The sequence below is a fragment of the Streptomyces sp. NPDC005761 genome, from assembly GCF_040630635.1.
GTDB lineage: Bacteria > Actinomycetota > Actinomycetes > Streptomycetales > Streptomycetaceae > Streptomyces.
The window spans coordinates 283,661-337,763 of sequence record NZ_JBEXXX010000002.1 but is presented as its reverse complement, the minus strand read 5'-3'; the positions used below and the strand labels follow the sequence as shown (position 1 = coordinate 337,763).

Annotated in this window: 44 protein-coding genes, 8 tRNA genes, 1 other RNA gene and 1 pseudogene; 28 read left to right on the top strand and 26 right to left on the bottom strand. The window is 70.1% G+C overall.

Annotated features, from left to right (window positions below; all coding sequences use genetic code 11):
• From ABZ434_RS03760 to ABZ434_RS03750, 3 genes are all read right to left on the bottom strand, one after another.
• Window positions 1-1,966 (bottom strand): DEAD/DEAH box helicase (locus ABZ434_RS03760; RefSeq protein WP_359131882.1); only part of this gene is annotated, 1,966 nt, incomplete at its 3' end.
• 241 nt (window positions 1,967-2,207) lie between these two features.
• On the bottom strand, window positions 2,208-2,783 hold the full coding sequence (locus ABZ434_RS03755; protein WP_359131838.1) for a hypothetical protein: 576 nt from the start codon (window positions 2,781-2,783) through the stop codon (window positions 2,208-2,210).
• A gap of 205 nt (window positions 2,784-2,988) precedes the next feature.
• Entirely contained in the window at window positions 2,989-3,339 is a 351-nt protein-coding gene (locus tag ABZ434_RS03750; protein WP_359131836.1) for a metallopeptidase family protein, read from the bottom strand.
• An 85-nt stretch (window positions 3,340-3,424) separates the two neighbouring features.
• Between ABZ434_RS03750 and ABZ434_RS03745 the strand changes: the two genes are divergently transcribed.
• The 4 genes from ABZ434_RS03745 (at window position 3,425) to ABZ434_RS03730 (ending at window position 5,432) form a co-directional block, all read left to right on the top strand.
• The gene (locus ABZ434_RS03745; protein ID WP_359131835.1) at window positions 3,425-4,972 is read left to right on the top strand and encodes a metallophosphoesterase; all 1,548 of its coding nucleotides are present in this window, start codon (window positions 3,425-3,427) and stop codon (window positions 4,970-4,972) included.
• 177 nt (window positions 4,973-5,149) lie between these two features.
• A tRNA-Glu gene (locus ABZ434_RS03740) sits at window positions 5,150-5,222 on the top strand.
• Between the two features lie 36 nt (window positions 5,223-5,258).
• Window positions 5,259-5,333, top strand: a tRNA-Asp gene (locus ABZ434_RS03735).
• 22 nt (window positions 5,334-5,355) lie between these two features.
• Window positions 5,356-5,432 (top strand) — tRNA-Phe (locus tag ABZ434_RS03730).
• A 38-nt stretch (window positions 5,433-5,470) separates the two neighbouring features.
• On the opposite strand, the gene ABZ434_RS03725 is transcribed toward ABZ434_RS03730, so the two are convergent.
• The 3 genes from ABZ434_RS03725 to ABZ434_RS03715 all read right to left on the bottom strand — a co-directional run bounded on the left by ABZ434_RS03725 (window position 5,471) and on the right by ABZ434_RS03715 (window position 7,599).
• Window positions 5,471-6,337 carry a cytochrome c biogenesis CcdA family protein gene (locus tag ABZ434_RS03725; protein ID WP_359131833.1) on the bottom strand — a complete coding sequence of 289 codons (867 nt, stop codon included), beginning with the start codon at window positions 6,335-6,337 and terminating at the stop codon, window positions 5,471-5,473.
• Entirely contained in the window at window positions 6,334-7,170 is an 837-nt protein-coding gene (locus ABZ434_RS03720) for a DsbA family protein (protein ID WP_359131881.1), read from the bottom strand. Before ABZ434_RS03720 ends, ABZ434_RS03725 begins: the two co-directional genes overlap by 4 nt.
• Window positions 7,171-7,239: 69 nt before the next feature.
• Window positions 7,240-7,599 carry a hypothetical protein gene (locus tag ABZ434_RS03715; RefSeq protein WP_359131832.1) on the bottom strand — a complete coding sequence of 120 codons (360 nt, stop codon included), beginning with the start codon at window positions 7,597-7,599 and terminating at the stop codon, window positions 7,240-7,242.
• Between the two features lie 159 nt (window positions 7,600-7,758).
• On the opposite strand from ABZ434_RS03715, the gene hrpA reads away from it, so the two are divergent.
• From hrpA to ABZ434_RS03700, 3 genes and pseudogenes are all read left to right on the top strand, one after another.
• A complete protein-coding gene (hrpA, locus tag ABZ434_RS03710) occupies window positions 7,759-11,679 on the top strand; it encodes an ATP-dependent RNA helicase HrpA (RefSeq protein WP_359131830.1) in 3,921 nt (1,306 codons plus the stop codon).
• Window positions 11,680-11,794: 115 nt separating this feature from the next.
• A tRNA-Asp gene (locus ABZ434_RS03705) sits at window positions 11,795-11,869 on the top strand.
• Window positions 11,870-12,128: 259 nt separating this feature from the next.
• Window positions 12,129-12,290 (top strand): annotated as a pseudogene (locus ABZ434_RS03700) (DUF6274 family protein); the annotation flags it as partial.
• 1,174 nt (window positions 12,291-13,464) lie between these two features.
• Here the strand turns inward: ABZ434_RS03700 and bldC are convergent.
• Together bldC and ABZ434_RS03690 are read right to left on the bottom strand one after the other, a co-directional pair.
• The gene (bldC, locus tag ABZ434_RS03695; RefSeq protein WP_003949541.1) at window positions 13,465-13,671 is read right to left on the bottom strand and encodes a developmental transcriptional regulator BldC; all 207 of its coding nucleotides are present in this window, start codon (window positions 13,669-13,671) and stop codon (window positions 13,465-13,467) included.
• A 512-nt stretch (window positions 13,672-14,183) separates the two neighbouring features.
• The gene (locus ABZ434_RS03690; protein ID WP_359131828.1) at window positions 14,184-15,029 is read right to left on the bottom strand and encodes a hypothetical protein; all 846 of its coding nucleotides are present in this window, start codon (window positions 15,027-15,029) and stop codon (window positions 14,184-14,186) included.
• Window positions 15,030-15,205: 176 nt separating this feature from the next.
• On the opposite strand from ABZ434_RS03690, the gene ABZ434_RS03685 reads away from it, so the two are divergent.
• Both ABZ434_RS03685 and ABZ434_RS03680 read left to right on the top strand, forming a co-directional pair.
• Entirely contained in the window at window positions 15,206-16,297 is a 1,092-nt protein-coding gene (locus ABZ434_RS03685; RefSeq protein ID WP_359131827.1) for a Glu/Leu/Phe/Val dehydrogenase dimerization domain-containing protein, read from the top strand.
• A gap of 312 nt (window positions 16,298-16,609) precedes the next feature.
• On the top strand, window positions 16,610-16,867 hold the full coding sequence (locus tag ABZ434_RS03680) for a DUF3073 domain-containing protein (RefSeq protein WP_123460581.1): 258 nt from the start codon (window positions 16,610-16,612) through the stop codon (window positions 16,865-16,867).
• A 275-nt stretch (window positions 16,868-17,142) separates the two neighbouring features.
• Here ABZ434_RS03680 and purM read toward each other — a convergent pair whose 3' ends face one another.
• Both purM and purF read right to left on the bottom strand, forming a co-directional pair.
• A complete protein-coding gene (gene purM, locus ABZ434_RS03675; protein WP_359131826.1) occupies window positions 17,143-18,216 on the bottom strand; it encodes a phosphoribosylformylglycinamidine cyclo-ligase in 1,074 nt (357 codons plus the stop codon).
• Between the two features lie 60 nt (window positions 18,217-18,276).
• Window positions 18,277-19,803 carry an amidophosphoribosyltransferase gene (gene purF, locus ABZ434_RS03670; RefSeq protein ID WP_359131825.1) on the bottom strand — a complete coding sequence of 509 codons (1,527 nt, stop codon included), beginning with the start codon at window positions 19,801-19,803 and terminating at the stop codon, window positions 18,277-18,279.
• 443 nt (window positions 19,804-20,246) lie between these two features.
• Between purF and ABZ434_RS03665 the strand changes: the two genes are divergently transcribed.
• On the top strand, window positions 20,247-20,339 hold the full coding sequence (locus ABZ434_RS03665) for a putative leader peptide (RefSeq protein WP_359131824.1): 93 nt from the start codon (window positions 20,247-20,249) through the stop codon (window positions 20,337-20,339).
• Between the two features lie 487 nt (window positions 20,340-20,826).
• Window positions 20,827-22,266 (top strand): sulfatase-like hydrolase/transferase, encoded by a 1,440-nt coding sequence (locus ABZ434_RS03660; RefSeq protein WP_359131823.1) that lies wholly within the window; start codon window positions 20,827-20,829, stop codon window positions 22,264-22,266.
• Window positions 22,267-22,314: 48 nt separating this feature from the next.
• Here ABZ434_RS03660 and ABZ434_RS03655 read toward each other — a convergent pair whose 3' ends face one another.
• From ABZ434_RS03655 to purS, 8 genes are all read right to left on the bottom strand, one after another.
• Window positions 22,315-23,160: an META domain-containing protein gene (locus ABZ434_RS03655; protein ID WP_359131821.1), complete on the bottom strand. Its 846-nt coding sequence runs from the start codon at window positions 23,158-23,160 to the stop codon at window positions 22,315-22,317.
• A gap of 37 nt (window positions 23,161-23,197) precedes the next feature.
• The gene (locus tag ABZ434_RS03650; protein WP_359131819.1) at window positions 23,198-23,998 is read right to left on the bottom strand and encodes a sterol carrier family protein; all 801 of its coding nucleotides are present in this window, start codon (window positions 23,996-23,998) and stop codon (window positions 23,198-23,200) included.
• Window positions 23,999-24,226: 228 nt separating this feature from the next.
• Window positions 24,227-24,865 carry a helix-turn-helix domain-containing protein gene (locus tag ABZ434_RS03645; RefSeq protein WP_359131879.1) on the bottom strand — a complete coding sequence of 213 codons (639 nt, stop codon included), beginning with the start codon at window positions 24,863-24,865 and terminating at the stop codon, window positions 24,227-24,229.
• Window positions 24,866-25,109: 244 nt separating this feature from the next.
• Complete coding sequence (locus ABZ434_RS03640) at window positions 25,110-26,111, bottom strand: peptidoglycan DD-metalloendopeptidase family protein (RefSeq protein WP_359131818.1); 1,002 nt, start codon at window positions 26,109-26,111, stop codon at window positions 25,110-25,112.
• A 196-nt stretch (window positions 26,112-26,307) separates the two neighbouring features.
• Window positions 26,308-26,862 (bottom strand): helix-turn-helix domain-containing protein, encoded by a 555-nt coding sequence (locus tag ABZ434_RS03635; RefSeq protein WP_359131816.1) that lies wholly within the window; start codon window positions 26,860-26,862, stop codon window positions 26,308-26,310.
• A gap of 158 nt (window positions 26,863-27,020) precedes the next feature.
• Window positions 27,021-29,270 carry a phosphoribosylformylglycinamidine synthase subunit PurL gene (gene purL, locus ABZ434_RS03630; RefSeq protein WP_359131814.1) on the bottom strand — a complete coding sequence of 750 codons (2,250 nt, stop codon included), beginning with the start codon at window positions 29,268-29,270 and terminating at the stop codon, window positions 27,021-27,023.
• Window positions 29,267-29,947, bottom strand: a complete 681-nt coding sequence (gene purQ / locus ABZ434_RS03625) for a phosphoribosylformylglycinamidine synthase subunit PurQ (protein WP_359131813.1) — start codon at window positions 29,945-29,947, stop codon at window positions 29,267-29,269. The genes purL and purQ overlap by 4 nt, the downstream gene beginning before the upstream one ends.
• Window positions 29,944-30,204 (bottom strand): phosphoribosylformylglycinamidine synthase subunit PurS, encoded by a 261-nt coding sequence (gene purS / locus ABZ434_RS03620; RefSeq protein ID WP_356319201.1) that lies wholly within the window; start codon window positions 30,202-30,204, stop codon window positions 29,944-29,946. Before purS ends, purQ begins: the two co-directional genes overlap by 4 nt.
• Window positions 30,205-30,588: 384 nt before the next feature.
• On the opposite strand from purS, the gene ABZ434_RS03615 reads away from it, so the two are divergent.
• The 8 genes from ABZ434_RS03615 to ABZ434_RS03580 all read left to right on the top strand — a co-directional run bounded on the left by ABZ434_RS03615 (window position 30,589) and on the right by ABZ434_RS03580 (window position 35,240).
• Window positions 30,589-30,924 carry an Lsr2 family protein gene (locus tag ABZ434_RS03615; RefSeq protein ID WP_359131812.1) on the top strand — a complete coding sequence of 112 codons (336 nt, stop codon included), beginning with the start codon at window positions 30,589-30,591 and terminating at the stop codon, window positions 30,922-30,924.
• A 165-nt stretch (window positions 30,925-31,089) separates the two neighbouring features.
• Window positions 31,090-31,161: transfer RNA gene (locus ABZ434_RS03610), tRNA-Gly, on the top strand.
• An 80-nt stretch (window positions 31,162-31,241) separates the two neighbouring features.
• A tRNA-Gly gene (locus ABZ434_RS03605) sits at window positions 31,242-31,314 on the top strand.
• Window positions 31,315-31,477: 163 nt separating this feature from the next.
• Window positions 31,478-32,422 carry an ABC transporter ATP-binding protein gene (locus ABZ434_RS03600; protein WP_359131811.1) on the top strand — a complete coding sequence of 315 codons (945 nt, stop codon included), beginning with the start codon at window positions 31,478-31,480 and terminating at the stop codon, window positions 32,420-32,422.
• Window positions 32,419-33,228: an ABC transporter permease gene (locus ABZ434_RS03595; RefSeq protein WP_359131809.1), complete on the top strand. Its 810-nt coding sequence runs from the start codon at window positions 32,419-32,421 to the stop codon at window positions 33,226-33,228. The genes ABZ434_RS03600 and ABZ434_RS03595 overlap by 4 nt, the downstream gene beginning before the upstream one ends.
• 16 nt (window positions 33,229-33,244) lie before the next feature.
• Window positions 33,245-34,537: a histidine kinase gene (locus ABZ434_RS03590; RefSeq protein WP_359131806.1), complete on the top strand. Its 1,293-nt coding sequence runs from the start codon at window positions 33,245-33,247 to the stop codon at window positions 34,535-34,537.
• Window positions 34,534-35,145 carry a response regulator transcription factor gene (locus ABZ434_RS03585; protein WP_359131805.1) on the top strand — a complete coding sequence of 204 codons (612 nt, stop codon included), beginning with the start codon at window positions 34,534-34,536 and terminating at the stop codon, window positions 35,143-35,145. The genes ABZ434_RS03590 and ABZ434_RS03585 overlap by 4 nt, the downstream gene beginning before the upstream one ends.
• Before the next feature lie 22 nt (window positions 35,146-35,167).
• A tRNA-Gly gene (locus ABZ434_RS03580) sits at window positions 35,168-35,240 on the top strand.
• A 126-nt stretch (window positions 35,241-35,366) separates the two neighbouring features.
• Here ABZ434_RS03580 and ABZ434_RS03575 read toward each other — a convergent pair.
• From ABZ434_RS03575 to ffs, 6 genes are all read right to left on the bottom strand, one after another.
• Window positions 35,367-36,281 carry a phosphoribosylaminoimidazolesuccinocarboxamide synthase gene (locus ABZ434_RS03575; RefSeq protein WP_359131803.1) on the bottom strand — a complete coding sequence of 305 codons (915 nt, stop codon included), beginning with the start codon at window positions 36,279-36,281 and terminating at the stop codon, window positions 35,367-35,369.
• 124 nt (window positions 36,282-36,405) lie between these two features.
• Window positions 36,406-37,869 carry a N,N-dimethylformamidase beta subunit family domain-containing protein gene (locus tag ABZ434_RS03570; RefSeq protein ID WP_359131802.1) on the bottom strand — a complete coding sequence of 488 codons (1,464 nt, stop codon included), beginning with the start codon at window positions 37,867-37,869 and terminating at the stop codon, window positions 36,406-36,408.
• A gap of 180 nt (window positions 37,870-38,049) precedes the next feature.
• Window positions 38,050-39,771 (bottom strand): hypothetical protein, encoded by a 1,722-nt coding sequence (locus ABZ434_RS03565; protein WP_359131801.1) that lies wholly within the window; start codon window positions 39,769-39,771, stop codon window positions 38,050-38,052.
• Window positions 39,772-40,087: 316 nt separating this feature from the next.
• Entirely contained in the window at window positions 40,088-41,338 is a 1,251-nt protein-coding gene (gene purD, locus ABZ434_RS03560; protein WP_359131799.1) for a phosphoribosylamine--glycine ligase, read from the bottom strand.
• A 113-nt stretch (window positions 41,339-41,451) separates the two neighbouring features.
• Complete coding sequence (locus tag ABZ434_RS03555; RefSeq protein ID WP_359131797.1) at window positions 41,452-43,647, bottom strand: DNA polymerase III subunit gamma and tau; 2,196 nt, start codon at window positions 43,645-43,647, stop codon at window positions 41,452-41,454.
• Window positions 43,648-43,770: 123 nt separating this feature from the next.
• An RNA gene (ffs, locus tag ABZ434_RS03550) (signal recognition particle sRNA small type) lies at window positions 43,771-43,867 on the bottom strand.
• Between the two features lie 132 nt (window positions 43,868-43,999).
• Here ffs and ABZ434_RS03545 point away from each other — a divergent pair.
• The 3 genes from ABZ434_RS03545 to ABZ434_RS03535 all read left to right on the top strand — a co-directional run bounded on the left by ABZ434_RS03545 (window position 44,000) and on the right by ABZ434_RS03535 (window position 45,260).
• Window positions 44,000-44,087, top strand: a tRNA-Ser gene (locus ABZ434_RS03545).
• A 538-nt stretch (window positions 44,088-44,625) separates the two neighbouring features.
• Window positions 44,626-44,841 carry a type II toxin-antitoxin system VapB family antitoxin gene (locus tag ABZ434_RS03540; protein WP_359131796.1) on the top strand — a complete coding sequence of 72 codons (216 nt, stop codon included), beginning with the start codon at window positions 44,626-44,628 and terminating at the stop codon, window positions 44,839-44,841.
• Window positions 44,838-45,260, top strand: coding sequence for a PIN domain nuclease (locus tag ABZ434_RS03535; RefSeq protein WP_359131794.1), 423 nt, complete (start codon window positions 44,838-44,840; stop codon window positions 45,258-45,260). Before ABZ434_RS03540 ends, ABZ434_RS03535 begins: the two co-directional genes overlap by 4 nt.
• A 444-nt stretch (window positions 45,261-45,704) precedes the next feature.
• Here ABZ434_RS03535 and ABZ434_RS03530 read toward each other — a convergent pair whose 3' ends face one another.
• On the bottom strand, window positions 45,705-46,262 hold the full coding sequence (locus ABZ434_RS03530) for a hypothetical protein (protein WP_359131792.1): 558 nt from the start codon (window positions 46,260-46,262) through the stop codon (window positions 45,705-45,707).
• 141 nt (window positions 46,263-46,403) lie between these two features.
• Between ABZ434_RS03530 and ABZ434_RS03525 the strand changes: the two genes are divergently transcribed.
• Window positions 46,404-46,988, top strand: coding sequence for a TetR family transcriptional regulator (locus tag ABZ434_RS03525; protein ID WP_359131790.1), 585 nt, complete (start codon window positions 46,404-46,406; stop codon window positions 46,986-46,988).
• A gap of 90 nt (window positions 46,989-47,078) precedes the next feature.
• Here ABZ434_RS03525 and ABZ434_RS03520 read toward each other — a convergent pair whose 3' ends face one another.
• Window positions 47,079-47,465 carry a hypothetical protein gene (locus ABZ434_RS03520; protein ID WP_359131789.1) on the bottom strand — a complete coding sequence of 129 codons (387 nt, stop codon included), beginning with the start codon at window positions 47,463-47,465 and terminating at the stop codon, window positions 47,079-47,081.
• A 919-nt stretch (window positions 47,466-48,384) separates the two neighbouring features.
• On the opposite strand from ABZ434_RS03520, the gene ABZ434_RS03515 reads away from it, so the two are divergent.
• The 5 genes from ABZ434_RS03515 (at window position 48,385) to ABZ434_RS03495 (ending at window position 53,699) form a co-directional block, all read left to right on the top strand.
• Window positions 48,385-48,681: a hypothetical protein gene (locus ABZ434_RS03515; RefSeq protein WP_359131788.1), complete on the top strand. Its 297-nt coding sequence runs from the start codon at window positions 48,385-48,387 to the stop codon at window positions 48,679-48,681.
• Between the two features lie 270 nt (window positions 48,682-48,951).
• Window positions 48,952-51,123, top strand: a complete 2,172-nt coding sequence (locus ABZ434_RS03510) for a TerD family protein (protein WP_359131786.1) — start codon at window positions 48,952-48,954, stop codon at window positions 51,121-51,123.
• A gap of 172 nt (window positions 51,124-51,295) precedes the next feature.
• Complete coding sequence (locus ABZ434_RS03505; RefSeq protein ID WP_359131785.1) at window positions 51,296-51,709, top strand: YciI family protein; 414 nt, start codon at window positions 51,296-51,298, stop codon at window positions 51,707-51,709.
• Entirely contained in the window at window positions 51,706-52,953 is a 1,248-nt protein-coding gene (locus ABZ434_RS03500) for a sigma-70 family RNA polymerase sigma factor (protein ID WP_359131784.1), read from the top strand. The genes ABZ434_RS03505 and ABZ434_RS03500 overlap by 4 nt, the downstream gene beginning before the upstream one ends.
• A gap of 125 nt (window positions 52,954-53,078) precedes the next feature.
• A complete protein-coding gene (locus ABZ434_RS03495; protein ID WP_359131780.1) occupies window positions 53,079-53,699 on the top strand; it encodes an HhH-GPD-type base excision DNA repair protein in 621 nt (206 codons plus the stop codon).
• Window positions 53,700-54,103 lie beyond the last annotated feature (404 nt).

The following is a 54,103-nucleotide window of genomic DNA, read 5'->3' as shown; positions in this document are numbered from 1 at the left end:
CGTCGCGGTTGAACGACGGGCGGTCGTTGTCACGACGCTCGAAGGAACGGCCGCCACGGTCGTCACGACGGTCACCGCCGCCGGAGCGGAAACCGCCCGAGGGACGCTCGTCACGACGGTCGCGGTTGAACGACGGGCGGTCGTTGTCACGACGCTCGAAGGAACGGCCGCCACGGTCGTCACGACGGTCACCGCCGCCGGAGCGGAAACCGCCACCGACCGGACGGTCCTCACGACGGTCGTTGCTGCCGCGGAACGACGGACGGTCGCTACTGCCGCGGTAGCCGTTGCTGCCGGCCGGGCGGCCGCTGCGCTCGCCGACACGGTCGCTGCCGCCACGGTAACCACCGCGGTCGCCACCGCGGTTGTCCCGGCGCTCGTAGTTGCCGCGGTCGTCGCGACGCTCCTCGCGCACTGCGGGCTGCTCCGGCACGGAGGTGGCGGCCAGCAGTGCGGCCTCCGCCTCGGCGGCGACCTCGGCCACTGCGGCCTCGGGGTCGTCGCCCCGCTCGCGTGCGGCGCGGGCGACCAGGCGGTCGGCCTCCTCGCGCAGCTCCACGGCACGGCGCTGGATGCGCTCGAGCTGCTTGGTCAGGTCGGCGGCCTCGCGCTCGGCCTGCTTGGCGGCGTTGTTCGCCGAGTCGGCCTGGACCTCGGTGAGCGAACGGGCGCCGGTGATCTCGGCGACCTCCGGCTCGAAGACGCCCGCGCCCTGGACGATGTGGCGCGAGGCGTCGACGCCCGCGTCCTCCATCAGGCGGAAGATCTGGCGGCGCTGGTGCGGCAGCGCCAGCGAGACGACGACACCGGACTTGCCGGCACGGGCGGTACGGCCCGAGCGGTGCAGGTAGTCCTTGTGGTCACCGGCCGGGTCCACGTTCAGGACCAGGTCGATGCCGTCGACGTGGATACCGCGGGCGGCGACGTCGGTCGCGACGAGCGCGTTGACGAAGCCCTTCTTGAAGTCCTCGAGCACGCGGGTACGGGCGCCCTGGGTCATGCCGCCGTGCAGGGCGTCCGCCTTCACGCCGGCCTCGATGAGCTGCTCGGCGATGCGGTCGGCACCCAGCTGGGTGCGGACGAAGATGATCGTGCGGCCCTTGCGGGCGGCGATGGCGGAGGTGACCGGCGCCTTGTCCTTCGGCTTCACGACGAGGACGTGGTGCGACATGGTCGAGACGTTGCCCTGGGCGGAGTCGACCTCGTGGGTGACCGGGTTGCTCAGGTAGCGCTTGACCAGGGTGCCGATCTCGTTCTCCATCGTGGCGGAGAAGAGCATGCGCTGGCCGCCGCCGGGGATCTGGTCGAGCAGCTCGGTGACCTCGGGCAGGAAGCCCAGGTCGGACATCTGGTCGGCCTCGTCGAGGACGGCGACCTGGACGTTCTCCAGGGAGCACGCGCCCCGGTTGATGATGTCGCGCAGGCGGCCCGGGGTGGCGACGAGGACGTCGACACCGCGCTCCAGCGCGTAGATCTGGTTGCCCATCGACGTACCGCCGCAGACGACCTTCATCTTGAGGCCGAGCACGTCGCCGTAGGGCTGCAGCGCGTCCGCGACCTGCATCGCGAGCTCACGGGTCGGGGTGAGGATGATCGCGCGGGGCTTCTTCTTCTCCGTGTGGCCACCGGCCAGCGCGGCAAGGGTCGGCAGACCGAAGGAGAGGGTCTTGCCGGAGCCGGTACGGCCGCGGCCCAGGATGTCCTTGCCGGCCAGGGCGTCCGGGATGGTCGCCGCCTGGATCGGGAAGGGAGCGGTCACACCGTTCTGCGCGAGCTTGCGGACGATGCCCTCGGGCAGGCCCAGGTCGCCGAACGTGATGGTCGGCTCGGCGTCCGCCTCGTCGGCGGAGTCGGTGTCGGCCTGCTCGGCCTGGGGGGCGTCGGTCTCGACGGAGTCGGCGACGACGGCCTCTGCGGCCTCGATGAGCTCGGTGCTCTCGACGTCGTTCTCGACGTTCTCGGGCATGACGGTGTGGTCAGAACTGGAAATTGACATGCGAAATGCGAAACCTCTCGGAGTCTCGGCACGCGCCCGTAACTCCGTGTTTTCGCAATTTCGACCGCCTCAATGCGGTCCAGCCACGGCAAGGGAGAGTACGCGCCACACGGCGCTCTTCTGTGTCGGCGCCGGGCAATGGGATCAAACGATCTACCACCATACGCACTCACCCCCACATTGCGCAAACCACCCCCTGCCGACCACCCCCTCAGGCAGGTCCCACCTGCGGTGATGCCTCCGGAGTCCGCAGCGCGTACACCGCGTCCGGCGTGCCCGTCGCACCATCACGGAGCTGCGCGGCCGGAGAGGCAGACGGCGCCGGCGGCTCCGGATCGGAGGGCTCCGGGTCGGGCGGCGGCGGAGTCGACGGCTGCTGGCTCCCGGGGGTGCCGGGGCCGGGGTCGGACGGAGCCGGCGGCTCCGGCTGCGCGGGGGCCCCGGACTCCTGCGCCGATGGTGACTGCGCCGCCGGGTGACCGGGCTTCGCAGGGCCGGGCCGGCCGGGCTCCGCGCCGGGGCCCCCCGAGGGGGCGGCGGAAGCGCTCGGGTTCGCGGACCGGCCGGCCCTGCGCTCGGAGTGCGCCCCGGAGCCGCCCCCCGTACGGGCGCGGCCGGTCCCGGCAACCGTGGAGCCGTCCGGCTCGGCCACCGCACCCTTCGGCACGGCGGAGCCGGACGGCGCCGGTTTCCCGCCGTCGGAGCCGATGCTCATGCAGCCGGTGGACGCGGCGATCGTCACCGCAGTGACGGCCGCCCAGCGGACGGGAACGGGCAACTGGCGCACGGGGGCACCTCCGGGGGCGCGAAGAAGGACGAGGCACCCCGGAAACGAGCCGGGAGCCGCTGTGCCCAACTCCCGCCGCCCCGCCGGGGACACGCCCCCGGGCAGGCCCGCACACCTCATTCACACCTCGCGGTGCCGCACCTCACTCACATCTGCGCGCGCCCCCTGCTCCCGCCCGGAAACCTGACGCGTGCGGCCGCAGAGCTCACCCGTAACCGAGCGCGTGCAGCCTTTCGTCGTCGATGCCGAAGTGGTGGGCGATCTCGTGGACGACCGTGATCTCCGTTTCGGCGACGACGTCCTCGCGCGACTCGCACATCCGCAGCGTGGGCCCCCGGTAGATGGTGATCCGGTCCGGCAGGACTCCCGCGTACCACTCGCCCCGCTCGGTCAGCGGCGTGCCCTCATAGAGCCCCAGCAGTTCCGGATCGTCGGACTCCGGCTCGTCCTCGACGAACACCGCGACGTTGTCCATCAGCCCCGTGAGCTCCGGCGGGATCCGGTCCAGCGCCTCGCCGACCAGTTCCTCGAACGCTTCCCGCGTCATCTCCAGCACCCCGCCATTGTCACGTACGGCCGCCGGATGTGCCCCGGTCCGCCGGACGCGCATATCCGCCTCTTCGCCGGGGCATACGCGCCCAATGGCCCGCGACCCGTTCCGTGCCGCAGCAGCCCGCGCCCGGCACCTCATCCGCCCCCGCCCGCGCTCCGGCCGCCGGCCTCGCAACAGCGGCACGATCGGCAGCTCGCCGCATCCGTTCGCCCGCGCGCTCGGCCTGGTCGCCGTCGTGCTGTTCGGCGCCTGGCTGGGGCTGCTGGTCGTCGGCAGTGTCCGCACGCCCGTGGGCCCGATGGACACGACCATGACCCTGCGGCCCTCGCTCAGCGGCGGCACCAAGATCAACGTGTCCCCGCTCGGCGCCCTGGAACTGAACTCGCACCATGCCCCGGTCCGGCTCGACGTGGATGTCGACCGCCTCGACCCGGTCCGCTCCGAGGCCCTGGTCCAGCACCCCGAACGACTGGCCGGCCTCGAGGCCGAGGTCGGTGGCGACGTCGCCACGGGGGCCCGCGAGCTCGCCCTGCGCTCCTGCGTCGCGGTCGTCTCGGGCGCCACCGCGCTCGGCCTCGCCGTCTACCGCAGGCCCCGGCGCGCCCTGGCCGCCGGAGGGCTCGCGCTCGCGCTGCTGACTGCCTCGGGCGTGGGTGCGTACGCCACCTGGAACCCCGAGTCGGTCCTGGAGCCGAAGTTCTCCGGGCTGCTGTCCAGCGCCCCCTCCGTCGTCGGCGACGCCCGCTCGATCGTCACCGACTTCGACGTCTACCAGCAGGAACTCGCCCGCCTGGTCACCAACGTCACCAAGCTGTACGACGCCACCTCGACGCTCCCCGTGTACAGCCCGGACCCCGCGACGCTCCGGGTCCTGCACGTCTCCGACATCCATCTCAACCCCGCGGCGTGGCACATCATCGGCTCGCTCGTCGAGCAGTACGACATCGACGTGATCATCGATTCCGGCGACACGATGGACCACGGGGCGGCCGTGGAGAACAGCTTCCTCGACCCGATCAGCGACCTGGGAGCGCCGTACGTCTGGGTCCGGGGCAACCACGACTCGGCGGTGACGCAGAAGTACCTGGAGGGGAACAAGCGTTTCAAGAACGTGCACGTGCTGGACAAGGGCCGCGCGGTGAACGTCGGCGGTCTGCGGGTCGCCGGCATCGGGGACCCGCAGTTCACCCCGGACCGCACAGGCCCTGAACAGGCGGAGGGTGCCGAGCGGGCGGCGGGCGCGCGGCTCGCCGCCGCACTGCGCGACCAGCGACGGGCGGGCACCCCGGCGGACATCGCCGTCGCCCACGAGCCGGAGGCGGCCCGGCAGACGGACGGAACGGTCCCCCTCGTCCTGGCCGGTCATGTGCACCACCGGCAGAACGAGGTCATGAAGCTCGGCACCCGGCTGATGGTCGAGGGCTCGACGGGTGGCGGCGGGCTGCGGGCCGTACAGAACGAGAAGCCGGAACAGGTACTCGCGTCGGTGCTCTATCTGGACCGCTCCACCCGCCGCCTGCAGGCCTGGGACGAGATCACACTGGGGGGCCTCGGCCTGACGACCGCCGAGGTCAGCCGCCACCTGCCCAAGGAGAACCGGCCCGACGCTACGCCCTCCCCTATTCGGTTTGGCTGACACCGAAACCCCCGTGTACAGTCTCCGACGTGCCCAAGGGCGCCGGTCAGGGCTCGACCGTTCTGAAACCTCGAAGGTGGAAGAAGAAGCAGAACCTCTTGAGGGGAAGCGGAGTCACACGCTTCTTCACTTTCCCTTCGGGCGACAGACGTGGAAGCAAGCTGTACCAGCAGTTCTGCCCTCATCGTCTAGTGGCCCAGGACGCCGCCCTTTCAAGGCGGTAGCACGGGTTCGAATCCCGTTGGGGGCACGCACAACCTGTGCGACACTTAGTCGCACAAAGCTTGGTCCTGTGGAGCAGTTTGGAGTGCTCGCCACCCTGTCAAGGTGGAGGCCGCGGGTTCAAATCCCGTCAGGACCGCTGCAGCCCTTGTGAGCTGCGTGGCTGGGTAGCTCAGTTGGTACGAGCGATCGCCTGAAAAGCGATAGGTCGCCGGTTCGATCCCGGCCCCAGCCACCACCCGAAGGCCCCGTCCGATGGACGGGGCCTTCGCCGTGTCAGGCGCTCTCCCGCTCTGCGGTGTTCGTGCTGTCCTCGTCGGCCATGCCCCGCCGCCGCCCGGACTTCACCGCGAGCACCAGCAGCACCACGCCCACCACCGCGACCAGGAGCACCGCGTCCGGCACGCGCTCGCCGATGCCCCGGGCCCATTCCTCCACGGCGAACGACTGGTCCACGTCCAGCAGGCCGGGCAGCGCCGTCGTCCCGTCATATGCGAGGAACAGGGCGCCGAGGCCGATGAAGAAGAGCCCCGACAGCACCGTCGTGGTGTGCAGCTCGAAGCGGCCCAGCCGCAGGGGCCTGCCGCGCAGCCACGCCCGCCGGCCCAGATCGAACCTTTCCCAGAGCAGTGCGAGCAGGAGGAGCGGCACCGCCATGCCCAGCGCGTAGACGGCGAGCAGCAGCCCTCCGTACGCCGGGCTGCCACTGACGGCCGCGACGGTCAGGACGCTGCCGAGGATCGGCCCCGCGCAGAAGCCGGCGAGGCCGTAGACGGCTCCGAGCGCGTAGACGGACACGGCGGTCGTGGGGCGGATCCGGCCGCTGAGTGCGGAGATCCGGCGCGAGGCGAAGCCCAGACCGACGATCTGTGCGACACCGAGCCCGATGATCAGCCAGCCCGCGCCGAGGACGAGGGCGTCGCGGTGGCCGTAGAAGAGCCGTCCGGCGTACGAGCCCGCGGCCCCGAGCGGGACGAGGGTGGTGGCCAGTCCCGCGTAGAAGATCCCGGTCCGGGCGAGCAGCCGGGAGGCGGAGTCGATGGAGTACGCGAAGAAGGCGGGGAGCAGCAGGGCGCTGCACGGGCTGAAGAGGGCCAGCAGGCCGCCGAGGAAGGCGGCGAAGTAGCCGATGTCCGCCGTCATTTCGCGGAGCCCTCGGGGGATGCGGGGGCGGCCGGGCCCTTGGGGTCCTGTCCCGCGTGGCCGAGGTTCTTCGCCGTGGCGGCTGCCTGCTCGATGGCCCGGGTGAAGGTCTCCGCCGGTTGTGCCCCGGCGATCGGGCGGCCGTTGACCAGGAAGGACGGGGTGGACGTGGCGCCGATTCCATACCCCTGTTCCTGGTCCTTGCTCACGGCCGCGGCGGCCGCCGTGCCGTCCGTGTCGCGGACGAATCGGTCGAGGTCGGGCACCCCGGCCTGGCGTGCGAGTGCCTTCAGCCGGGCCTTTCCGAACCCCTTCTCCTTGGCTCCCTCGGCGTACGCGGCGCGGTGGAACTCCCAGAAGCGGTCCTGCTGCCCGGCGGCCCAGGAGGCACGCGCGGCGGCCTCGGACTCGGCGCCGAAGATGGGGAAGTTGCGCCACTCGATGCGCAGGGTGCCGGTGTCGACGTACTCCTTCACCAGGGCGGGTTCGGTGTCGCGGGCGAACTTTCCGCAGTAGCCGCACTTGAAGTCGGCGTATTCGATGAGGACGACGGGCGCGTCCGTCCGCCCCAGCGCCAGCTTGTCGCCGGCGTCGCGCCGGGCGAGCGCGGCCAGCTCCGGGTAGACGCCCTCGTCCGGGTCCGCGGTGACGCCGGCCACCACGGAAGAGGAACCGGAGGCGGCGGACTCAGGCGCGGTGGCCCGGTAGGACACGTACCCGAACAGCGCAGCGGCGACGACCACCCCGGCGCCGTAGATCAACGGCTTCCTGCTGGGTGTCCGGGGCGACGGCTTACGGGACGACGGTTTCGGGGACGGCTTGGGCATGGACATGGGCATGCGGAACTCCGAGCTGGTGACGCGGGAGGAACGAAGAGGGACGGCCGGGAAGGGGGCGGCCGTCTACACCCTCAGTACGGAGAGTTCCACCGGGCTCGGTGCGGCCGCGTCGGGTCCGCGCAGCGTCATCGGCGCGAGTTGCCGCACCGGCACCGCGACGGTGGCGGCGGGCAGACCCCATTCGGCGAGACCCGGCGCCTGGTCGTGGGCCGCGCGGGCCCGCCCGGGAACGGCCGGCTCCGTACCGTCGTGCTTGCCGCTCCTGCCGCATCCCGGAATCCCGTCTCCCTGCCCGGCGCCCACGGCCACGGCCACGGACGGCCCCGACGAGGCTGTCGACGCCGCCGCGTTCGACGGCCCGCAGAACAGCCCCAGGACGACCGCAAGGGCCGCCACCAGGCAGCACCACGACGAACGGGACACGGCGGACAGACCTTCCGGCAGGGGCCACGGCAGAGGGATCAGCTGTCCGGAATGGTACGTGCTGTGATCACTCCGTCCCCGGCCGTACGGGTCCGATGACCGAGACCGCTCGAAATAGGTTCGCCGTTCCTCGGGCCCGGGTGAGATCCTGGGACCCGTATGTCTACTTCCTTTGCCGATCTCCAGTCCCAGCTCGGGCAGCTCTCGCTCCGCGACGCGCACCGGCTCGGCCGCCGCCTCGAAGGCGCGCGCCGCATTCGTAAGCCCGAGGCCCAGCAGACCGTGCTGGACGAGATCGCGGCCCAGGCCACGAAGGCAGCCGGGCGGCTCGCGCTGCGGGCCGGGCGGATGCCTGCTCTCTCGTACCCCGAACAGCTGCCGGTCAGCCAGAAGAAGGACGAGATCCTGGAGGCGATACGCGACCACCAGGTCGTGATCGTCGCCGGTGAGACCGGCTCCGGAAAGACCACCCAGATCCCCAAGATCTGCATGGAGCTCGGCCGTGGCGTCCGCGGCATGATCGGGCACACCCAGCCGCGCCGGATCGCGGCGCGCACGGTCGCCGAGCGGATCGCCGAGGAGCTGAGTACGCCGCTGGGCGAGGCCGTCGGCTGGAAGGTCCGCTTCACCGACCAGGTCAACCAGGACGCGACCTTCGTCAAGCTGATGACGGACGGCATCCTGCTCGCCGAGATCCAGACGGACCGCGAGCTGCTCGCCTACGACACGATCATCATCGACGAGGCCCACGAGCGGTCGCTGAACATCGACTTCCTCCTCGGCTACCTGGCCCGGCTGCTGCCCAAGCGCCCGGATCTGAAGGTCGTCATCACCTCGGCGACCATCGACCCGGAGCGTTTCGCCCGTCACTTCGGCGAGGCGCCGATCGTCGAGGTCAGCGGGCGTACGTATCCGGTGGAGGTGCGTTATCGCCCCCTCCTGGAGGAGGACAGCGAGGATTCCGACCGCGACCAGATCACCGCGATCTGCGACGCGGTCGACGAACTCCAGTCCGAGGGCCCCGGTGACGTCCTGGTCTTCCTCTCCGGCGAGCGGGAGATCCGCGACACGGCGGACGCGCTCGGCAAACGCAACCTCAGACATACCGAGGTGCTCCCCCTCTACGCGCGCCTGTCGCACGCCGAGCAGCACCGCGTGTTCCAGCGCCACACCGGCCGCAGGATCGTTCTCGCGACCAACGTCGCCGAGACATCCCTGACCGTCCCCGGCATCAAGTACGTGATCGACCCGGGCAACGCCCGTATCTCCCGCTACAGCCACCGCACCAAGGTCCAGCGGCTCCCGATCGAGCGGATCTCGCAGGCCAGCGCCAACCAGCGCAAGGGCCGCTGCGGCCGTACGTCGGACGGCATCTGCATCCGGCTGTACTCCGAGGACGACTTCCTGACCCGCCCGGAGTTCACGGACCCGGAGATCCTCCGTACGAACCTGGCCTCCGTCATCCTCCAGATGACCGCCGCGGGTCTCGGCGACATCGAGAAGTTCCCCTTCATCGACCCGCCGGACCACCGCAACATCCGCGACGGCGTGCAGCTCCTCCAGGAGCTGGGTGCGCTGGATCCGGAGGAGAAGGATCCGAAGAAGCGGCTCACCCCGCTCGGCCGCAAGCTCTCGCAGCTGCCGGTGGACCCGCGGCTGGCCCGCATGGTCATCGAGGCAGACCGGAACGGCTGCGTCCGCGAGGTCATGGTCATCGCTTCCGCGCTCTCCATCCAGGATCCGCGCGAGCGGCCGTCCGAGAAGCAGACGCAGGCCGATCAGCAGCACGCCCGGTTCAAGGACGAGACGTCGGACTTCCTGGCGTTCCTGAACCTGTGGCGCTACATCCGCGAACAGCAGAAGGAGCGCGGCTCCTCCAGTTTCCGCCGGATGTGCAAGCAGGAGTACCTGAACTTCCTGCGCATCCGCGAGTGGCAGGACATCTACGCCCAGCTGCGTACGGTCGCCAAGCAGATGGGCATCGAGCTCAACGAGGACGACGCCCCGGAGCAGTCGGTGCACACCTCGCTGCTCGCCGGGCTGCTGTCGCACATCGGACTGAAGGACACCGAGAAGAACGAGTACCTGGGCGCCCGCAGCGCCAAGTTCGCGATCTTCCCCGGTTCGGCGCTCTTCAAGAAGCAGCCGCGGTTCGTGATGTCGGCCGAGCTGGTCGAGACGTCCCGGCTGTGGGCGCGGGTCAACGCCCGGGTCGAGCCCGAGTGGATCGAACCGCTGGCCCAGCACCTGCTGAAGCGCACCTACAGCGAGCCGCACTGGGAGAAGGACCAGGCGGCGGTGATGGCGTTCGAGCGGGTCACCCTGTACGGCGTGCCCATCGTGGCCCAGCGCAAGGTCAATTTCGGCCGCATCGACCAGGAGGCCTCGCGGGACCTCTTCATCCGCAACGCCCTGGTCGAGGGCGACTGGCGCACCCACCACCAGTTCTTCCACGACAACCGCAAACTCCTGGGCGAGGTCGAGGAGTTGGAGCACCGCGCCCGGCGCCGCGACATCCTCGTGGATGACGAGACGCTCTTCGACTTCTACGACCAGCGGATCCCCGAACATGTCGTGTCCGGTGCGCATTTCGACTCGTGGTGGAAGCACAAGCGCCACGACGAGCCGGACGCGCTCGACTTCGAGCGCTCGATGCTCATCAACGAGAAGGCCGGGGCCGTCACCAAGGACGACTACCCGGACTCCTGGCGGCAGGGGAAGCTCAAGTTCCGGGTGACGTACCAGTTCGAGCCCGGCGCGGACGCCGACGGTGTGACCGTCCACATCCCGCTCCAGGTGCTCAACCAGGTCACGTCGGAGGGCTTCGACTGGCAGATCCCCGGCCTGCGCGAGGAAGTGGTGACCGAGCTGATCCGTTCGCTGCCCAAGCCGATCCGCCGCCACTACGTCCCCGCGCCGAACTACGCCGACAAGTTCCTGGACCGGGCCGTACCGCTGCAGGAGCCGCTGCCGGTGACACTGGCCCGTGAGCTCCAGCGGATGGTCGGCGTGCCCGTGACCGCGGACGACTTCGACCTGAGCCGCGTACCGGACCACCTGAAGATCACCTTCCGGGTCGTCGACGAGCGGCGCCGCAAGGTCGCCGAGGACAAGGACCTGGAGGCGCTGCGGGTCCAGCTGCGCCCCAAGGCCCGCCAGGCCCTCTCCAAGGCCGCCGCGGCGACCGCGGGGCCCTCCGGGGAGTCCATCGAGCGCTCGGGCCTCACGGACTGGACGATCGGCACGCTGGACAAGGTCTTCGAGACCCGGAGGGCGGGGCAGCCGGTCAAGGCCTTCCCGGCCCTCGTCGACCAGGGCGGGACCGTGGCCGTGCGGCTCTTCGACACCGAGGCCGAACAGCAGCAGGCGATGTGGCGCGGCACCCGGAAGCTGATCCTGCTGAACATCCCGGTGAACCCGGCGAAGTTCGCCTCGGACAAGCTCACGAACCAGCAGAAGCTCGCCCTGTCCCGCAATCCGCACGGCTCCATCCAGGCGCTGTTCGACGACTGCGCGACGGCGGCGGCCGACCGGCTGATCGCCGCGCACGGCGGTCCCGCCTGGGACGAGGCGTCGTTCCGGAAGCTGTACGACAAGGTGCGCGCCGACCTGGTCGACCTGACCGTCCGGACGATCGGCCAGGTCCAGCAGATCCTGGCGGCCTGGCAGGCCTGCGAACGCCGGCTGAAGTCCACCAGCAGCCTGGTCCTGATCAACAACGTCACGGACGTACGGGACCACCTCGCCCGCCTCGTGCCGCCCGGGTTCGTCACCCTGACCGGGCTGCGCAGGCTGCCCGACCTGATGCGCTACCTGGTCGCCGAGGACCGCCGGCTCCAGCAGATGCCGACGAACGTCCAGCGCGACACCACGCGCATGGAGAAGGTCCACGAGATGCAGGACGAGTACGCCTGGCTGCTGGAGCAACTGCCGCAGGGCAGACCCGTTCCGCAGGAGGTCCTGGACATCCGCTGGATGATCGAGGAACTGCGGGTCAGCTACTTCGCCCACGCGCTCGGCACCGCGTTCCCCGTCTCCGACAAGCGGATCGTGAAGGCGATCGACGCCGCCGCCCCTTAGGGCGACCGGCGGCGGGCGGGTAACGCCTCCACCACCGGGAGTGAGGTCGACCGCACCCTCCGACCTCCTGTACAGTCTGTCTTCGCAGCCAGCCGCAAGGCAGCCGCGAAAACCTGGTCCTGTGGAGCAGTTTGGAGTGCTCGCCACCCTGTCAAGGTGGAGGCCGCGGGTTCAAATCCCGTCAGGACCGCAGTAACGAAAGCCCGGATCCTCTGGATCCGGGCTTTCGCGCGTCTTGACTCCGGTGTCCGCCGACGAGTACTCAGAAACCAAGGGCTGCCCCTGGTTTTCCGGGCGGGGTGGCGCGCACCCACCGGGAGGTGGCGCGGATGACGGCATCCACGAGCGAGGGCTTCCTGTCCGACCGGTCCGGAGCCCGCGAGCCGGCCGCGGCAGCGGGTGAGGGCCCCGCCCCGGCCCCGGTTCGCAGAAGGGCGCCCCGGCACGAGATCCGCGCCCTGCTGCGCGCCCACCTGGCGGCGGCATCGGGCTACCGCCACCTCACCCGACACTGCGCAGTCTGCGCACGGTTGCTGCGGCTCGCCATGGAGCCCCTGGCGGCCCCCGGACCGCCCGACGCGGCCACAGCGCCCCTGCCGAGCCCCGGACGTTCCGGGACGAGCCCGGCGGCCGCCCAGGCCCCGGAGCCGCCTCCGGGACAGACCACGGAGCACGTGACGCCTACGGGGCCGACGGAGGGCGCCAGAGAGCATGTGACGCCTTCCGACGGGCCGCCGGGCGCCGGTGCGCGCGTGACGGCCTCCGAGGCGCCGTTGGGCGCGGGTACGCACGCGACGCCCTCCGAGACGCCGTCAGGCGCCGGGGCGCGCGTGACGGCCTCCGAGGCATCGTTGGGCGCGGGTACGCACGCAACGCCCTCCGAGACGTCGCCAGGCGCCGGTGCGCACGTGACGGCCTCCGAGGCGTCGTCCGGGGCGGGTACACACGCAACGCCCTCCGACGGGCCGGCGGACGCCGGGCCGCACGCGAAGGCCTCCGCAGCGCCGCTGCGCGCCAGTACGCATGTGACGGCCTCCGCGCCCCCGGAACAGACCGTGCGGCCTGTGACGGGGGCGGCCGGCGAGGTCGGGGAGCCGCAATCGCCCTCGGGAGCCGCCCCTCCGGCCCTCGCACGGCGGCCCTCCCCCGGCCGCACGACTGCCCGTCTCACCCCCGCATCCACCTCCGCGCCACCCGGCGGTGCCGAATGGGGCCCGGGCGGGCGGCGCGGGCGCGCCTGGACTGAGGACGAAAGCCCTCCCGCCGCGTGACCAATGGCGTGGCCTTCCCCTCCCCAGCAGTGGCAGGCTCGTACTTGGCAAGACTCATGCCATGTGACGGGTGTCACCGAATCAGTTTTCAGAAGGGGTGGCTTTACACCCTTCCTACAACTGGCGAATTTAATATGTGCAATTGCACCACTCGGCAGGAGCGCCCCCGGCGGTCCCGGCCCCACCCCGCAACAACCCCCCACGTGCCGGGACGCACCACCTCGCACAGGGGTCGGCACGCCCACTCGCGCCCCCGCCGGAGCCAACCGGACGCCCGGTTTCCAGCAGCGGGATGCGGACAGGAGGCAGGGTGGCGAGGAGGGCCCCCACGCCGGCCTGCGCGCACAAAAAAGATCGCGCTGGACCCGGCGGAGTCCAGCGCGATCTCATGACGAAACCCGTATGGCACAGGTATGGCGCCCGTTGGGGCGGGCGCCCGTCATATGGAGCTATGGGTGGGCTATACGGGTTGGGGGACCCAAAAGCCCAGTTGTGACGCGGCGACAGGGGTATGTCAGGCCTCGCTGCGCTGCTGCGGAATACCCGCAAGCAGTGCGCGGACCTCTGCCTCGCGGTACCGGCGATGTCCACCGAGCGTGCGGATGGACGTGAGCTTGCCTGCCTTGGCCCAACGGGTAACCGTCTTCGGGTCCACGCGGAACATCGTGGCAACCTCAGCCGGGGTCAGCAGCGGCTCGGCATCAGGGGTGCGAGCGGTCATGAGCGGCCTCCTCGGGAGAACCGAACCATCTCGGTTCTTTCCTCTAAATTCTGCACCTTGACCCGCGTTGCCCGAAATGGCGGACGCGGGCCGAGTCGGTTATAGGACGAACGGCTTGTCCTCGGCACTACAACTACACCATCCGTCCAGCCACGTCGGCCAAACCGATGGAATTGCCCTCCCAGGTGTTCATCAGCGACGGAAGCCGATGGACCATGCCATAGCGGACAGTCACACCACCGTGACGATCAGTCACAGAGCGATCAGGAGTCATCAGACCCCCCATAGAGTGCAATGCAGAGCATTCCGCCCTTACTTGGACGGAAGGAGCCCTCCCCGGACTCCTTGTCCTATTTTGGCACGAGGAGTAGGGAAGGACGCAAGGGCCCCGTAAGTGCTATCCATCACGCTTGAGGCAAAGGCCCGGTTCGGGACGTAGGTCCCGACGCCCCTGGGGTACCGTTCCGCCTCTTCACCCTCACGTGTCACACGGGTCACAGGTTCATGGATCGTCAGTTCGCAAACTGGCGGTCCCTCACGGCCCTCCAGCGCTCCGCGAGACGCGCGTAAGCCTCGCTCGCTCCCTCGGCGTCACCGGCACCCAGCGCCGCGATGCCCTCGGCCACGTCCGCGGCGCTCCGGTCCCCGGCGAGCTGCTTCGCCGGAAGGGCGTGCACGAGCCCTCCGTAGTCCAGCTCCACGAGCGCGCGCGGATGGAACTCCTCCAGCCACCGCCCGACATCGACCAGTCCCTCGGTCAGGGGACCGTCGTCCATGGACTCCCGCAGCGTCTTCAGTCCCCGCGCCAGCCTGCGCCGCGCCTGGACCATCGGCGTCCGGTACCGGAACAGGGGCGGCTCGCCGTCCTCCCCCGCCTCCAGGTACTCACGTTCCTCGTCCGCGAACAGGACGAACCACCGCACGGGGACCTGCCACACCGCGGTCCGGATCCACGGCCGGGCATCCGGATTGCGCTCCGACCACCGCTCGTGGTCGGCGGCGGCCTGACCGCGCACCACCGGCGGCAGCACCGCGTCGAGCACCGCACCCGGAAACATGTCCGCCAGCCCCTCCAGCGCCAGCCACCCGCGCAGCCGGGTCCGCCACGGGCAGACGCACACCACGCCGTCCACCTCGGCGACGAAGGCGTCGGCGCTCTCGTGCGCCGGCACGCCGACCGGCGGGGTCGCCGCCAGATCGGCCAGGGAACGGCGCAGTTCGTCCTGCGCCGTGGGGATCAGCTCACGGCCCGCATAGCGGGCCCAGTGAGCACGTTCGGCTTCCGGGAAGGCAGCCAGTGGCTCGTACACCCGGAGGTAGGACGCGTAAGGGACAAGCACCGAAGACACCACCGACATGCAGCGATCGTGTCACGCCCGTACTCCTGTAGTGGGTGATCCACGGCACTGGAGCCGATCCGCGCCCCCGGAGGACTTACGCTCTTGCCCAGTCGGACCGTCCGTGCCGGTCGGTCCGGGGCCCTCCCCACCTTCAGGAGGGTCTTCCCGCCGCTTCGTACTTGGGAGTCACCACAGTGACCGATGTGACTGGCGTGCCTGTAGATGTGCTGCACACCCTCTTCCACTCGGACCAGGGAGGCCACGAGCAGGTCGTGCTCTGCCAGGACCGTGCCAGCGGCCTCAAGGCCGTCATCGCCCTCCACTCCACCGCTCTGGGCCCGGCCCTGGGCGGCACCCGCTTCTACCCGTACGCCTCCGAGCAGGAGGCCGTCGCGGACGCGCTGAACCTGGCGCGCGGCATGTCGTACAAGAACGCCATGGCCGGTCTCGACCACGGCGGCGGCAAGGCCGTCATCATCGGTGACCCCGAGCAGATCAAGACCGAGGAACTGCTGCTGGCCTACGGCCGCTTCGTGGCCTCGCTCGGCGGGCGCTACGTGACGGCCTGCGATGTCGGCACGTACGTCGCCGACATGGACGTCGTGGCCCGCGAGTGCCGCTGGACCACCGGCCGCTCCCCCGAGAACGGCGGCGCCGGCGACTCCTCCGTGCTCACCGCGTTCGGTGTCTTCCAGGGCATGCGGGCCTCGGCCCAGCACCTCTGGGGCGACCCGACACTGCGTGGCCGGAAAGTGGGGGTCGCGGGGGTCGGCAAGGTGGGGCACCACCTCGTCGAGCACCTGCTGTCGGACGGCGCCGAGGTCGTGATCACGGATGTGCGGGACGAGTCCGTGCGCCGGATCACCGAGAAGCACCCCGAGGTCGCCGTCGCGGCGGACACCGAGGCTCTGATCCGTACCGAGGGCCTGGACATCTACGCACCGTGCGCGCTCGGCGGGGCCCTCGACGACGACACCGTTCCGGTGCTCACCGCCTCCGTGGTGTGCGGCGCGGCCAACAACCAGCTCGCACACCCGGGCGTCGAGAAGGACCTGGCGGACCGCTCGATCCTGTACGCCCCCGACTACGTGGTGAACGCGGGTGGCGTCATCCAGGTCGCGGACGAGCTGCACGGCTTCGACTTCGACCGCTCCAAGGCGAAGGCCTCGAAGATCTTCGACACGACGCTGGCCATCTTTGCGCGCGCGAAGGCCGACGGTATTCCGCCGGCCGCTGCGGCGGACCGGATCGCCGAGCAGCGGATGGCCGAAGCCCGCCGTAGCTGACCGCGCTGGGGCGCCCTACCGGGTGTCATCCCCGCGCACGGCCTGCCGACCCGCCGACCGGCGAGACAAGACTCACTCCGGTCGGCGGGTCGCATGCCGATATGAGGTTAAAATCGCAGTTGACCAGCGCGGACAAAGCTCCTCGTGGGTCTCTTCCGGGGCGCGTGATGCGGGCGGCGTACCGTATGGCCGCGGAAGCAGGTACCGTTAAAGCACTACAGGCACGGTCTCTCTGCCGAGAGTCCGTTCTGAAACATGAACGCGTGTCAAGACTCTGGGGCCGTCGAGCCCCGTCACCGAGGGGGTCGAGCCATGGGGCGCGGCCGGGCAAAGGCCAAGCAGACCAAGGTCGCCCGTCAGCTGAAGTACAGCAGCGGCGGGACCGATCTGTCGCGTCTGGCCAATGAGCTGGGCGCATCACCTTCGAGTCAACCACCGAACGCAGAGCCGTTCGAGGACGACGACGAGGAAGATGACCCGTACGCACAGTACGCGGATCAGTACAACGACGACGATGACGAGGACGAGGACGACCAGTCCGGTCCGTCGTCACAGCGCCGCGGCGCTTGACCTCGCGCTGACACATCAACCCGGTTCGGGCCTGTCCCGGACCGGGTTCTGTGCTGTCCCCGTCCGGAGCGTGCGCCGCCCTCGGCCACCGATGGCCCCACGGCCGACATGTCCGTGCAGACGCGGCCCACTGCGGGCTCGGGCGTCACGTCCATGTCAGGCGGGTCCCCCAGGTCGGCCTGGCCGTCCCGTCGCGGTCGTGGTGCCGAGGCCATGGCGTCCGGGCGGGCCTTCGCGACCCGCCCGCCACCTGAGGGCATCCTGCGCGCCCGTACTCAGCGCGCGTACCCGCCCACGAGCTCCGCGCCTGTCGTGTGCGCACCGCGGTCGGTGATCTCGCCCGCGACCCAGGAGTCGACGCCGCGGTCCGCCAGCGTCGTCAGGGCCGCGTCCACCGATTCGGCGGGAACGATCGCGATCATGCCGACACCCATGTTGAGCGTCTTCTCCAGCTCGAGCTGCTCGACCTGACCGGCCTTGCCGACGAGGTCGAAGACCGCACCCGGCGTCCAGGTGGAACGGTCCACCGTCGCGTGCAGGGAGTCCGGAATGACCCGGGCCAGGTTGTTGGCCAGACCGCCGCCGGTGACGTGGCTGAAGCCGTGCACCTCGGTCGTACGGGTCAGCGCCAGGCAGTCCAGGGAGTAGATCCGGGTGGGCTCCAGGAGCTCCTCGCCGAGCGTCCGGCCGAACTCCGGCACCTCGCGGTCCAGCGCCCAGCCGGCCCGGTCGAAGACGACGTGGCGCACGAGTGAGTACCCGTTGGAGTGAAGCCCGGACGATGCCATCGCGATGACGGCGTCACCCTTGCGGATGCGGTCGGGGCCCAGCAGGCGGTCGGCTTCGACCACGCCCGTACCGGCGCCGGCGACATCGAAGTCGTCCGCGCCCAGCAGGCCGGGGTGCTCGGCGGTCTCGCCGCCGACCAGGGCGCAGCCGGCCAGCACACAGCCTTCGGCGATGCCCTTCACGATGGCCGCGACACGCTCGGGATGCACCTTGCCGACACAGATGTAGTCGGTCATGAAGAGCGGCTCGGCGCCACAGACGACGAGGTCGTCCACGACCATGCCGACGAGGTCGTGGCCGATCGTGTCGTACACGCCCATCTGACGGGCGAGGTCGACCTTCGTGCCGACGCCGTCCGTGGCGGAGGCGAGCAGCGGACGCTCGTAGCGCTTGAGTGCCGAGGCGTCGAAGAGCCCGGCGAAGCCGCCCAGACCACCGAGGCCGGCGACCTCGGGGCGCTGCGTCTTCTTCACCCACTCCTTCATCAGCTCTACGGCGCGGTCGCCGGCCTCGATGTCGACGCCCGCTGCCGCGTAGGAAGCACCTGTTGTCTCAGACATTGCCTGGGATCTTTCGTGTGGAAATACGGGGCTGGTGGGAAGGCTGCCGGGCGGTCCGGGTCACGGACGGCGCAGCGCGTCGGCCGCGGCGGTCGCCGCAGGGCCTGCCGCCAGCTCGGTCTCCAGCAGCTGCTTGCCGAGCAGCTCCGGGTCCGGAAGCTCCATCGGGTACTCACCGTCGAAGCAGGCGCGGCACAGGTTCGGCTTGTCGATCGTCGTCGCCTCGATCATCGCGTCGATCGAGATGTACGAGAGCGAGTCGGCCCCCATCGACGTGGCGATCTCGTCGACGGTCATGCCGTTGGCGATCAGCTCGGCGCGGGTGGCGAAGTCAATGCCGAAGAAGCACGGCCACTTCACCGGCGGGGACGAGATCCGGATGTGGATCTCGGCGGCACCGGCCTCGCGGAGCATCCGCACGAGTGCGCGCTGGGTGTTGCCGCGGACGATCGAGTCGTCGACGACCACCAGCCGCTTGCCCTTGATGACTTCCTTGAGCGGGTTCAGCTTGAGACGGATGCCGAGCTGCCGGATGGTCTGGGACGGCTGGATGAAGGTCCGGCCGACGTAGGCGTTCTTCACCAGTCCGGCGCCGAACGGGATGCCGCTGGCCTCCGCGTAACCGATGGCGGCAGGGGTGCCGGATTCCGGCGTCGCTATGACCAGATCGGCCTCGACCGGGGCTTCGGCGGCCAGCTTGCGGCCCATCTCGACCCGGGAGAGGTAGACGTTGCGCCCGGCGATGTCGGTGTCGGGGCGGGCCAGGTAGACGTACTCGAAGACGCAGCCCTTGGGCTTCGCTTCTGCGAAGCGCGAGGTGCGCAGACCGTTCTCGTCGATGGCGACGAGCTCGCCCGGCTCGATCTCGCGCACGAAGCTGGCGCCGCAGATGTCGAGCGCGGCGGACTCGGAGGCCACCACCCAACCGCGTTCCAGCCGGCCGAGGACCAGCGGGCGGATGCCCTGCGGGTCGCGGGCCGCATAGAGGGTGTGCTCATCCATGAAGACGAGGGAGAAGGCGCCCCTGACCTCGGGAAGCACCTTGGCGGCAGCCTCCTCGATGGTGAGCGGCTTGCCGTCGTCGTCGGTCTGGCCGGCGAGCAGGGCGGTCACCAGGTCGGTGTCGTTGGTCGCGGCGACCTGGGTGGCGCGACCGTCCTTGCGCGGAAGGTCGGCGACCATCTCGGCGAGCTGGGCCGTGTTGACCAGGTTGCCGTTGTGACCCAGGGCGATCGAGCCGTGCGCGGTCGCACGGAACGTCGGCTGCGCGTTCTCCCACACCGAGGCACCGGTGGTGGAGTAGCGGGCATGACCGACCGCGATATGGCCCTGGAGCGATCCCAGAGACGTTTCGTCGAAGACCTGCGAGACCAGTCCCATGTCCTTGAAGACGAGGATCTGGGACCCGTTGCTCACTGCGATGCCCGCGGACTCCTGTCCACGGTGCTGCAGGGCATACAGTCCGAAATAGGTGAGCTTGGCGACCTCTTCGCCGGGAGCCCAGACACCGAAGACGCCGCAAGCGTCCTGGGGGCCTTTCTCTCCGGGGAGCAGGTCGTGGTTGAGTCGTCCATCACCACGAGGCACACCACCGAGTGTAGGCGAGATCGACCACTGGTCCGAATTGGGGATGCCCCGCCCGGACGCGGAAGAAGCCCCCTCCCACCCCCCTCCACGGGCCGATCGGAGCGTTACGCGCAGTGACCGCGGCCCGGTGGTGAACAGCCGCCCGCAGTCGCCTGAGGGCAGTCGTCGCCCGGACCGACGGTGGGTTACTGCCGAGTTCCGGCCACGTGGGCGCAACGCGCCCGGGCCTGTTTCGTGGCACTCCGTGAGGTGGCCCCCGGCGACGTCGGACGGGGTCGCCGAACGCTCGTTTCGTGGCGAGCCTCACACCGGGCGTGGGGCGCGAGGACCGGTATGGGGCTTCTTGTGACGCCCCGGCAGGGGCGGGCCGCCGACCTCCGTGACCGTCCGGAGTTCGAGACCGGCGTTGACAGGCGCATGTCTCGTTGGCAGGCTCCTGCACCATGCAGCCCCTCGGTGATCACACGGTCACGCTCGTGGAGCGCCGTCACGTCGATCTGGGACGTGTCTCGAGCGCCCTCTGTCGTCGCGCCTGAATTCTTCGGCGCGCGAGGGTCCCTTGTTCCGCTGCTGCTTCTCCTTCTCACTCCCCTCGGCTTCGGTCCGTCAGCCCTTCGGCGTGCGGCCCTCGGGTGCTCAGGCGTTCAGGTGCGTCGCTCCTCCAGGTGCGCAGGCCTTCAGGCCTCCTGACGGAGCCCAGTCCTGTCGTCCTGCGCGACGCCCTGGGTGCCCGGTGACGCTGCGCCTTTCCCGCTGACGCTGCGACCTCCTCGCGCCGAACACGAACGAGCACCTTCCGGATGCGTCGTGCACTCCTTCCTCACACGGGGGCGCCGCGCTTCTTGGCGCACCGAACCAGGCCGATTCGGCGCTGCCCTGCCGACCGGTAAGCACCCGTGCGCGGCGAACCTCTGAGCCTTCCCGTCCTGTCATGTCTTGTCCCGTCCTGACTCGCCCCGCCTTGCCTTGCACTCGGTCTGCCCCGTCCTGCCCCGTCCTGCCTTGCCCTGCTTTGGAGTAGCCATGTCCGCCTTTGAACCGAACAACAGTTCCATTAATCCGCTGACGCGGCGTGCCTTCGGGACCGCTGTCGGCGCTACAGCCGCCGCCGCTGCGGTGGGGCTTCCCACCGCCCCCGCCGCCGCAGCGCCGGCTGAGTCAACGCGCGAGCAGCCCTTCCGAGCGGCCCGGGGCAGGCACTCCCGGCGGCCCAACATCCTCTTCATCCTCGGGGACGACCTCGGCTGGGCCGATCTCTCGTCCTACGGGTCACCGGACATCCGCACCCCGAACCTGGACCGGCTCGGCCGGCAGGGCGTGCGCTTCACCGATGCCTACGCCGGGTCCGCGACCTGCTCGCCGACCCGGTTCAGCCTGTACACCGGCCGCTACCCCGGGCGTACGGAGGGCGGCCTGGCCGAACCCATCGCAGACCGGTCGGTCGGTCTCACCCCCACGCACCCGACCCTCGCCTCGCTGCTCCGGGGTGCCGGGTACGCGACCGCGCTGATCGGTAAGTGGCACTGCGGCTATCTGCCGGACTACAGCCCCACCAAGTCGGGCTGGGACGAGTTCTTCGGCAACTTCGGCGGGGCCCTGGAGTACTACTCGAAGCTCGGTCTCGGCGGCGAATACGACCTGTACGAGGGCGATGCCGAGTACAAGGACCTGCGGTACTACACCCGCATCCTCACCGAGAGGGCCAGCGAGTACGTTCAGCGCGACCACGAGCAGCCGTGGCTGCTGAACCTGAACTTCACCACCCCGCACTGGCCCTGGATCGCCGAGGGCGACACGGCCGAGAGCGCCGAGATCGTACGGAAGATCAAGGAGGGGGGCTTCGGGGGACTGTTCCACTCCGACGGGGGCTCGGTCAGCAAGTACAAGGAGATGGTCGAGGACCTGGACCGCTCGGTCGGCGAAGTACTCAAGGCACTGAAACGGTCAGGTCAGGAAGAGGACACCCTCGTCTTCTTCGCCAGCGACAACGGCGGCGAGCGCTTCTCCTACCAGTGGCCGCTCTCCGGCAACAAGAGCTCCCTCCAGGAAGGCGGCATCCGGGTCCCGGCCGTGCTCCGCTGGCCGGCCAGGATCGATCCGAACCAGGTGAGCAGCCTGCCGCTGTTCTCCCCCGACTGGACGGCAACGCTGCTGGAGCTCGGCGGGGCACGGCCCGACCCGGCCTACCCGCTGGACGGCATCAGCCTGGCCGGGTACCTGCTGCGCGGGGAACAGCCGAAGGAACGGGACCTGTTCTGGCGGGTGCGTGGGGAGCGGGCGCTGCGACGCGGCGACTGGAAGTACTACCGGGGCAAGGGTGGGGCGGATCAGCTCTTCCACCTCGCGCACGACCAGCGGGAGCAGGCCGACCGGGGCGCTGCCGAGCCGGAGCTGCTGGCCGGACTGCGGGCGTCCTGGGAGCGGACGGACGCCGGCCTGCTGCCTTATCCGAAGGCCTCCTGAGGCCCTTGGCCCTCGCCCTTCTCCCTGCCCTCACCACTGCTCTTCCTCCTAGCCTTTTCGCTGCTCCTTCTCCGGAGCCGAGGCCGCGAGTCCCTTGCCGTCCGGTGCGGTGAGGGACAGCGTGCGGTGGGCAATCCCGTAGACCGCCCGCTTCCCGTCGAGTACGCCGAGCAGGGCGCGCTCCAGCCGCATCTCCGGGTCCGGACACACCTTGCGGGTGGTGACGAGTCGACCGAAGGCGACAGTGTGGCCGGACACATTGGCGGTGCCGCGGAAGCTGTTGCAGCCGAGGGTGCCGTGGACGGTGCCGTCCTTGCCGAACGTGATGCGCGCCCTGTCCGCCGTAGCTGCGGGCAGGGACGAGGCGATCGAGCCGGAAACCAGGGTGGTAATCCGCCATTGCGTGCCGCTGAGCGGGACCGGAGGTCGGGCGGTGAGTGCGATGGTGTCGCCCTGCGCGGTGGTCAGGGTGAGGGAGTCATCCGTGGCAACGGCTGTGAGTTCGCCGCTGAAGGCTTGCGACAGCAGGGTCTCGAACCGCTGGATGTCCTGCTCGCAGCCCATCTCGGTGGTCGTTCCCGGCTGGACGGTGAGCGTGGTGCCGTCGAGCCGGGTCTCGGCGGTGAACCGGTTGCAGCCGTAGTTCCCGCTCGCCCGTCCCTCGGCGTCGATTTCGACATGGGCCCCGGCCGGGGCGGCGGACCGCTTCCCGCCGACGGTCACCGATTCGACTCCCCAGCGAATGCCGGTGAGGGGTACGTCGCTCCGTACGGTTCCGTTTCCGTCACTGACATCGGAGCCGATACCGGTCCCCGGGCCGGAACCCCGATCCGTGCCGCAGGCGGCGAGGGTGAGGACGGCAAGGACGCTGACAGCCAAGCGTTGACGGTGCATGGCCATGGGACGGTCGCCACCGACGATCCGGTTCCCGTCACCCCATCAGGGGCAGCAACTCGGCGAGGTCCGCCCGTTCTCCACTGGCGCTCACCCTGGCGGCCTCGAGTTCCCGTTCCCATCGCGTACGTCCCGTGGCGAGCTTGATCCAGGTGAGCGCATCGGTCTCGACGACGTTGGGCGGCGTGCCGCGGGTGTGCCGTGGTCCCTGGACGCACTGAACCACCGCGAACGGCGGGACCCGCACCTCGACCGAGCCCCCCGGCGCCTTCTCCGCCAGGGCGTCCGCGAGCAACCGGGTGCAGGCGGCCAGCGCCTGACGGTCGTACGGGATGCCGAGACCGGTCGCGTGGTTGAGGTCGTACGTATGGACCACTAGCTCCACGGTACGGGTGACCAGGAAGTCCCCGAGCCGCATGGCACCGACCCTGGTGGCCAGCAACCGGTCCTCGCGAGCGCCCGGAACCAGGGCCTGGAACCGGTCGGCCACCTCTCCGTACAGCGCGTCCACATCGGGGCGGCCGGCAGACAGCACCACGGTGTCGTCGGCGATCCGGCCGGCCCGCTCCGCCGTGGTGAACGGCCACTCCAGCAAGCCCACCTCTGCCTTGGCCAGGACGGGCTCGGGCAACTCCAGGTTCCGGCTGACGTGCGAGAGCGCCATGGTCAGGTGAACGGCGAGCTCGCGCACCGTCCAGGCGCCGAGGCCGCTCGGTCCATCGAGTTGCTGGGGCGTCAGGGTGCTTACAGCAGCCCGAACATGGGAGAACTGTGCCAGCACCGCAGCGCGGGTCCTGGCCGGGTCATAGCGGCGGGCGCGCTTCTGGGACGGCGGCATGGTGAGGAGCCTACGGCGTGCCACATCTCCCCACCCACGATGGCGACAACGGCACGAGCGACGGCACGGGCGAGGGCACGAGCGACGGCGCGGACAGAGGCGCGGGAGACGGCGCTACCCACGGCGTGGGTAGACGGCGCGACCCATGATGCCGTCACGGCACGGCACCGATATCGGTGCGGGCCAGGCCTGGCAGCGGCGACCAGCACCCGCACCCGCACCCGAGGATCAGGGCCGGGTCGCGAAGTCGCCCAGGCCCTTCTCGAGCAGGTCAAACGCTCGCTCGGCGAGATCGGCGGCATCCGAGGCGATGGCCTCGGCGGATTCACCGGCCAGCAGTCGGCGGTGGTTCTCGGTAATCAGGGTGTTACGTGTGCCGATCAGCTGGGCTGCCACGATGCGCGCGACAGCCCGGTCCTCACCCTCCTCGACCAAGACCTCGATGAGCAACTCGTCGGAGCGAGCAAAGAACGCGTACGCCCGGGTGAGCAGTGCCGGCGTTTGCTGGATCAACTGGAGGAGTTGGAGCGCTACCGGCGAATCGCTCATCCCCACCGCGGGGTCCCGGCTCTCGATGGCAGCCAGGAACTGGCGGCGCGTGCCGGCAACTGCGGACTCCCCGGGCGCCCGGTTCCGCACCACGTGGGCGACGTCCCCGATGTGCTCCTCCATAGGAGCGAGAACCAAGTCTTCTTTACTGTCGAAGTAGTTGAAGACAGTCATCTTCGATACGTCGGCCGCTTCGGCGATCTCCGCAACCGAGACCTGATCGAATCCTCGCTCCCCGAAGAGCCTTGCCGCCTCGGCAAGCAGACGGCGGCGCGTCTGGATCTTCTTGCGCTCGCGCAGGCCCATCCCCTCGGTCAACATGGCATCACTGTACCAGGATGAAACTTAATCTCGGACTAAATTTATACCAAGTTCACTTTCCCCGGCGGGAGGACAGAGAGCCGCTTGCCATTACCGCGTGGCTTGCCCCGGCTTCTGGTCTCGGCCGCGTGGCCTCGTGATCTCTGGCCTCCGCCCTGGGCCCGCCAACCGCCACCTCCGGAGGTCGCTTCTTCCGGGAGGGTCCTGGTCCTGGCCCCCCGCACCCCGGATCCGCCTGCACTCAGAGGGCCCGATTCCCGCCCGGGCCCGGAACGGGATGGCCGCCCACAGCCCCGCCTGCCACGAACACCTCGCCGTTGGCCGGAACGCCTATCCCTCGCCAGGTGAACGGAATTCCCACCGCCACATCCAGGTCCGGGTCATCCATCAGCTGGAAGTGCACATGCGGTTCGGTGGAATTCCCTGAGTTGCCGCACTCGGCGAGTATCTGCCCGGCCCGGACCCTCTCGCCCGCCCGCACCCGGAGCGAGCCGCGCCGCAGGTGGGCGTACATGGCATAGGTGCCGTCACCGAGGTCCAGGACGAGATGGTTCCCGACGATGCTGCCTGGACCGAGCACATCCCGTACGGAAGCCTCGATCAGCATCAGGTAGATCAGTGCGGGAACGGAGTTGCGGCTGAGATGGTCACGCCGCCCGTGCGACGCATGCACCACCGTGCCGTCAGCCACCGCGAGAAGTGGAGCTCCGAAGGCGGGAAAGTGGTGGTTGCGCCGGGCGATGGGCCACAGGTAGCGGAACTTAGGGCGCGTCAAGGCGCCGCCGCCCTCGGCCGCTCCAGCTCCCGCACGGGACTCCTGTTCCGACACCGGCCCGGGCTCCAGCTCCGGCCCGGGCTTCGGCTCCCACCCGGTCTCGGCTTCCGGCCTCAGCTCCGACTCCGGCCCGGGCCCCGCCCCGGTCTCCGGCTCGGCTACGACATCGATCGCGTACGTCTGCCCGTAGCCGTGTATCCCGTGGCTGGGCACCTTGTCCGCCGGACTGTTCAACGCGGTCCACCGCCCGGACACCGGCGGCTCGACCTCTACCGCGGGTCGCTGGTCCGCAGCTGCCGTGCGGGCCCTACGGCCCGCAGCCATGACGAGCGCGATCGCGGCAGCCGCGGGCACCCACGTCAGCCAGTACGGAAAGGGCGGGCGGGTGGCGAGGCTGAGGACCACCATCGTGAAGAAGATGATCCAGCAGGCCCGGTACAGCACCATGACAGCTTTACGGACAGACATGACGTCCCCCTACTCGTCGGTCTGGTCGGCGATTCGCTTACGTTCCCTCTGAGTTCGCCCTGTGCTCAGTTCGTTCTGCTCCCAGTCCGTTCTGTTCGCCCAGGTCGTTCCGTGCTCAGGTCGTTCCGCATTCGGTTGGGTGACCGGCCGGCCCGTGGCGAAGCACTCGGTTTACGGTCGGCCATTCATGCGCGACTCAGGGCTTCGCCGCCGTCAGGGCCACCAGCAGCGGCACCACACGGGCACCAGGAACCTCGTATCTGCCCCGCCCCTTCGTGTGCAGCCAGCCCGCCCCCGTCAGCTGACGCAGATGGTGGTAGATCTGCCCCGTCGTCCCGGTCTCGTCGAGCGCGGCGAGTTCCGCGGCTGTCCGCCGGCCGCCGAGGATCTCCCGGAGCAGTCGCAACCGCACCGGGTGGCCCAGCGCGGCGAACGACTCGGCGACATCCGCCCAGTCGGCGCCCGCAGGCACCTGCTCGCTCCCCTCCCCCGCACTGCCCGCCCCGCCTGCACCTCCGGCGTCCAGCAACTGCTCCGTCAGCGCGCCGTACTGCCACTCGTACCGCTCGCCCGTGGGCAGCCTCACCGCACCCGTGTACAGCACCCCGCCATCAGCCGCCCCCGCCAGCTGCTGCTTCAGCCCCTCCAGGGCCCAGAAGTCCCCCCCGGTCGGGGAGGGAGCTTCCGGGTGCTCGCCCACAAGCGCCTCAAGTCGCCGCTCCAGCTCCGAGACCCGTTCCTCCAACTCCATAGAACAAGGATTACGTAATTACGTAATCCCCGTCAAGAGCTCACGGGAAACCAGATCATCGAAGCCGGACCCGGTCGCGACGGGGCAGCACGCGCAAGCCCCCGCCCGGTCAGACCGGGCGGGGGCTTGCGCGAAATGTGACGGACGTGTCCGCCCAGCTACGCGAGCAGCGCGGGGATCGTCCCCTCGTGCGCCGTGCGCAGCTCGCTCAGCGGAATGCTGAACTCGCCCTGGATCTCGATCTCCTCGCCGTCCACGACACCGATCCGGGTGACGGGCAGACCCCGCGCCCCGCACATGTCGTTGAAGCGGAGCTCCTCGCTGCGCGGGATCGAGACGATCGCGCGTCCCGCCGACTCGGAGAAGAGGAACGTGAACGCGTCCAGACCGTCCGGCACGACCAGCCGGGCACCCTTACCGCCGCGCAGGCACGATTCGGTGACCGCCTGGATCAGACCGCCGTCGGAGAGGTCGTGCGCCGCGTCGATCATGCCGTCGCGGGACGCGGAGATCAGAATCTCGCCGAGCAGCTTCTCGCGGCCCAGATCGACCTTGGGCGGCATGCCGCCGAGGTGGTTGTGGACGACCTCGGACCAGGCCGAGCCGCCGAACTCCTCGTGCGTGTCACCCAGCAGGTAGAGGAGCTGGCCCTCTTCCTTGAAGGCGACCGGCGTACGCCGGGTGACGTCGTCGATCACACCGAGCACGGCCACGACCGGAGTGGGGTGGATGGCCGTCTCACCCGTCTGGTTGTACAGCGACACATTGCCACCGGTGACCGGGGTGCCCAGCTCCAGGCAGCCGTCCGCCAGACCACGCGTGGCCTCGGCGAACTGCCACATGACGTCCGGGTCCTCGGGCGAACCGAAGTTCAGGCAGTCCGAGATGGCGAGCGGCTTGGCGCCGGAGGCGGCGACGTTGCGGTACGACTCCGCCAGCGCGAGCTGAGCGCCGGTGTACGGGTCGAGCTTCGCGTACCGGCCGTTGCCGTCCGTTGCCATGGCCACGCCGAGGTTGGACTCCTCGTCGATGCGGACCATACCGGCGTCCTCGGGCATCGCGAGCACGGTGTTGCCCTGCACGAACCGGTCGTACTGGTCCGTGATCCAGGACTTCGACGCCTGGTTCGGCGAGGAGACGAGCCGCAGAACCTGCTCGCGCAGCTCGGCGCCGTTGGCCGGGCGTGCCAGCTTGCCGGCGTCGTCGGCCTGCAGCGCGTCCTGCCAGGACGGGCGGGCGAACGGGCGGTGGTAGGTCGGGCCCTCGTGAGCGACGGACCGCGGCGGCACGTCCACGATCTGCTCGCCGTGCCAGAAGATCTCCAGCTGGGAGCCCTCGGTCACCTCACCGATGACGGTGGCGATGACGTCCCACTTCTCGCAGATCTCCAGGAAGCGGTCCACGTGCTGCGGCTCGACGATCGCGCACATGCGCTCCTGCGACTCGCTCATGAGGATTTCCTCGGGCGAGAGGGAGGAGTCGCGCAGCGGCACGGTGTCCAGCTCCACGCGCATGCCGCCGGAACCCGCGGAGGCCAGCTCGGAGGTGGCGCAGGAGAGCCCGGCGCCGCCCAGGTCCTGGATGCCCGCGACGAGCTTCTCCTTGAAGATCTCCAGGGTGCACTCGATGAGGAGCTTCTCCTGGAACGGGTCGCCGACCTGAACGGCCGGGCGCTTGGCCGGGCCGGTCGACTCGAACGTCTCCGAGGCCAGGACCGAGACCCCGCCGATGCCGTCGCCGCCGGTGCGGGCGCCGTACAGGATGACCTTGTTGCCGGGCCCAGAGGCCTGGGCCAGGTGGATGTCCTCGTGCTTCATCACGCCGATGCAGCCGGCGTTGACGAGCGGGTTGCCCTGGTAGCAGGCGTCGAAGACGACTTCGCCACCGATGTTCGGCAGACCCAGGCAGTTGCCGTAGCCGCCGATGCCCGCGACCACGCCCGGAAGGACGCGCTTGGTGTCGGGGTGGTCGGCCGCACCGAAGCGCAGCGGGTCGACGACCGCGACCGGGCGGGCACCCATGGCCAGGATGTCGCGGACGATGCCGCCGACGCCGGTGGCCGCGCCCTGGTAGGGCTCGATGTACGACGGGTGGTTGTGCGACTCGACCTTGAAGGTGACCGCGTAGCCCTGGCCGACGTCGACCACACCGGCGTTCTCGCCGATGCCGACAAGCATCGCGTCGTTGGCGGGGACCTTCTCGCCGAACTGCTTGAGGTGGACCTTGCTGCTCTTGTACGAGCAGTGCTCGGACCACATCACGGAGTACATGGCGAGCTCGGCGCCGGTGGGACGGCGGCCCAGGATCTCGCGGATCCGGGCGTACTCGTCCTCCTTGAGGCCGAGCTCCTTCCAGGGCTGTCCGGTGTCCGGGGTTTCGGCCGCGTGCTTGACCGTGTCCAGGCTCATGCGTTGACCAGCTTCTTGATGATCGAGGTGAAGAAACCGAGACCGTCGGTACCACCGGTGCCGATCAGCGGCTCCACGGCGTGCTCCGGGTGGGGCATGAGGCCTACGACGTTGCCCGCGGCGTTGCTGATGCCGGCAATGTCACGCAGCGAGCCGTTGGGGTTGACGTCCACGTAGCGGAACGCGACGCGGCCCTCGGCCTCCAACTCGTCGAGCGTGCGCTCGTCGGCGGTGTAACGGCCGTCCATGTTCTTGAGCGGTACGGAGATTTCCTGGCCGGCGGAGTAGTCCGCGGTCCAGGACGTCTCCGCGTTCTCGACACGGAGCTTCTGATCGCGGCAGATGAAGTGCAGGTGATTGTTGCGCAGCATCGCGCCGGGCAGCAGATGCGCCTCGGTCAGGATCTGGAAGCCGTTGCAGATGCCGAGGACCGGCATGCCCGCCTTCGCCTGCTCGATCACGGTCTCCATGACCGGCGAGAAGCGGGAGATGGCTCCGGCCCGCAGATAGTCGCCGTAGGAGAAACCGCCCGCGAGGATGACCGCGTCGACCTGGTGCAGGTCCTTGTCGCGGTGCCACAGCGATACGGGCTCCGCGCCGGCGACCCGCACGGCCCGAAGGCTGTCCTGGTCGTCGAGCGTGCCCGGAAAGGTGACGACTCCGATACGAGCAGTCACTTCGACTCCTCGGCCTTCTCCACCTTCACGGTGAAGTCCTCGATCACGGTGTTGGCGAGGAACGTCTCGGCCATCTCGTGAATACGAGTGAGGGCGGCGTCATCGACGGGCCCCTCGATCTCGAGCTCGAAACGCTTTCCCTGACGTACGTCCGCGATTCCCTCGAAGCCGAGACGGGGCAGCGCACGCTGCACAGCCTGTCCCTGCGGGTCGAGAATCTCGGGCTTGAGCATGACGTCGACTACGACGCGTGCCACTGGCACTCCCGGTGTGGTGGTGTGGTGCGGCTGTTTCTCCGGGGGGTTCCCCAGACCCCCGCGGGTCCACTCAGCGTACCTGGCCAGAAATTCTACGCGGGTAGATATCGAGAGGGTCAGATCACGCCGAGATATCGGCCACGGCAACAGGGCCGAAAAATCCTGCAACAAAAATCCTCACCAGCGGCACACAAAGCAGGTTGACACGCGCAGGTAATTGGGCGGGCTTCACAATGCGGTGCCAGTCGCTGTACAAATGATTACCGGGGAAAGCAGCATTGCCCCTAAACGGCCGACAGCCGTCGGCCCACATCCGCGCTCACAGCCGGAAGGCCGGCATCCGCGCATGTCAGACGCGGATGCCGTAGGAAAGGACCGATATCCGTGGCTCAGCGCGTAGTGGTCACGCTCTCCGACGACATCGACGGGGGAGCAGCGGCGGAAACGGTCACCTTCGCCCTGGACGGGAAGTCGTACGAGATCGACCTGAACCCGTCCAATGCAAAGAAGCTGCGCAAGGCCCTGGCGCCGTACATGGCGGCCGGTCGCAAGCAGACAAACGCAGGCAAGCACGGCAAGGCGCCCGTCTCGTACCGGCACACCTCGCTGGCACCCGATCCGGCAGCCGTCCGCGCCTGGGCCCGTTCGCACCGGATGGAGGTGCCGGCCAGGGGCCGGATCCCCAAGAAGGTCTACGAGGCGTTCCAGGAAGCCAGTTGAGGGGATGAGCGGATGACGGCCGGTCGGTTTCGGGCGTCGGACCGCCCGTCACCGGCCACACGGGCGACACCCTGTGGGAGCCGACTTGCGCGACACCCCTGCAGGTCGGCTAGAGTCTGGAGCACGCCGAAGGGCAAGGCCGCAAAGCCGAACCTCACGCAGCGTGCGGGTGTAGTTCAGTAGTAGAACATCCCCCTTCCAGGGGGAAGGCGCAGTGTGCAATTCCTGTCACCCGCTCTGCACCACTCTTCTCAACCACTCCAGTGGATCAGGTAGAGTAGTGCTCGCTCCACCGGTGAAAGCCGAGTGGCTGCAATGCGGACGTAGCTCAGTTGGTAGAGCGCAACCTTGCCAAGGTTGAGGTCGCCAGTTCGAACCTGGTCGTCCGCTCTTGATCGAAGGCCCTGGTCGATTTCGACCGGGGCCTTCGTCGTATTCGTTTCATGGTCATAACTCTCCCCCCTTCCGACTCTGTCCACCCATGACGTTTGTCATGCGACGCGATGACAGCTCGCACTGCTCGCGGCCCTGTCCGGGCGGAAACCTTGAGTGCATGACCATCGAAGAAATTCTCCGTGACTGCGTGATCGAGGTGGACGGCGTCCGGCGCAGCTACGCGGGCGGCTTCGAGGCTGTGACCGGCGTCTCGTTCTCTGTGGGACGCGGCGAGTTGTTCGCCCTGCTCGGGACCAATGGCGCCGGCAAGACGTCCACCGTTGAACTCCTCGAGGGGCTGGCCCGGCCCGACAGCGGCGCGATACGGGTGCTGGGTCACGACCCGTACGCCGATCGCGTCGCTGTCCGGCCGCGGATCGGGGTGATGCTTCAGGAGGGCGGCTTCCCGTCCGACCTGACCGCAGCCGAGACCGTACGGATGTGGGCAGGCTGCACCAGCGGTGCCCGGCCGGTCGGCGAGGCGTTGGAACGGGTGGGGCTCGGCCACCGGTCCGGCGTCCGCGTCAAGCAGCTCTCCGGCGGCGAGCGACGGCGGCTGGACCTGGCGCTTGCCCTGCTCGGCCGACCCGAAGTCCTCTTCCTCGACGAACCGACCACCGGTCTCGACGCCGAGGGGCGACGCGACACCTGGGAGCTGGTGCGGCAGCTCAAGGAGGACGGCATCACCGTCCTGCTGACCACGCACTACCTGGAGGAGGCCGAGGCGCTCGCAGACCGGCTGGCGATCATGCATGGGGGCAGGATCGTGACCTCGGGCAGCATCGCCGAGGTAACGGCCGCGCGCCCGGCCCGGATCCGGTTCGAGCTGCCCGAGGGAGTCGTGCCGGGACAACTGCCCCTGGGTCTGCGTGCCGCGGCCGAAGGCCGCCGGATCGAGATCCGTACCCATCGGTTGCAAGAGTCACTGACTGAACTGCTGCGCTGGGCCGCGGAGTCGGATGTACCGCTGGCCGGCCTCGACGCCCGGTCCGCCTCGCTCGAAGAGGCATTCCTCGATATCGCAAAGTCCGCCGCAGAGACCGAAGAGGTGACCGTGTCATGACGACGTCCACCACCACTGCCCCGCCCACAGCGGTTCGGGCCTCGACAACGGCCCGGGGCCGCCTGGCCGCCCTCGGCCGGGCCGAAATGACCTTGCTCGCTCGCAACAGGACGGCAGTCATCGTCGCCCTGCTGGTGCCCTCGGCCATGATCATGGCGATGAAGTCGACCCTCGAGCAGGTGGACCTCGGCGGCACCGGACTCACGGTCGCCGGAGCCGCCCTCACCGGCGGCATCGGAACGGTTCTCATCCAGGCCGTCTACATGAACATGGTTGCCGCCTACGTGGCGCGGCGTGAGGACCTGGTCCTGAAGCGGCTGCGTACGGGCGAGGTCAGCGACGGCGAGATCCTGACAGGGACGGCGCTGCCCTCGGCCGCCCTGGCCTTGGCGCAGTCCGCGCTGATCATCGTGACCGGGGCTGCCTTCTTCGGCGTCACCGCTCCACGACGGCCCGAACTGCTCCTCGCGGGGCTTCTGCTGGCCGTGGTGTTGCTGACGGTGCTGGCCGCGGTCACCTCCATACTAACCCGCACCGTGCAGACGGCGCAGCTCACCACGTTGCCGTTGTTCCTGGTCTCGATGATGGGCTCCGGGCTCTTCGTCCCGCTGGCGATCTTTCCCGGCCCACTCGCATCGGCCTGTGAGTTGCTCCCGCTGACCGGCGCGATGACGCTCATACGCTCGGGCTGGCTGGGCGTATCCGATGGCACTGACCTGCTCGGGGCAGCGCTGAGCGGACTGGTCTGGACGGCGCTCGCGGTGTTTGCTGTGCAGCGGTGGTTCCGCTGGGATCCCCGACGCTGAGAGAGGTTGTGCCGCGTTGACGCACGTACGGGGATGGCGCCGCAGCTGGCAGGAGCGCAGCAAGCTGCAACGGATCGACCTCTACTCGCGGGTGACCATCTCCTCGATCCCCTGGCTCTTCGCCCTGTCCTGGCAGCTGGCCCCCTTCAAGTCGGATATCCGCCATGAGCCTCTCCCACTGGTGCTGGGCTCGTTGTTGCTCCTGGTGAGCCTCGCGCAGTGCCTGTTGAGCAACCGAAATGTGCAGTCGTCGTACGCGCACTACCTCGGCATCTCCGTCTTTCCCGGACGGCGGCTGCTCGCACCACTGGCCTTGCTGTTGCTCCAAGTGGGCCTACTGGCGCTGCTCGCCGCCGTGGACGGCGTGGCCGGCGCAGGGCTGCTCCTCATGAGCCTGAACGCACCGATGGCGTTCGTGATCACGCGGGTTCTCCTGGTTCCGGTCCGCGCATTCGTGATCGAGTCGCTTCTCCTCACCGTGACGACCACCAGCGCACTCGCCGCGGCCGGGGTACGGGGAGGAACCCTGGCCGGCGTCGTACCGACCACGCTCTTCGGCTGCGTGCTGGTCCTTGTCTCGGTACGGCCCAGCGCCTGGAGCATGAGCGTGATGTGGCAGGCCGAGGAGGCCCGGGACGTGCAGGCCAGGCTCGCCGTCGCCGAGGAACGGCTGAGGTTCGGAAGGGACATGCACGATGTACTGGGCCGCAATCTCGCGGTGATCGCGCTGAAGAGCGAACTGGCGGTGGAGCTCGCGCAGCGCGGCAGGCCCGAGGCGCTGGACCAGATGGTCGAGGTGCAACGGATAGCACGAGCCTCGCAGCAGGAGGTGCGCGACGTCGTGCGGGGTTACCGGGAAGCCGATCTCACCACGGAACTGGCCGGGGCCCAGGGAGTGTTGCGGGCAGCGGGCATCGCGTGCGCGGTAGCGGGCGGCGATGGTACGGAGCTGCCCGGGCCCGTCCAGTCGGCCCTCGGCTGGGTGGTGCGCGAGGCCGCGACCAATGTGCTGAGGCACGGCGATCCGAGCCATTGCATGATCCGGCTCGCCATCTCGGCGGATGCGGTGGTGCTGGACGTGGAGAACGACGGGGCGCCTGCGGCTCCTCCCGGAGGAAGCGGCTCCGGGCTGGCCGGACTGCGCGAACGGCTCGGCGCGCTCGACGGCGCGCTGGAGGCGGGCCCGGCGCAAGGCGGTCTGTTCCGGCTGAGCGCACGGATCCCGTTGGCCCGTGCGGAATCCGTTGACGTCCCGTGTGCGGCTGCCGGGGACACATCGCGTACGGCACTCCTGGAGGATCGACGATGACTGCGGTACGGGTACTGCTCGCCGATGACGAGCACCTGATCCGGGGTGCGCTCGCGGCACTGCTCGCGCTGGAGGACGACCTGGTGGTGGTCGCGGAGGCCGCGACCGGTCCCGAGGCGCTCGCCATGGCCCGGGCACATCGCCCGGATGTAGCGGTGCTGGACCTGGAGATGCCGGGGGCAGACGGTGTGAGCGTCGCCACATCCATACGGTCCGAACTTCCGGGCTGCCGAACCATGATCGTGACGAGTCATGGCCTTCCGGGACACCTCAAGCGAGCCCTTGCGGCGGGGGTGCGGGCCTTCGTACCTAAGACTGTCAGCGCCCGGCAGCTCGCCGGCATCATCCGCACCGTGCACGCCGGAAACCGATATGTGGACCCGGAGTTGGCGGCCGACGCCATCGCCGCCGGAGACTCGCCGCTGACCGTGCGCGAGGCCGAGGTGCTGGAACTGGCGGCCGACGGGGCTCCGGTCGCCGAGATCGCGGAGCGGGCGTCCTTGTCACAGGGGACGGTACGCAACTACCTCTCGGCGGCGGCCGCGAAGCTTGGGGCGGAGAACCGTCATGCCGCAGTGCGTCTCGCACGCGAGCGGGGATGGGTATAGTAGTTCTCGCGCTTCGGCGCTTGCGGACGTAGCTCAGTTGGTAGAGCGCAACCTTGCCAAGGTTGAGGTCGCCAGTTCGAACCTGGTCGTCCGCTCGGTTCAGCAAGAAGCCCCCGGCCTTTCGGCCGGGGGCTTCTTCGTGTGAGGGGCCAGGGGCTTCCCTGTGGGTCATACCGACCCGCAGGGAAGCCCCTGGCCCGGCATGACCCACAGGTGAGGCACTAGTTCCAGGGCGTGCCGGTGAGGAGTTCGTACGCCTCCAGGTACTTGGCCCGCGTCGCGTCCACGATCTCCTGGGGCAGCGCCGGCGGCGGCTGCTCGCTCTTGCGGTCCCAGCCGGAGGCCGGTGAGGTCAGCCAGTCGCGCACGAACTGCTTGTCGTACGACGGCTGGGCGCGGCCCGGCTCCCAGCCGGCGGCCGGCCAGAAACGGGAGGAGTCCGGGGTGAGCACCTCGTCCGCGATGATCAGTTCCTCGCCGCCGTCGGCCAGGGGCGCGTAGCCGAACTCGAACTTCGTGTCCGCGAGGATGATCCCACGCTCACGCGCGATGTCACGGGCCCGGCCGTACACGTCCAGGGTCGTACGGCGCAGCTGTGCGGCGGTCTCGACACCGACCTGGTGGGCCACTTCCTCGTAGCTCACGTTCTCGTCGTGATCACCGACGGCCGCCTTGGTGGCGGGGGTGAAGATCGGCGCCGGAAGCTCGGAGCCGTCGACGAGGCCCTCGGGAAGTGCGAGGCCGCAGACGGTACGGGAGGCGTTGTACTCGACCAGACCGGAGCCGGTCAGATAGCCGCGGGCGACGCACTCGACCGGGACCATGCGCAGCGACTTGCAGATCGTCGTGCGGCCGGCCCAGTCCGCCGGGGCGCCATCGGGCAGTTCCGTGGACAGGACGTGGTTCGGCACCAGATCTGCGAGCTGGTCGAACCACCACAGCGAGAGCCGGGTCAGGACGCGGCCCTTGTCCGGGATCTCGGTGGGCAGGACCCAGTCGTACGCGGACATCCGGTCGCTGGCGACCATGACGAGGTCGCCCGCCTCGTTCCGGTACAGGTCACGCACCTTGCCCGTGTGCAGGTGGGTGAGTCCCGGAACCTGCACAGGCTCGGGCTTTTCTACAAATCCGGACACGCTGCCTCCGCGTAGGTTGATCCAGGAGCTGCTCCGATTGTCCCGTATCGGGGCGCGGACGCCTGCGGAGGGGGTGCGGAGGGGTGCGGATGCGTTGCCCGGGAAGCGGCGTGGCCGGCCGGCCTCAGGCGCGCTTGCAGATGCGGTCGAGAAGGTTGGCGGTCGCCCGCTGGATGCGCGGGTCCACGTGGCCGGGGCGGTCCAGGGCAGGAGACCAGGCGAAGGTGCCGGAGGCGAAGACGAGGGCCCCCGACGGGGCCCGGTACAGGGACGTCTCCTGGTGGCGCGTCACGCCGTCGCTGTCCTGGTACGGGGAGTGTGCGAGCAGGATGCGGTTGTCGTGCTCGGGAAGTGTCGTGCGGGGGAAGTAGCGGTCGGCCTCGCCCGCCACCAGGCCTTCGATCTCATCACCCTCGACGGCACCGGTCGCGTCCCAGAGCCAGTGCTCCGCGTTCCGCACGACCAGGGGGTGCGGATCAGGGACCCGGCCTGCGTACTGGATGCCGAGCAGCTCCTGCTCCGGACGGTCGAGCTCACGCCAGAGCGCGGGTTTGCCCGGGCCCCGGCGCTTGCGGCAACTGAGGAGCCGGTCGGGTACGCCTGAGGGCGACGGGGCGAGGCTGACCTGCCAGTACATGGTGTTGGCGGAGAGGAAGACGAGGGATGTGCCGTTGTCGCGGGCGCGTTCGGCGGTGCGGCGCATGGGCACCGACCAGTACTCGTCATGGCCGGGGAAGACCAGGCCCCGGTAGCGCGTGGGGTCGATCCGGCCCGCGTGCAGGTCGCGGGTATCGGCATAGGCGATGTCGTAGCCGTAGCGTTCGGCCCAGCGGATGAAGTCGTAGGCATGGCCGACGTGCAGCGGGAGCCCGGCACCCGCGTAGGGGCGGTCGAAGGAGACGGTGACCGCCGCGTCCTCCTCCCCCAGCAGTCGGCCCTGTTCGTCCCACGCGTGGTAGAGGCTGGCGCCGGTCACTCCGTCCTCGGGGTAGAGGTTGTACGCCTGCCACGTGATGTCCGGAAGCACCAGCAGAAGGTCGGCCGGGTGGTCGTCGCGGACCGTGAAGGGGATGTGGGAGCGGTAGCCGTCGACCGTGGTGAGCACGGCGACGTACGCTCCGATCGACCAGTACGTCGGGATCTGCAGCCGCCAGGACTGCCACCAGTGGTGGCAGGAGACCGTGCGGTCGGCGGTGAGAGGGGGCGGCTGGACGATGCCGGAGAGCCGCGGGCTCGTGGTGATCTTGGCGGCACCGTCACCCCCGTAGTGGCCGATCCGGTAGATGTCCACGGAGAACTGCTGGGGCGGGTCCACGGTGATGTGGAAGTCGATCGCCTCGCCCGGGGCCGCGGCGCCGGTGGAGATGAATCCCTTGATCTGGCGGCGGACATCGTCGGCGGTGCGGGTACCGCCCCCGGTGGAGCCGCGGGGCAGGGTGGGGTCGGCGTACCAGGGCACGACCTGACCGGTGTCGTCGAAGTAGTTCTCACTCCCTCGCAGCCACGGGAGGGGCCCCTGACCGAAGGGATCGGTGACGGCGTGCGCCAGGGCACCTGACTCCCAACGGCGAATCTGCTCCGCCCCCATGGCGCGTCCCTCCCTCGGTCCCCCGGATCAACAGCGGTGCGCCGACTGTCAGCGCCGGTCCCCAGCACATCACATAACGCATGCACTCCGTCACCGTTCGTCGCGAATTGACGTGAACGGAACCTGCTATTCCGGGTGTCGGAGACGTACGGCGTGAACGGCCGTCCCCCCTCACGTGTTTCAGACGAGACGCACGGGCTTGTCGGTACGTACGCCGACGGAGGCGAGCCAGGAGCGCAACGGATCGGCGTCCCCGTCCTCGACCAGGCTCAGGACCGGGCTGCCGAGGTCTGCCCGGCGTGCGCCGTCGACCAGCAGGGCGGGGCCGTCGAGCCAGTCCAGGCCGGGCTCCGCGCCCGCCGTGTCGACCGCGGCGCAGCAGACCATCGCCGCGACATGGTCCGCCAGCAGCTCGGTCCCCGTACGGGGCGGCTGGAGCGGGAAGAGGGGGAGCGGATCGGGCCCCCAGAGGTCCAGCACGTCGCCGCTTGCGTCCCCTGCACCACCGCTGACCGGCTGAGGGGCCCGCGCCTCGTCCCGGGCCACGGCCTCGCCGATGGCAACCGCGAGCTCCTCGCCCCCGTCCCGTCCCGCGGCAAGGTGCTCGACGACGCGCGCCAGTGTGGGCACCCCTGCGCAGGCGGTGTCGGAATCGGTGCCGGCGGCGGGGGGCACGCCCAGGGTGTCCATGACGCGGTGCAGCCGGGCCGCCTCGGCGCGCCACTTCCGGTCGACGACCTCTTCCGGATACTGCTGCCAGTCCACCGGGGCCCAGTCGGGCCCGGTCTCCGCAGGGCCGCCGTGGAAAAGCCGCGCGGCCAGCAGGGATGCCGCCTCGTCGGCCGCTCCCGGTTCCTCCAGGAGGTCGCAGGCGGGACGTTCACCGAGTCGCGTGGTGAACCCGTCGGCCAGTCGGTCGCGCCGGGAGAGCTCGGTGAGGGCGGAGACGACGCCCGCGTCCAACTGGGACGGCCAGCGCCCCATCCGCCAGGCAGGGAGCGCTACGCGGGTGAGCAGTCGGTCCCAGCCCGCGTAGGCGAGGCCGACCTGTTCCTGGGCGACGACCCGCAGTCCGTAGTCCACGGCCTGCGCACGCGTCGACGCGGCGGCGGCAACGCCCCGCTCCATCTCGGCGGCATGACCACGACAGCTGCGCAGCAGCAGCCGGGAGATCCGGCCGACGAAGCGGCCGGGCAACCGCAGGACCTTGCGCAGCGCCCCCTGGGCGGGCGTCGCGGCATCGGCGACGGCGCCGTCCAACCCGCGTACGAAACGCCGCGCCGCGGCTATGTCGGGGTGGGCGGAGGGGCCGGTGCCGGCCACCACCGGGGCGAGCACCGCCCGCAGCTCGGCGACCCGCATCCACCAGAGGAACGGCGAGCCGATCACCAGCACGGGTGCCGCCTGAACCCGGCGACGGCGTCCCGGCCGACGGCCCGAGCCGTCCGCCCTGCCGCTCGCGGCCTCGTGGGCCGCCCGGTTCGCCGCCGGGTGGGTACGGTCCTCCAGCCAGCTGTCGCAGTCGGGCGTGAGGGCTATGGCCGAGGGCGCGGGCACTCCGAGCCGCTCCGCCAGGTCGCGGACGAGCCGGTAGAGATCCGGAGCCGCCTTCTCGCTGAGCGGGACGGTCGGGCTGACGGCGGGCTTCGCCCGTACGACCGCGATCGCGACAGCCGCGGCGACGAGCAGGACGACGACGGCGCAGGCCGTCACGGCCCAGCGCACCGCGTCCCAGCCGCTGCCCTCGGCGAAGCCCTGCGCGCCGGCGGCGAACAGCACGACGGCGAAAGCGGCCGGCAGCAGTGCCACTGCCGTTGCCCTGCTGCGGATGCGCAGCAGGACGAGAGCCCGGGCACGCGCTGCCTGCGCACCCAGCTCCTCACCTGTACCGGTACCGGACACGGCCGGACGTCACCCCCTCTGCCCCCACGGCGGTGTTGCTCACTCCCCCACTGTGGCACCCGTCACTGACATCGCAATGCCGGTGGGCCAAGTGCCGGAACGCTTGCGCCGCACCCTAGTTGGGGCTTCGGCGGGCGTCATCCGGATGGCCCAGCCGTCACTCGATGGAATGGCTTTGGGTAAAGGTGCTGACGCGCCGCTGCCCATGGGGCAACGGCGCGTCAGTGGTGGCCGGGACAGTACGGCTCAGGCCCGAGCGGTCCTCTCAGGACCGATAGGGACCTGGCCTCCGCGGCCCTCTTCGGGCTGGTACGGCTCAGGCCTCAGCGGCCTTCTTGGCGATGTCCGTGCGGAGCTGGGAGCCGTCGAGCCGGATGCGGGCGGCGGCCGCGTAGGCGCGCTCACGGGCGCCCGCGAGGTCCTTGGCCGTGGCGGTCACGGAGAGCACGCGGCCACCCGCGCTGACGACCGCGTCGCCGTCCTTCCGGGTCCCGGCGTGCAGCACGTACGCGTGCGGCGCGTCCTGTGCCGCGACCTCGTCGAGCCCCTCGATCGGATCGCCCGTCCGCGGCGTGTCCGGGTAGTTGTGGGAGGCGATGACCACGGTGACGGCCGCCTCGTCGCGCCACTTCAGCGGGGGCAGCTCGTCCAGGGTGCCGTTGGCCGAGCCCAGCAGGACACCGGCCAGCGGGGTCTTCAGACGCGCCAGGACCACCTGGGTCTCCGGGTCGCCGAAGCGGGCGTTGAACTCGATGACCCGTACGCCGCGCGAAGTGATCGCGAGGCCCGCGTAGAGCAGCCCGGAGAAGGGCGTACCGCGGCGGCGGAGCTCGTCGACGGTGGGCTGGAGGACCGACTGCATGACCTCGTCGACCAGCTTCGGGTCGGCCCACGGCAGCGGGGAGTAGGCACCCATGCCACCGGTGTTCGGGCCCTCGTCGTTGTCGAGGGCCCGCTTGAAGTCCTGGGCGGGCTGGAGCGGCAGCACGGTGGTGCCGTCGGTGATCGCGAAGAGGCTCACCTCGGGGCCGTCGAGGAACTCCTCGATGACCACGCGGTCGCAGGCCAGCGCGTGGGCACGGGCCACCTCGATGTCGTCGGTGACGACGACGCCCTTGCCGGCGGCGAGGCCGTCGTCCTTGACGACGTACGGGGCTCCGAACGCGTCGAGGGCGGTGGCGATCTCCGCGGCTGTGGTGCAGACGTAGCTGCGGGCCGTCGGTACGCCCGCGCCGGCCATCACGTCCTTGGCGAAGGCCTTGGAGCCCTCAAGCTGGGCTGCCTTCCCGGACGGGCCGAAGCAGGGGACACCGGCGGCGCGCACGGCGTCGGCGACCCCGGCGACAAGCGGTGCCTCCGGGCCGACGACCACCAGCTCGGCGCCCAGTTCAGTGGCGAGGCGCGCGACGGCAGCGCCGTCGAGTGCGTCGACCGGGTGCAGTTCGGCCACCTCTGCGATACCGGCGTTGCCGGGAGCGCAGTACAGAGCGGTGACGTCGGGGTCGAGGGAGAGAGAGCGGCACAGGGCGTGTTCGCGGGCGCCGCCGCCGATGACGAGGACCTTCACGGGGTGCAGCCTAGCCGCCGGGGCGCTGCGCCCTTGACGGACGCCGCTCCGTGGACACCACGGGCACAAGCGCCCGGAGCCCCGGGCCTCGCACGGAAGCGCCCTTCGGCGCCCTACTCGTTGGTGAACTCCTCGACGACCGTGGCGCCCAGTTCGCGGACGATCAGATCGTGGCCGGACAGGGCCGAGTCGACGAGGTCGGGGTCATCGGCCTCGGGGGTGTCGTCCTCCGGGGCGACCGACCGGGGCGGTTCGGGAGCGGTGTACGTCGGGGGCTCCGGGGCGGGGCCACCGCCACCCGGCTGCTGTCGCTCCGGTGCCGGCCGGGGCTCGTACGACTGGGGCGCGGGCGCCGCGGGGCGCTGCGGTACGGGAGGTGCGGCTGCGGAAGGGCGGCCGCCGCCGACCTGCGGGGGCTGTCCGGCGCCGCCCGACGGATCGACGATCGCCTCGATCTTCCACTGCGCGTTGAACCGCTCGGCCAGAGCCTGCTTCAGTACCTCCTCGCTGCCGCTGCTCGCGAAGTTGTCGCGCGCTCCGGCGTTGAGGAAGCCGATCTGCAGGGTGCTGCCGTCGAAGCCGGTGACCTGGGCGTTCTGGCTGAGCAGGATCCAGGTGAACCGGCGGCGGCCCTTGACCGCTTCCAGGATGTCGGGCCACATGTTGCGCACCTGCCCGGCGCCCTGGGTCATGCCCGCGGCGGGCTCGGCGGCGACGGGCGCCGGAGCGGCGGCAGGTGCGGCCGGAGCCGGTGCGGGGGTCGGCTGCGGTGCGGAGGCCTGGCCCGGGGTGGACGCGGTGGGCCACCCTCCGGGCCGCCGCCCCTGCTCGGGAGCGGCGGCGGGCCAGGCGCCGGGTCGCTGTCCGGTCGGGGACGCCTCGGCGGGCGCAGGCTGCGCGGGGGCGGGGGCCGGAGCTTCCTGCTGCACCGGAGCGGGCGCGGGCGCGTCGCCACGCGCCGCCGCACGCGCGGCGGCGACCCCGGAGCCGGCTTCCGGCTGCGCGAAGGGAGGCGGCGCGGAAACGGGGGCCTGCGGCACGAAGGGGGGCGGCGCGGGAGCGGCGGACTGCGGTGCGGCCGGAGCGTGCGCCAGTGCCTCGGGCCCGGGGACGTACCCCATCGAGGGCCCCGGACCGGTGGTGGCGAAGGACGCGCCCCGCTCCAGCCGGTCCAGCCTCGCCTGCAGCGAACGTTCGTCGTCGAAGGCCGCGGGCAGCAGGACCCGGGCGCAGATCAGCTCGACCTGAAGCCGTGGTGAGGTCGCGCCCCGCATTTCCGTGAGTCCCTCGTTGACCAGGTCGGCGGCGCGGCTCAGCTCGGCGGCGCCGAAGACGGACGCCTGGGCCTGCATCCGCTCGACGACATCGGCCGGTGCGTCGATGAGCCCCTTCTCGCCGGCGTCCGGCACGGCGGCCAGGATCACCAGGTCACGCAACCGCTCCAGGAGATCGGCGACGAACCGGCGCGGGTCGTTACCGCCCTCGATCACCCGGTCCACGACCTCGAAGGCGGCCGCCCCGTCGCCCGCCGCGAAGGCGTCCACGACCGAGTCGAGCAGGGAGCCGTCCGTATAACCGAGCAGGGACGTCGCCATGGCGTACGTCACACCGTCGTCGGCCGCACCGGCCAGCAGCTGGTCCATGACCGACATCGAGTCGCGCACGGATCCGGCGCCGGCCCGCACGACGAGCGGGAGCACCCCGTCCTCGACGTAGCTGTTCTCCTTGCCGCACACCTCGGCGAGATACTCGCGCAGTGTCCCTGGCGGGACGAGCCGGAACGGGTAGTGATGCGTGCGCGACCGGATGGTGCCGATGACCTTCTCCGGCTCCGTGGTCGCGAAGATGAACTTGAGGTGTTCCGGCGGCTCCTCGACCACCTTCAGCAGGGCGTTGAACCCCGCCGAGGTGACCATGTGCGCCTCGTCGATGATGTAGATCTTGTAACGACTCGAAGCCGGCCCGAAGAACGCCTTTTCCCGCAGATCCCGGGCATCGTCCACACCACCGTGCGAAGCGGCGTCGATCTCGATCACATCGATCGATCCCGGCCCGTTGCGCGCGAGGTCCTGGCACGACTGGCACTCGCCGCAGGGCGTGGGGGTGGGCCCCTGCTCACAGTTCAGACAGCGGGCGAGGATGCGCGCACTGGTCGTCTTGCCGCAGCCGCGCGGACCACTGAACAGGTACGCGTGATTGACCCGGTTGTTCCGCAGGGCCTGCTGCAGGGGGTCAGTGACATGCTCCTGACCGATGACCTCGGCGAACGACTCGGGGCGATAGCGGCGGTACAGCGCAAGGGACGACACACCTACGAGGTTATCGGGGCCGACTGACAACCGGCTCCGGACCGGGCACACCACCGGCTGCGGGAAACGTCACCCTTGAAGAGCCGGGACACCGGAAGGCCCTCCCACGAGCGGCCCAGACAACGTAAGGGCCCCCCACGCACCCGCCAGAGCCAACTTACCCTTGCTGCCTTCCGGCCCTGGGGGAGTTCAGTCAGATAGCGCCACGTGAGGGGCTGACGCCCACCTTAGCCGATCCCCACCCCCGCAAGTCCACCTCCCCCGTGCCCGGAGACCCCACCGTGACCGCCCGGAGAGCCCCGAGGCGGAACGGGTTCGCGAGCACTCCTGAACGTCTTGTATTGTTTGCCGCGGAGGATTCGCCTAGTGGCCTAGGGCGCACGCTTGGAAAGCGTGTTGGGGGCAACCCCTCACGAGTTCGAATCTCGTATCCTCCGCCATTGCTCTCACCGGGCAATACGTTGAAGGGCCCCACCGCTTGCGGTGGGGCCCTTCGGCGTTCGTAGGCTCATCTCCAGTCTCAGCGAGACTCGTCGGGGCCCTCCGACCCGCTCCCCTCGGCGTCCCGGGTCACTTCCGCCCGCCCCCTCCACGCCGTCGTCGACAGCGCCATCAGCACGCGAACTTCGTGCCACACACTGAGCACCTCCCTGAGTCCAGCGAGCAGCGATCGGACCTGAGCCGTGACCGATGGCGTCGTCACCTCGTGGGCGAAGATCACAAAAAGCCTCATCTCTGCTGCAGCCGGCGGGCCTTCGGGCGGCGAGCATGGTGATACGGAGTAGCGCTCACCCTCGGCGCCACCAAGCCGCACGCGACCGACCGCTGGGGCTGCCCCACGTGGTGGTTCGTGTGGGATTCACCCGCAGCTTCCCCGGGTGATTGCTGCCGTGGCGTTCGCCGGATGCGCGCTCGACGGCAGCTGGATATCCATCGAGATATACTTGTTGTACGAGCTGATATCACCGGAGGTACTCAATGAGTCGCACAGTGATCGACCTGGACGACGAACTGCTGGCCGCCGTGGCTCAGGCGCTGGGGACCGGCACCAAGAAGGAGACGGTCAACACTGCTCTGCGCGAGGTACTCGAGAACCGCCGACGGGCTCTCGCTCTCACTCGGCTGCGGGCCGCAGCAGGCGAGGGTGGCTTCGATCTGGATGTCTTCGAGGACAAGAGGGACTACCGGCGGTGAGCGCGGCACAGTTCCTGATCGACACCAGCGCGCTCGCCCGATTCTTCCGCGATGACGCTGAACAGTTCGGCTGGGATCAGGCCGCCACGGCAGGGCTCGTCGCAACCTGCCCCATCACCGAGCTGGAGTTCTTCTACAGCGCCCGTTCCGCCGCGGACCGCGCGCGCGGCATCGAGGACATGCGGCTGCTGTTCGGCTGGGTACCTGTCGACGACCGCGCGTACGACCGCGCCTGGCAGGTTCAGGAGCTGCTGACCCAACGCGGTCAGCACCGTAGTGCGGGAGCTGTTGACCTCGTCGTCGCCGCCACCGCGGAACTCCAGGGACTGACCCTCCTGCACCGCGACCACGACTTCGAATGCATCGCCGCCATCACCGGCCAAGCCATGCAGTGGTACGGCCCGGAGGCCGGCAAATGAACGCGCGCCCGATCTCAGTTCTGGTCTCATGCGCAGGCGTGCACCACAGTTCGGCGTATTTGTAGCCACTGGCTCCGTCACAGGTCGGCACGCCCGTGACCGCCCCCGAATGCCCGGACGAACACGTGGAGAGCGTGCTGGGGGGCAGCCCCTCACGAGTTCGAATCTCGTATCCTCCGCCATTGCTCTCACCGGGCAATACGTTGAGTTGGAGGGTCCCGCAGCTTGCTGCGGGACCCTTGGGCGTTGGCGGTCGCATTTGCCCTTCTGGCGCTACGCCAGCCTCGGGTCAACCTCGGCTGCACGCCATCGCCGCGTTGGGTCCGTAGTGGCGCACCACTTGAGAGCACCGGAGACAGAGACACGGGCCCACCGCCCCACGGAGGGCAACCCAGGGCGGAAGCAGCCGCTGCCCGCTCTGCATCCAATCCGTCGAGCGACGCGTCACCCCCTGTGCGCACGCCCCAGCCGTAGGGCGGAGACGAGAAAGAAGACGCCGCCGAGGAAGGCGTAGCCGGCCAGGTTGTTCAGGGAGGCTCCGTCCTTGCCCGCCTGGGCGAAGAAGGAGGCGCCGGCGAGTGTGGAAATGGCTCCGCTGACGATCATGGGCCACTGGCCGCCGAGTTGACGCCGGATTGCGCCTACGACGAGCTGGACGATGCCCGCGGTGACGGCCCATGCACCCCAGACCCGCAGGACGGCGGGGATGCCGGAGGCCGCGGCGACGGCGAGGCCGATGCCGGTGAGGGCGCTGAGCGCGATGTTCACGTACAGGCCACGCACCGGTTGACCTTCCGCCCGGGCAGACCTGAGGTCGAGGATCGCGCAGGCCACGTCGAACAAGGGGTAGATCACCAGCAGCGTGACGGTGAGCGGGCCCAGCGCGTCGGCTGTCGCGAACAGCAGGGCGGCCCACACCGCGGCGAACGCGAAGCGCAGGAGATACAGCTTGCGCAGAGCTGCGGAAACGCTGGTGGGAGCGGTACCGACGAGGGTGTCCACGGAGGTTCCTTTCACGGAAGGCGAGTTGGCATCGAGCTACCGGGCAGCGAGGGAGAACGTTCTGTCTCTTTCATATTCAAGGGGTGGGCCACCCCTGTCAAGACCGAACGTTCTCCCTCACCCTTGGGGTAATCTGGCCGCATGAGTGAAGGCGGAGGAGGGGGCAGTACGTCGGCGGCGCGAGCACGGCTGCTCGACACGGCGACCAGAATCTTCTACGCGGAGGGCATCCACTCCGTCGGCGTCGACCGGATCATCGCGGAGGCGCAGGTCACCCGCGCCACGCTGTACCGGCACTTCACCGGCAAGGAAGAACTGGTCCTCGCCTACCTCGGCCAGGCCGACCGGGGAATCCGGGCGGGGACCGACATCGCGCGGACGGGCGAGGAGGCGGCAGCCGACGCGGTCCGCGCGGTCTGCCGGTTCATCACCGAAGGCATTCGGGGCCCTGGCTTCCGCGGTTGCGCCTTCCTCAACGCGGTAGCCGAGTACCCCGACCCCGCCCACCCCATCCACCGGGCCGTCCTGGACCACCGCCAGTGGTTCCTGGACACCGTCACCGAGTTGCTGGCCCAGGTCGGCGACCAGCCCGCCGACGAAGCCGCCCGGCACCTCGTCATGCTCCGCGACGGCGCCATGGCCGCGGGCTGCCTCTTCGATCCGGAGTTGATCGCCGAGACCTTTCTCCATGGGGTCGAAGAGATCCTCCGGGCACGCGGGGCCTGAGCGGCCTCGGCCGGGTCACTGACCCAGTGAGGCCGGGCGCACGACAGCACTACGGTCACAGCACGACGGTCACTGCGGAGAGGCGCCCGCTCATTCAGGCAGCCTTCTCCGCCGCACGTGTCGCACGATGTCGTCGATCAGTCCATTGCTGGCCTCGTACCCCGCGCCCCCGTCCTCCAGGAGCATGATTTCCCGGATCTGAGCAGCGGTCAGGCCTCGGTCGTGCAGGGCTATCACCTGGTCTCGCCAGGCGATGGCCGACATGGCCCCGTCGATGTTGTAGTGCGCCTGCAGCGTGCGTTCCGCGATGTGCTGCGCCTGTGTCAGTGCCGCGTCTGCTCGGGCGAGGCTGCGTTGCGATTGCGTCTCGGACTGGACCAAGGCCCGTTCGGCCTTGCGCAGGCTGAGGACGGCGACGAGAACGGCAACCACATTCCCCGCAAGACCTGACCACGCGACCACACTGTCCCAGTCCACTTCCGGCCCCCTCCGACGTGTTGGCCGGAGAGACGCCTCGCAAGACAGGCCGGTTCCCCGCAGTGCGCAAGGGCGCGCATCGCTTCCGGCCGGGCAGAGGGTACGGAGCCGTATGGCCTGAAGAGGGTCGGCCGACGTCGACCTCTCGCCTCAACGGCGTTCCCGTACACGGCAGTTCATGGGCGGTGTCGGCGCAGGGCCGCGTACGGCATTGGACGTGCGCGGAAGGCCGCGTGCGGCATTGGACGTGCTGGACCGCTGCCGGCACCGGAGCCCGTCCCGGCTCCGGCTCCTGGCGACCGCGCTTGCTCGCGCTGCCCGACAGCGTCGCACCTGGTGCAGGGGCGAGGAAGGAATGGAGCCGGAGGCCAGGGGCGGCAGAGAGATGAACTCGCCGAGGGCAACGGGGCGGGGGGATGGCCGTGCCGGGCGCCGAGGAGCAGCGACGGTCGCCGACGGAGGTCGGTGTGGCCACAGGGCAGTTCCCGTATGGTCCAAAACGACCACCGTTCCGCTTCCTCGGACGCGAAGCCCCATTCCGTCGTCACCGAGCAGCTCGGCCACCTCGTAGTGCCCCGAAGCGGTGAGACGCGTTTCCCCGTAGCCCTCCCGCCTCCCCCGAGCCGGCCATCACGTGCGATCGATCGGCAACCACAGCGGCGGCCAGAGGCGGTCCCGGCCGCGCATGGGGGTCCCGGCGAAGTCCGGTCCCCGGGCCATGCGGAGTCGTCAGGAATTCGTCGGCTTCCTCCGGCCCGGTTTCCCTGCCGTGGACGGCACGGCAGCACGTACAGCCCGGATGGTGCACGAGATGTTGGCTGCTGCGGTCCGTCGCGGTGACGCTGAGCGGGACGTCGCAGGGGTCCAGTGCGCGCGGACGGATCCGTGCCGGTCCCGGCGGGACGGAAGGAGTCACACCATGAGGGTCATGCTGCGAGCGCAGTTGGACACCCAGCTCGCGAACGAAGCGGTCAAGAACGGCAGCCTGCCGAAGATCATGCAGTCGCTCGCCGAACACCTGAAGCCGGAGGCGGCCTACTTCGGCCCCAGCGAGGGCAAGAGGTGCTGCACCTTCGTCTTCGACATGCAGGACAGTTCGACGCTGCCCTCCATCGCCGAGCCGCTCTTCGAGGGCCTCGGCGCGAAGATCGAGATCCAGCCCGTCATGAACACCGAGGACATGCAGAAAGGCCTCGCCGCCCTTCGGCAGGGCTGACCGCGCCTCCTCACCCGCCCTCCCGGCCGTACGCCGTCGCCGCCCCTCCGATCGCTCACCGGCTCCCGGACCCGGAGTCGTCCGCACGGGCGGGATGAACCGTCCGGCCGGGTCCTTGGCCCACGCAAGCGGACTTCACCGTTCCTTCACGCATGCTCCATCCGGACGCTACCGTTCTCCTCGTGAGCGGCGGATTGCGCTGTGTCACGTGACAACATGCTGCCGTTGCCAGGGCGCCACCCGACGCGGCGGCGCGTCTGGGGGGACTGCATGCGTGAGTTGACCAAGGGTGCCAACGTCGCCCTGGCGGACCTCAGCGACGACGCCGGATCGGTCATCGCGAGCCTGAGCTGGAGCAGCACCACGGGTGACGGCGATGCCGATGTTTCCGTCCTGCTGCTGGACGGCGGCGGCAAGGTCCGCAGTGACTCGGACTTCTTCTACTACAACAACCCGGCAGCGGCCGACGGCAGCGTGCAACTGCTGGGCAAGACCCCGACCGACGGCGGCAGCGAGGACCGCATCGGCCTCGATCTGACCGCTGTGCCCCCCGACGTGGAACGTCTCGTGGTGACGGCGAGCCGCTACGGCGGATCGCGGTTCGGTGAGCTCGACGATCTTCGTATGACGGTCGCCGACCGCACCGGCGAAGTGCTGTTGGGGTTCTCGATCGCGGATGCCGGAGTGGAGAGCGCCTTCATCTTCGGAGAGCTGTACCGGCGCGGCGCGGAGTGGAAGTACCGGGCCGTCGGACAGGGGTACGAGACCGGCCTGGCAGGTCTCGCCACCGACTTCGGCATCGATGTCGACGACGAGGGCGAGAACGACGGGGAGGACGGGGCAGCCGCGGGCGAGGCGGCCGACCGGGCCGCGGCGTCGCCCGGTGCGCAGGACGAGCCGCCAACCGGGGAGGCCGGCCCACCGCCGCCCGGAGCCCCGGAGCCCGCCCCCGTGCCACGGCAGCCTGTGCGCGAAGCCGGGAGTCCGGTGTCCGGCAACGCGGGTACGGAGCCGGCTGCCGCCCCGCCCAGGCGCGCCCGCGGCCCCCGCACCGCGAAGAAGAAGGTGACGCTCCCGGCCGTCGTCAAGAAGTCGCTGGCCGAGAACGACGCGTGGAAGGCCGCGCGGCTCTTCCCCGCCCCGACGCTCAAGAGCGACAGGGAACGGGAGGTGCGGGCCACCTCCGTGCTCCTGTCCGTCATGGCACAGGTGCCCGAGTTCGGGCGGCGGCTGACGGCCGCTTTCGGCGCTCCGGCCGGCCGTATGGAGACCTTCACCGAGGTCTCGCTCCCGCACGGGGACACTCCCAAGCGCCCGGACGGCGTGATCCGGGTCGAGCGGGCGGGAAAGCTGTGGACCGCTCTGGTCGAGACGAAGACGAACGGGAACGTACTGCGATCGGAGCAGGTCCAGAACTACATGGACATCGCCGCCCGCCGCGGATACGAGGCCGTGATCACCCTGTCCAACGACGTGGCCCTGGAGGGCAGTCCACTCGTCGACGTCAAGACGGACGGCCGACGCAAGCACAAGGTCGCACTCCGGCACCTGTCCTGGGCCGAGGTGGCCCACCAGGCACACATGCTGATCCGGCACGAGGGCGTCGGCAACGCCGCCCACGCCTGGCTCCTCCAGGAACTGCTGCACTACCTCCAGCACGAGAACTCCGGCTGCCACGGCTTCCAGAACATGGGCCCCTCGTGGGTCCCCGTACGCAACGGCATCGACACGGAGACGCTCTGCCAGGGCGACGCGCGTGCCGTCGAGGTCGTGGAGAGCTGGGAGCGGCTCATCCGTCAGGTCTGTCTGCGTCTGGGCGGTGAGCTGGGCCGGAAGACGCTTCCCGTGCAGCGCGCCCAGCGCGGCACCACCCCGCAGTCGCGGCGGGCCGCACTCGCCGACCGGCTGTGCGAGGAGGGCCGGCTCACCGCCGAACTGCGGGTCGAGGATTCGCCCGGCGTCATCACGATCGTCGCCGACCTGCGGACCGGGAAGCTGCGCACCTCGGTGGAGATTCCGGCGCCTGAAGGGGCCTACCCCCTCACCTCGGCCAAACGTCTGATGCGGCAGTTGGCCGACGCGCCCGCCGACCTCCACGTCGAGACGCTGCTCGACGGGCGCAGCGGGCCGCGCGGCACCCTGGAGCGGCTCCGTCCGGAGCCGGGCGACATGCTTCCCGGTGACGGCAGCCGGATCACCGGGTTCCGGCTCTCCCTCTTCAAGGGCATGGGCGTCTCCCGAGGCAACGCCGAGTCTGGCTTCATCCGCAGTGTCGACGATGCCGTCGACCGGTTCCACGCCCATGTCATCGCGCATCTCCCCCAGGCGGACCGCCGCGCCGCGCGCCGGTCGCAGGAGCCGGCGCGGGAGGGTGAGCAGGGGGCAGTGCAGGAAACGGGGCCCGCAGCGTCCACCACGCCGGACGCCCGGGTGCCCGCCTGAGCGGCGGATGCCCGCCCCGACGGCACTGCCGCCTCCCCTGGGCCGTTCCGGGAGTTCTCCGGGATATCCGGAAAACCTTCCGGCGCGGTGTCGAGAACCGTCACCCCGCTCCGACGTCCCCTGTGAGAGCCGCCCCACGAGGGGCGGCAGGGAGACCAGAGGGAGCGGAATCATGAAGTACCTGGTGATGGTGCAGGGCTCGCAGGCCGATTACGAGGCGATGCGTGGGAACGCGTCCGACGGCAATCCGGCGTGGAGTGAGAAGGACGTGCAGGCGATGTTCGCCTTCATGGGCGGGGTCAACAACGACCTCGCGGAGACGGGTGAGCTCATCGACGCGCAGGGCCTGGTCGAGCCGGCGAAGACCCGGTGCGTCACCGCGGGCGAGGACGGCCGTCCGGTGATCACCGACGGTCCGTACGGAGAGACGAAGGAGCTGCTCGCCGGGTACTGGGTGCTCGAATGCGAGAGCCTGGAGCGGGTCACCGAGATCGCCGCGCGCGTCACGCAGTGCCCGGCGCCCGCCGGTGCGCCCGTCCGGCCGGTGGTCATCCGGCCCATCGACGGCGGCGGAGGCGATGTGTGAGACGGACGACCGAGGTCGAGGACCTGCTGCGGCTGCACGCCCCGCAGGTCCTCGGCGCGCTCGTGCGGCGGTACGGGCATTTCGACCCGGCCGAGGACGCGGTGCAGGAGGCCCTGATCGCCGCCGCCCGGCAGTGGCCGGAGCAGGGGGTGCCGGACAATCCGCGCGGCTGGCTGATCAGGGTGGCCTCCCGCCGGCTCATGGACCGGCTCCGCAGCGATGCCGCCCGGCGGGCGCGTGAGGAGGAAGTGGCCGCACTCACGCCGCGGGACGCCTTCACCGCTCCGGCGCCGGACGAGCCCGTGCCGGGCGTGAGCCGGGCGCCGTCCGAGGACGACACCCTGACCCTGCTCTTCCTGTGCTGCCATCCGGACCTGGCCCCTGCCGCGCAGGTCGCCCTGACCCTGCGGGCCGTCGGTGGTCTGACCACGGCGGAGATCGCCCGGGCGCATCTGGTGCCGGAGGCGACGATGGCCCAGAGGATCAGCCGGGCGAAGCGCAAGGTGCGGGGCGCCGCTTTCGTCCAGCCGGTTCCCGCCGACCGGGACAAGCGGCTCGCGGCCGTGCTCCAGGTGCTCTACCTGATCTTCAACGAGGGCTATACGGCGACCTCGGGGCGTTCCCTGCACCGAGCCGGCCTGGCCCGGGAGGCGATCCGGCTGACCCGTTCGGTCCGCCGGCTGCTGCCCCGGGACGGCGCGGTGACCGGGCTCCTGGCGCTGATGCTGCTGACCGACGCCCGCAGCGCCGCTCGCACAGGGCCGCACGGCGAGCTGATCCCGCTCGACGAGCAGGACCGCACCCGCTGGGACCGGGCGGCCGTCGCCGAGGGCCTCGCCCTGGTCGAGGAGGCACTGGGCCGAGGGCCCGCCGGGCCCTACCAGGTGCAGGCGGCCATCGCGGCGCTGCATGACGAGGCGGACCGTGCCGAGGACACCGACTGGCCGCAGATCCTCGCGCTGTACGACGTCCTCGTACGGATCGCACCCGAGCCGATGGCCGAACTGAGCCGGGCCGTCGCCGTCGCCATGGTCCACGGGCCCAGGGCCGGACTGGCCGAGGCCGACGCCCTGGCGGACCGGCTGGCGGGCCACCACCGGCTGGACGCCGTCCGCGCCCACCTGCTGGAACGGGCCGGTGACCCGGAGGGTGCCCGCACCGCCTACCGCGCGGCCGCCGCCGCGACGCTGAGCATCCCGGAGGCCCGATACCTGTACGGGCGGGCGGATCGCCTGGACGGCTGACGCGGACTCGTACGCCCCTGTTCGCCGGCGCGCGGCACCACGGAACAGCGGCAAACGGCTGCAAACCGCCGCACCGGCGGTGGTTTCACTGGCCGTCGCACCTCTGGCTCGCAATCATCGGGTCCATGACCAACAGCAACCAGGGCCGGGACATCACCCTCCGGATCGCTCAACAGCCGGAAGCGGACGAGCTTCTCGCGCGCAGTCCGCTCGCCGCCCTCGTCGGCATGCTGCTGGACCAGCAGGTGCCGATGGAATGGGCGTTCTCCGGTCCGTACGCGCTGGCACAGCGGATGGGCGGGGACGATCTGGACGCCCACGAGATCGCCACGTACGACCCCGAGGCCTTCACCGGACTCTTCACCGACAAACCCGCTCTGCACCGCTACCCGGGCTCGATGGCCAAGCGCGTGCAGCAGCTGTGCCAGTACCTCGTGGCGCAGTACGACGGCGAGGCGAGCGCGGTGTGGACCGGGGCCACCACCGGGGCCGAGCTGCGGAAGCGGCTCAACGCCCTGCCCGGGTTCGGCACCCAGAAGGCTCAGATCTTCCTGGCTCTGCTGGGCAAGCAGTTCGATGTCCGGCCGCCGGGCTGGCGGGAGGCGGCGGGACCGTACGGGGAGCCGGGTTCGCACCGTTCGGTCGCCGACATCACCGGACCCGAATCGCTCGCCGAGGTCCGCGCGTTCAAGCAGGAGGCCAAACAGGTGGCGAAGGCGGCGAAGGCGGTCGCCAAGGGCCGGTGAGCCCGCACGTGCCCCGGCCGGGGCACCGCTCCACCGCCTGCGGCGCGCCGTCCCGAGGAGCGAGCGTGAGATCTCCCGGCCCAGTTGCGTCCCACTGACCGGGCCGGCGAGGTGAACATGCCGCTGCCGACCGCCTTCGGCATCAGCGGGTCATCGCCCCCCGGAACCCTCCGGAGAACGCCGGGCGGACGGCCCGCCGGACGCGGCCCCGTCGGCCGCCTCGGTGGCGGACCGCTGATCCGCGTCCTGGGCGGCGCTCGGTCTTCGGTACGCCGACTCCCGGTCCACGGCCCGCGCATCACGTCCGTACAGGGAGGGCCCCTTCACACCGCCGCGTCCGGTTCCGCCGCCGGGCACGGCACCATCAGCGACTTCGGGGCGCGCAGCCTGGTCGCGGTGGCCGG

Excerpts from the sequence above, each read along its gene's own strand:
- ABZ434_RS03745 (WP_359131835.1), top strand. The coding sequence starts at position 3,425 with ATGGCCCGCGACCCGTTCCGTGCCGCAGCAGCCCGCGCCCGGCACCTC.
- ABZ434_RS03725 (WP_359131833.1), bottom strand. The coding sequence starts at position 6,337 with ATGACGGCGGACATCGGCTACTTCGCCGCCTTCCTCGGCGGCCTGCTG.
- ABZ434_RS03720 (WP_359131881.1), bottom strand. The coding sequence starts at position 7,170 with ATGTCCATGCCCAAGCCGTCCCCGAAACCGTCGTCCCGTAAGCCGTCG.
- hrpA (WP_359131830.1), top strand. The coding sequence starts at position 7,759 with ATGTCTACTTCCTTTGCCGATCTCCAGTCCCAGCTCGGGCAGCTCTCG.
- bldC (WP_003949541.1), bottom strand. The coding sequence starts at position 13,671 with ATGACCGCTCGCACCCCTGATGCCGAGCCGCTGCTGACCCCGGCTGAG.
- ABZ434_RS03690 (WP_359131828.1), bottom strand. The coding sequence starts at position 15,029 with ATGTCGGTGGTGTCTTCGGTGCTTGTCCCTTACGCGTCCTACCTCCGG.
- ABZ434_RS03680 (WP_123460581.1), top strand. The coding sequence starts at position 16,610 with ATGGGGCGCGGCCGGGCAAAGGCCAAGCAGACCAAGGTCGCCCGTCAG.
- purM (WP_359131826.1), bottom strand. The coding sequence starts at position 18,216 with ATGTCTGAGACAACAGGTGCTTCCTACGCGGCAGCGGGCGTCGACATC.
- ABZ434_RS03665 (WP_359131824.1), top strand. The coding sequence starts at position 20,247 with ATGCAGCCCCTCGGTGATCACACGGTCACGCTCGTGGAGCGCCGTCAC.
- ABZ434_RS03660 (WP_359131823.1), top strand. The coding sequence starts at position 20,827 with ATGTCCGCCTTTGAACCGAACAACAGTTCCATTAATCCGCTGACGCGG.
- ABZ434_RS03655 (WP_359131821.1), bottom strand. The coding sequence starts at position 23,160 with ATGCACCGTCAACGCTTGGCTGTCAGCGTCCTTGCCGTCCTCACCCTC.
- ABZ434_RS03650 (WP_359131819.1), bottom strand. The coding sequence starts at position 23,998 with ATGCCGCCGTCCCAGAAGCGCGCCCGCCGCTATGACCCGGCCAGGACC.
- ABZ434_RS03640 (WP_359131818.1), bottom strand. The coding sequence starts at position 26,111 with ATGTCTGTCCGTAAAGCTGTCATGGTGCTGTACCGGGCCTGCTGGATC.
- ABZ434_RS03635 (WP_359131816.1), bottom strand. The coding sequence starts at position 26,862 with ATGGAGTTGGAGGAACGGGTCTCGGAGCTGGAGCGGCGACTTGAGGCG.
- purL (WP_359131814.1), bottom strand. The coding sequence starts at position 29,270 with ATGAGCCTGGACACGGTCAAGCACGCGGCCGAAACCCCGGACACCGGA.
- ABZ434_RS03600 (WP_359131811.1), top strand. The coding sequence starts at position 31,478 with ATGACCATCGAAGAAATTCTCCGTGACTGCGTGATCGAGGTGGACGGC.
- ABZ434_RS03595 (WP_359131809.1), top strand. The coding sequence starts at position 32,419 with ATGACGACGTCCACCACCACTGCCCCGCCCACAGCGGTTCGGGCCTCG.
- ABZ434_RS03585 (WP_359131805.1), top strand. The coding sequence starts at position 34,534 with ATGACTGCGGTACGGGTACTGCTCGCCGATGACGAGCACCTGATCCGG.
- ABZ434_RS03570 (WP_359131802.1), bottom strand. The coding sequence starts at position 37,869 with ATGGGGGCGGAGCAGATTCGCCGTTGGGAGTCAGGTGCCCTGGCGCAC.
- ABZ434_RS03540 (WP_359131796.1), top strand. The coding sequence starts at position 44,626 with ATGAGTCGCACAGTGATCGACCTGGACGACGAACTGCTGGCCGCCGTG.
- ABZ434_RS03525 (WP_359131790.1), top strand. The coding sequence starts at position 46,404 with ATGAGTGAAGGCGGAGGAGGGGGCAGTACGTCGGCGGCGCGAGCACGG.
- ABZ434_RS03515 (WP_359131788.1), top strand. The coding sequence starts at position 48,385 with ATGAGGGTCATGCTGCGAGCGCAGTTGGACACCCAGCTCGCGAACGAA.
- ABZ434_RS03510 (WP_359131786.1), top strand. The coding sequence starts at position 48,952 with ATGCGTGAGTTGACCAAGGGTGCCAACGTCGCCCTGGCGGACCTCAGC.
- ABZ434_RS03505 (WP_359131785.1), top strand. The coding sequence starts at position 51,296 with ATGAAGTACCTGGTGATGGTGCAGGGCTCGCAGGCCGATTACGAGGCG.
- ABZ434_RS03495 (WP_359131780.1), top strand. The coding sequence starts at position 53,079 with ATGACCAACAGCAACCAGGGCCGGGACATCACCCTCCGGATCGCTCAA.